62 protein-coding genes, 1 tRNA gene and 2 pseudogenes (2 of these 65 running past the window's edge) are annotated in these 53,751 nt (G+C 70.7%); 36 read left to right on the top strand and 29 right to left on the bottom strand.

Annotated elements, in window-relative coordinates; translation table 11 throughout:
- From ACFC1T_RS18295 to ACFC1T_RS18270, 6 genes are all read left to right on the top strand, one after another.
- Positions 1-70: the 3' end of a PIG-L deacetylase family protein gene (locus ACFC1T_RS18295; RefSeq protein WP_375889742.1), read on the top strand. Its footprint begins 629 nt before the window's first position; 70 of the gene's 699 nt are visible here — the last part of the coding sequence; its start codon lies beyond the left edge, outside the window; its stop codon occupies positions 68-70.
- Positions 67-813, top strand: coding sequence for a WbqC family protein (locus ACFC1T_RS18290; protein WP_375889740.1), 747 nt, complete (start codon positions 67-69; stop codon positions 811-813). The genes ACFC1T_RS18295 and ACFC1T_RS18290 overlap by 4 nt, the downstream gene beginning before the upstream one ends.
- Positions 810-1,922 carry a glycosyltransferase family 4 protein gene (locus ACFC1T_RS18285; RefSeq protein ID WP_375889737.1) on the top strand — a complete coding sequence of 371 codons (1,113 nt, stop codon included), beginning with the start codon at positions 810-812 and terminating at the stop codon, positions 1,920-1,922. The genes ACFC1T_RS18290 and ACFC1T_RS18285 overlap by 4 nt, the downstream gene beginning before the upstream one ends.
- Entirely contained in the window at positions 1,919-3,595 is a 1,677-nt protein-coding gene (locus ACFC1T_RS18280) for a proline--tRNA ligase (protein ID WP_375889734.1), read from the top strand. The genes ACFC1T_RS18285 and ACFC1T_RS18280 overlap by 4 nt, the downstream gene beginning before the upstream one ends.
- A gap of 141 nt (positions 3,596-3,736) precedes the next feature.
- Positions 3,737-3,810: transfer RNA gene (locus ACFC1T_RS18275), tRNA-Thr, on the top strand.
- 137 nt (positions 3,811-3,947) lie between these two features.
- Positions 3,948-5,093: a glycosyltransferase gene (locus tag ACFC1T_RS18270; protein ID WP_375889732.1), complete on the top strand. Its 1,146-nt coding sequence runs from the start codon at positions 3,948-3,950 to the stop codon at positions 5,091-5,093.
- A 15-nt stretch (positions 5,094-5,108) separates the two neighbouring features.
- Here the strand turns inward: ACFC1T_RS18270 and ACFC1T_RS18265 are convergent, their stop codons facing one another.
- From ACFC1T_RS18265 to ACFC1T_RS18255, 3 genes are all read right to left on the bottom strand, one after another.
- Positions 5,109-5,465 carry an HIT family protein gene (locus ACFC1T_RS18265; protein WP_375889730.1) on the bottom strand — a complete coding sequence of 119 codons (357 nt, stop codon included), beginning with the start codon at positions 5,463-5,465 and terminating at the stop codon, positions 5,109-5,111.
- A 363-nt stretch (positions 5,466-5,828) separates the two neighbouring features.
- Positions 5,829-6,551, bottom strand: coding sequence for an HAD family hydrolase (locus tag ACFC1T_RS18260; protein ID WP_375889727.1), 723 nt, complete (start codon positions 6,549-6,551; stop codon positions 5,829-5,831).
- Positions 6,548-7,927, bottom strand: coding sequence for a helix-turn-helix domain-containing protein (locus tag ACFC1T_RS18255; protein WP_375889724.1), 1,380 nt, complete (start codon positions 7,925-7,927; stop codon positions 6,548-6,550). Before ACFC1T_RS18255 ends, ACFC1T_RS18260 begins: the two co-directional genes overlap by 4 nt.
- A 436-nt stretch (positions 7,928-8,363) precedes the next feature.
- Between ACFC1T_RS18255 and ACFC1T_RS18250 the strand changes: the two genes are divergently transcribed.
- The 10 genes from ACFC1T_RS18250 to ACFC1T_RS18205 all read left to right on the top strand — a co-directional run bounded on the left by ACFC1T_RS18250 (position 8,364) and on the right by ACFC1T_RS18205 (position 19,054).
- A complete protein-coding gene (locus ACFC1T_RS18250; protein WP_375889722.1) occupies positions 8,364-9,347 on the top strand; it encodes a hypothetical protein in 984 nt (327 codons plus the stop codon).
- Positions 9,348-9,430: 83 nt separating this feature from the next.
- Positions 9,431-10,924, top strand: a complete 1,494-nt coding sequence (locus ACFC1T_RS18245; protein ID WP_375889720.1) for an amino acid permease — start codon at positions 9,431-9,433, stop codon at positions 10,922-10,924.
- A complete protein-coding gene (locus tag ACFC1T_RS18240) occupies positions 10,921-12,336 on the top strand; it encodes a glutamine synthetase family protein (protein WP_375889718.1) in 1,416 nt (471 codons plus the stop codon). Before ACFC1T_RS18245 ends, ACFC1T_RS18240 begins: the two co-directional genes overlap by 4 nt.
- Positions 12,337-12,425: 89 nt before the next feature.
- Positions 12,426-13,952 carry a Mur ligase domain-containing protein gene (locus ACFC1T_RS18235; protein WP_375889716.1) on the top strand — a complete coding sequence of 509 codons (1,527 nt, stop codon included), beginning with the start codon at positions 12,426-12,428 and terminating at the stop codon, positions 13,950-13,952.
- 27 nt (positions 13,953-13,979) lie between these two features.
- A complete protein-coding gene (locus tag ACFC1T_RS18230; protein ID WP_375889713.1) occupies positions 13,980-14,492 on the top strand; it encodes a LuxR C-terminal-related transcriptional regulator in 513 nt (170 codons plus the stop codon).
- Positions 14,489-14,728, top strand: a complete 240-nt coding sequence (locus ACFC1T_RS18225; protein ID WP_375889711.1) for a hypothetical protein — start codon at positions 14,489-14,491, stop codon at positions 14,726-14,728. The genes ACFC1T_RS18230 and ACFC1T_RS18225 overlap by 4 nt, the downstream gene beginning before the upstream one ends.
- A 69-nt stretch (positions 14,729-14,797) precedes the next feature.
- Entirely contained in the window at positions 14,798-15,322 is a 525-nt protein-coding gene (locus tag ACFC1T_RS18220; protein WP_375889709.1) for a hypothetical protein, read from the top strand.
- A 29-nt stretch (positions 15,323-15,351) separates the two neighbouring features.
- Positions 15,352-16,050: a trehalase-like domain-containing protein gene (locus ACFC1T_RS18215; protein ID WP_375889707.1), complete on the top strand. Its 699-nt coding sequence runs from the start codon at positions 15,352-15,354 to the stop codon at positions 16,048-16,050.
- Positions 16,051-16,784: 734 nt separating this feature from the next.
- On the top strand, positions 16,785-18,260 hold the full coding sequence (locus tag ACFC1T_RS18210) for a recombinase family protein (RefSeq protein ID WP_375889704.1): 1,476 nt from the start codon (positions 16,785-16,787) through the stop codon (positions 18,258-18,260).
- A 446-nt stretch (positions 18,261-18,706) separates the two neighbouring features.
- Positions 18,707-19,054 carry a VOC family protein gene (locus ACFC1T_RS18205; RefSeq protein WP_375889702.1) on the top strand — a complete coding sequence of 116 codons (348 nt, stop codon included), beginning with the start codon at positions 18,707-18,709 and terminating at the stop codon, positions 19,052-19,054.
- Between the two features lie 132 nt (positions 19,055-19,186).
- Here ACFC1T_RS18205 and ACFC1T_RS18200 read toward each other — a convergent pair whose 3' ends face one another.
- A complete protein-coding gene (locus ACFC1T_RS18200; RefSeq protein ID WP_375889701.1) occupies positions 19,187-19,636 on the bottom strand; it encodes an SRPBCC family protein in 450 nt (149 codons plus the stop codon).
- Positions 19,637-19,973: 337 nt separating this feature from the next.
- On the opposite strand from ACFC1T_RS18200, the gene ACFC1T_RS18195 reads away from it, so the two are divergent.
- Both ACFC1T_RS18195 and ACFC1T_RS18190 read left to right on the top strand, forming a co-directional pair.
- The gene (locus ACFC1T_RS18195; protein ID WP_375889700.1) at positions 19,974-20,300 is read left to right on the top strand and encodes a hypothetical protein; all 327 of its coding nucleotides are present in this window, start codon (positions 19,974-19,976) and stop codon (positions 20,298-20,300) included.
- A 313-nt stretch (positions 20,301-20,613) separates the two neighbouring features.
- The gene (locus ACFC1T_RS18190) at positions 20,614-21,603 is read left to right on the top strand and encodes an aldo/keto reductase (protein ID WP_375889698.1); all 990 of its coding nucleotides are present in this window, start codon (positions 20,614-20,616) and stop codon (positions 21,601-21,603) included.
- Between the two features lie 24 nt (positions 21,604-21,627).
- Here the strand turns inward: ACFC1T_RS18190 and ACFC1T_RS18185 are convergent, their stop codons facing one another.
- Entirely contained in the window at positions 21,628-22,866 is a 1,239-nt protein-coding gene (locus ACFC1T_RS18185) for an FAD-dependent monooxygenase (RefSeq protein WP_375889695.1), read from the bottom strand.
- A gap of 125 nt (positions 22,867-22,991) precedes the next feature.
- On the opposite strand from ACFC1T_RS18185, the gene ACFC1T_RS18180 reads away from it, so the two are divergent.
- The gene (locus tag ACFC1T_RS18180; RefSeq protein WP_375889693.1) at positions 22,992-23,708 is read left to right on the top strand and encodes a TetR/AcrR family transcriptional regulator; all 717 of its coding nucleotides are present in this window, start codon (positions 22,992-22,994) and stop codon (positions 23,706-23,708) included.
- A gap of 25 nt (positions 23,709-23,733) precedes the next feature.
- Positions 23,734-24,415 (top strand): annotated as a pseudogene (locus tag ACFC1T_RS18175) (transposase family protein).
- Positions 24,416-24,504: 89 nt separating this feature from the next.
- On the opposite strand, the gene ACFC1T_RS18170 reads toward ACFC1T_RS18175, so the two are convergent.
- Together ACFC1T_RS18170 and ACFC1T_RS18165 are read right to left on the bottom strand one after the other, a co-directional pair.
- Positions 24,505-24,828, bottom strand: coding sequence for a hypothetical protein (locus tag ACFC1T_RS18170; protein ID WP_375889691.1), 324 nt, complete (start codon positions 24,826-24,828; stop codon positions 24,505-24,507).
- Positions 24,803-25,495: a hypothetical protein gene (locus ACFC1T_RS18165; protein WP_375889689.1), complete on the bottom strand. Its 693-nt coding sequence runs from the start codon at positions 25,493-25,495 to the stop codon at positions 24,803-24,805. Before ACFC1T_RS18165 ends, ACFC1T_RS18170 begins: the two co-directional genes overlap by 26 nt.
- A 112-nt stretch (positions 25,496-25,607) precedes the next feature.
- Between ACFC1T_RS18165 and ACFC1T_RS18160 the strand changes: the two genes are divergently transcribed.
- The 6 genes from ACFC1T_RS18160 (at position 25,608) to ACFC1T_RS18135 (ending at position 28,129) form a co-directional block, all read left to right on the top strand.
- The gene (locus ACFC1T_RS18160; protein WP_375889687.1) at positions 25,608-26,042 is read left to right on the top strand and encodes an Hsp20/alpha crystallin family protein; all 435 of its coding nucleotides are present in this window, start codon (positions 25,608-25,610) and stop codon (positions 26,040-26,042) included.
- A gap of 127 nt (positions 26,043-26,169) precedes the next feature.
- Complete coding sequence (locus tag ACFC1T_RS18155; RefSeq protein WP_375889684.1) at positions 26,170-26,463, top strand: STAS domain-containing protein; 294 nt, start codon at positions 26,170-26,172, stop codon at positions 26,461-26,463.
- A 37-nt stretch (positions 26,464-26,500) separates the two neighbouring features.
- The gene (locus tag ACFC1T_RS18150; protein WP_375889680.1) at positions 26,501-26,905 is read left to right on the top strand and encodes a DUF2267 domain-containing protein; all 405 of its coding nucleotides are present in this window, start codon (positions 26,501-26,503) and stop codon (positions 26,903-26,905) included.
- Between the two features lie 52 nt (positions 26,906-26,957).
- The gene (locus tag ACFC1T_RS18145) at positions 26,958-27,356 is read left to right on the top strand and encodes a DUF2267 domain-containing protein (protein ID WP_375889678.1); all 399 of its coding nucleotides are present in this window, start codon (positions 26,958-26,960) and stop codon (positions 27,354-27,356) included.
- A 130-nt stretch (positions 27,357-27,486) separates the two neighbouring features.
- A complete protein-coding gene (locus ACFC1T_RS18140; protein ID WP_375889675.1) occupies positions 27,487-27,885 on the top strand; it encodes an STAS domain-containing protein in 399 nt (132 codons plus the stop codon).
- A 13-nt stretch (positions 27,886-27,898) separates the two neighbouring features.
- A complete protein-coding gene (locus tag ACFC1T_RS18135; RefSeq protein WP_375889672.1) occupies positions 27,899-28,129 on the top strand; it encodes a DUF6296 family protein in 231 nt (76 codons plus the stop codon).
- 128 nt (positions 28,130-28,257) lie between these two features.
- Here ACFC1T_RS18135 and ACFC1T_RS18130 read toward each other — a convergent pair whose 3' ends face one another.
- From ACFC1T_RS18130 to ACFC1T_RS18100, 7 genes are all read right to left on the bottom strand, one after another.
- Positions 28,258-28,986, bottom strand: a complete 729-nt coding sequence (locus tag ACFC1T_RS18130) for a metallophosphoesterase (protein ID WP_375889670.1) — start codon at positions 28,984-28,986, stop codon at positions 28,258-28,260.
- The gene (locus ACFC1T_RS18125) at positions 28,983-29,237 is read right to left on the bottom strand and encodes a hypothetical protein (RefSeq protein ID WP_375889668.1); all 255 of its coding nucleotides are present in this window, start codon (positions 29,235-29,237) and stop codon (positions 28,983-28,985) included. Before ACFC1T_RS18125 ends, ACFC1T_RS18130 begins: the two co-directional genes overlap by 4 nt.
- Complete coding sequence (locus ACFC1T_RS18120; RefSeq protein ID WP_375889666.1) at positions 29,234-29,881, bottom strand: hypothetical protein; 648 nt, start codon at positions 29,879-29,881, stop codon at positions 29,234-29,236. Before ACFC1T_RS18120 ends, ACFC1T_RS18125 begins: the two co-directional genes overlap by 4 nt.
- Before the next feature lie 160 nt (positions 29,882-30,041).
- Complete coding sequence (locus ACFC1T_RS18115) at positions 30,042-30,716, bottom strand: hypothetical protein (protein WP_375889664.1); 675 nt, start codon at positions 30,714-30,716, stop codon at positions 30,042-30,044.
- 186 nt (positions 30,717-30,902) lie between these two features.
- Entirely contained in the window at positions 30,903-31,907 is a 1,005-nt protein-coding gene (locus ACFC1T_RS18110) for a DNA topoisomerase IB (RefSeq protein WP_375889662.1), read from the bottom strand.
- A gap of 80 nt (positions 31,908-31,987) precedes the next feature.
- The gene (locus tag ACFC1T_RS18105; RefSeq protein ID WP_375889660.1) at positions 31,988-32,953 is read right to left on the bottom strand and encodes an SDR family NAD(P)-dependent oxidoreductase; all 966 of its coding nucleotides are present in this window, start codon (positions 32,951-32,953) and stop codon (positions 31,988-31,990) included.
- A gap of 69 nt (positions 32,954-33,022) precedes the next feature.
- Positions 33,023-34,207, bottom strand: coding sequence for a zinc-dependent alcohol dehydrogenase (locus ACFC1T_RS18100; protein ID WP_375889658.1), 1,185 nt, complete (start codon positions 34,205-34,207; stop codon positions 33,023-33,025).
- A 147-nt stretch (positions 34,208-34,354) separates the two neighbouring features.
- On the opposite strand from ACFC1T_RS18100, the gene ACFC1T_RS18095 reads away from it, so the two are divergent.
- Complete coding sequence (locus ACFC1T_RS18095) at positions 34,355-34,627, top strand: hypothetical protein (protein WP_375889656.1); 273 nt, start codon at positions 34,355-34,357, stop codon at positions 34,625-34,627.
- Positions 34,628-34,882: 255 nt separating this feature from the next.
- Here ACFC1T_RS18095 and ACFC1T_RS18090 read toward each other — a convergent pair whose 3' ends face one another.
- The gene (locus ACFC1T_RS18090) at positions 34,883-35,068 is read right to left on the bottom strand and encodes a hypothetical protein (RefSeq protein WP_375889653.1); all 186 of its coding nucleotides are present in this window, start codon (positions 35,066-35,068) and stop codon (positions 34,883-34,885) included.
- 772 nt (positions 35,069-35,840) lie between these two features.
- Between ACFC1T_RS18090 and ACFC1T_RS18085 the strand changes: the two genes are divergently transcribed.
- Positions 35,841-37,433 (top strand): CHAD domain-containing protein, encoded by a 1,593-nt coding sequence (locus ACFC1T_RS18085; protein ID WP_375889651.1) that lies wholly within the window; start codon positions 35,841-35,843, stop codon positions 37,431-37,433.
- 351 nt (positions 37,434-37,784) lie between these two features.
- On the opposite strand, the gene ACFC1T_RS18080 is transcribed toward ACFC1T_RS18085, so the two are convergent.
- From ACFC1T_RS18080 to ACFC1T_RS18035, 10 genes are all read right to left on the bottom strand, one after another.
- Positions 37,785-39,245 carry an MFS transporter gene (locus ACFC1T_RS18080; protein ID WP_375889648.1) on the bottom strand — a complete coding sequence of 487 codons (1,461 nt, stop codon included), beginning with the start codon at positions 39,243-39,245 and terminating at the stop codon, positions 37,785-37,787.
- 673 nt (positions 39,246-39,918) lie between these two features.
- Positions 39,919-40,416 (bottom strand): hypothetical protein, encoded by a 498-nt coding sequence (locus tag ACFC1T_RS18075; protein ID WP_375889645.1) that lies wholly within the window; start codon positions 40,414-40,416, stop codon positions 39,919-39,921.
- Positions 40,417-40,771: 355 nt separating this feature from the next.
- On the bottom strand, positions 40,772-41,032 hold the full coding sequence (locus ACFC1T_RS18070) for a DUF4235 domain-containing protein (RefSeq protein WP_375889643.1): 261 nt from the start codon (positions 41,030-41,032) through the stop codon (positions 40,772-40,774).
- 97 nt (positions 41,033-41,129) lie between these two features.
- A complete protein-coding gene (locus ACFC1T_RS18065) occupies positions 41,130-41,666 on the bottom strand; it encodes a bacterioferritin (RefSeq protein WP_375889641.1) in 537 nt (178 codons plus the stop codon).
- 61 nt (positions 41,667-41,727) lie between these two features.
- Complete coding sequence (locus ACFC1T_RS18060) at positions 41,728-42,633, bottom strand: Rieske 2Fe-2S domain-containing protein (protein WP_375889638.1); 906 nt, start codon at positions 42,631-42,633, stop codon at positions 41,728-41,730.
- 87 nt (positions 42,634-42,720) lie between these two features.
- Positions 42,721-43,440 (bottom strand): glycosyltransferase, encoded by a 720-nt coding sequence (locus ACFC1T_RS18055; protein ID WP_375889636.1) that lies wholly within the window; start codon positions 43,438-43,440, stop codon positions 42,721-42,723.
- Positions 43,437-44,093 carry an SAM-dependent methyltransferase gene (locus ACFC1T_RS18050; RefSeq protein ID WP_375889633.1) on the bottom strand — a complete coding sequence of 219 codons (657 nt, stop codon included), beginning with the start codon at positions 44,091-44,093 and terminating at the stop codon, positions 43,437-43,439. The genes ACFC1T_RS18055 and ACFC1T_RS18050 overlap by 4 nt, the downstream gene beginning before the upstream one ends.
- Positions 44,090-44,716 carry a PIG-L deacetylase family protein gene (locus ACFC1T_RS18045; protein WP_375889630.1) on the bottom strand — a complete coding sequence of 209 codons (627 nt, stop codon included), beginning with the start codon at positions 44,714-44,716 and terminating at the stop codon, positions 44,090-44,092. Before ACFC1T_RS18045 ends, ACFC1T_RS18050 begins: the two co-directional genes overlap by 4 nt.
- A gap of 176 nt (positions 44,717-44,892) precedes the next feature.
- The gene (locus ACFC1T_RS18040) at positions 44,893-45,843 is read right to left on the bottom strand and encodes an acyl-CoA dehydrogenase (RefSeq protein WP_375889628.1); all 951 of its coding nucleotides are present in this window, start codon (positions 45,841-45,843) and stop codon (positions 44,893-44,895) included.
- 343 nt (positions 45,844-46,186) lie between these two features.
- On the bottom strand, positions 46,187-46,357 hold the full coding sequence (locus ACFC1T_RS18035; protein ID WP_375889626.1) for a hydrophobic protein: 171 nt from the start codon (positions 46,355-46,357) through the stop codon (positions 46,187-46,189).
- Positions 46,358-46,696: 339 nt separating this feature from the next.
- On the opposite strand from ACFC1T_RS18035, the gene ACFC1T_RS18030 reads away from it, so the two are divergent.
- From ACFC1T_RS18030 to ACFC1T_RS18010, 5 genes are all read left to right on the top strand, one after another.
- Positions 46,697-46,867: a hydrophobic protein gene (locus tag ACFC1T_RS18030; protein WP_375889623.1), complete on the top strand. Its 171-nt coding sequence runs from the start codon at positions 46,697-46,699 to the stop codon at positions 46,865-46,867.
- Between the two features lie 113 nt (positions 46,868-46,980).
- A complete protein-coding gene (locus ACFC1T_RS18025; RefSeq protein WP_375889621.1) occupies positions 46,981-47,358 on the top strand; it encodes a lipopolysaccharide assembly LapA domain-containing protein in 378 nt (125 codons plus the stop codon).
- A gap of 52 nt (positions 47,359-47,410) precedes the next feature.
- Entirely contained in the window at positions 47,411-47,842 is a 432-nt protein-coding gene (locus tag ACFC1T_RS18020) for an isoamylase early set domain-containing protein (protein ID WP_375889618.1), read from the top strand.
- Between the two features lie 38 nt (positions 47,843-47,880).
- Positions 47,881-48,228: a PRC-barrel domain containing protein gene (locus tag ACFC1T_RS18015; RefSeq protein WP_375889615.1), complete on the top strand. Its 348-nt coding sequence runs from the start codon at positions 47,881-47,883 to the stop codon at positions 48,226-48,228.
- A 712-nt stretch (positions 48,229-48,940) separates the two neighbouring features.
- Positions 48,941-49,468 carry a hypothetical protein gene (locus ACFC1T_RS18010; protein ID WP_375889612.1) on the top strand — a complete coding sequence of 176 codons (528 nt, stop codon included), beginning with the start codon at positions 48,941-48,943 and terminating at the stop codon, positions 49,466-49,468.
- A gap of 105 nt (positions 49,469-49,573) precedes the next feature.
- Here the strand turns inward: ACFC1T_RS18010 and ACFC1T_RS18005 are convergent.
- From ACFC1T_RS18005 to ACFC1T_RS17990, 4 genes and pseudogenes are all read right to left on the bottom strand, one after another.
- Positions 49,574-50,036, bottom strand: a pseudogene (locus ACFC1T_RS18005) (nitrate reductase); the annotation flags it as partial.
- 40 nt (positions 50,037-50,076) lie between these two features.
- The gene (locus tag ACFC1T_RS18000; protein WP_375889610.1) at positions 50,077-50,550 is read right to left on the bottom strand and encodes a hemerythrin domain-containing protein; all 474 of its coding nucleotides are present in this window, start codon (positions 50,548-50,550) and stop codon (positions 50,077-50,079) included.
- 59 nt (positions 50,551-50,609) lie between these two features.
- On the bottom strand, positions 50,610-50,786 hold the full coding sequence (locus ACFC1T_RS17995) for a hypothetical protein (RefSeq protein WP_375889608.1): 177 nt from the start codon (positions 50,784-50,786) through the stop codon (positions 50,610-50,612).
- Positions 50,787-50,887: 101 nt separating this feature from the next.
- Entirely contained in the window at positions 50,888-51,211 is a 324-nt protein-coding gene (locus tag ACFC1T_RS17990) for a plasmid stabilization protein (RefSeq protein ID WP_375889606.1), read from the bottom strand.
- Between the two features lie 203 nt (positions 51,212-51,414).
- Between ACFC1T_RS17990 and ACFC1T_RS17985 the strand changes: the two genes are divergently transcribed.
- The 3 genes from ACFC1T_RS17985 to ACFC1T_RS17975 all read left to right on the top strand — a co-directional run.
- Positions 51,415-51,975 carry a hemerythrin domain-containing protein gene (locus tag ACFC1T_RS17985; RefSeq protein ID WP_375889603.1) on the top strand — a complete coding sequence of 187 codons (561 nt, stop codon included), beginning with the start codon at positions 51,415-51,417 and terminating at the stop codon, positions 51,973-51,975.
- Between the two features lie 207 nt (positions 51,976-52,182).
- A complete protein-coding gene (locus ACFC1T_RS17980; protein WP_375889600.1) occupies positions 52,183-52,695 on the top strand; it encodes a hypothetical protein in 513 nt (170 codons plus the stop codon).
- Between the two features lie 186 nt (positions 52,696-52,881).
- On the top strand, positions 52,882-53,751 hold the 5' portion of the coding sequence (locus tag ACFC1T_RS17975; protein WP_375889824.1) for an SDR family oxidoreductase. The gene runs 27 nt beyond the window's last position; only the first 870 of its 897 coding nucleotides appear in the window; its start codon is at positions 52,882-52,884; its stop codon lies beyond the right edge, outside the window.

The following is a 53,751-nucleotide window of genomic DNA, read 5'->3' as shown; positions in this document are numbered from 1 at the left end:
CGACGGCCACCGCTTCGAGGCGTTCGAGACCTCCCTCATCACCCTGCTCACCCGGAAGGAGGCCCAGTGAAGCACCGGCTCTACATCGAGCAGCCGCCGTTCGCGCCGTGGCTCGGCTTCTGCGAGGCCCTGTTCGCGTGCCGGACCGTCGCCCTGTACGACAACGTGCAGTTCGAGGACGGCGGCTTCCAGAACCGCAACCGGATCAAGACCCCTGACGGCGTCCAGTGGCTGACCGTCCCGGTGGTCAAGCACAACGGCCAGCTGATCAAGGACGTGCGGATCGCCGACACCTTCGACCCGCAGGGCATGCTCCGCCGGATGCGGCTGGCCTACGGCCGCAGCCGCCACCTCGACGAGGTGCTGCAGGTCCTCGCCCCGCCGCTCATCGCAGAGCACCGGTGGCTGCTCGACCTCAACCTCGATCTGACCACCGGCCTGGCCACCGCTCTCGGCGCGCCCGCCGAACTGACCCTCACCTCCCGGCTCCCGATCGAGCCGACGGAGGACCGCACCGGGCGGATCGTCCGGATCTGCCGCGCGGCCGGTGCCGACGAGCTGTGGGCGGGCTCCGGAACCCGCGGCTACCTGGACCCCGCCGACCTCGCCGACGCCGGCGTCGCCGTCACCTGGAACGAGTACCTGCCCCGTCACCCGGCCTACCAGCAGGCATGGCCGCAGCAGGGGTTCACGCCGAACCTGTCCGTCCTCGATACGGCCAGCGCGATCGGCTGGGCCGGGACCTCCGCCCTGCTGCGCTCCGGCCTCGCCACCTACCTCGACTCCCCCCAACAGGAAGGACAGCCCGCATGAACAGGATGCAGATCACCACCGGCATCGACCTGCCGCTGGAGCCCTCCTGCGGCTCCATGATCTTCTGCTCCGACCTGTACGGAGAGATGGCCGACCGCGCCCGCACCACGTTCCTCGCGCTCCCGCCCGCCGACCCCACCTGGCGGCACGGCTTCGAGGAGACCGTGCTCGCCACCGCCACCAAGGCGCCCTACGGCCCCGGCTTCGACGCCTACGTCGAAGCCCTCACCACCGAGGTCCGCCGCCACCTCGACCAGGCCCGCCCGGACGCCATCCACGCCCAGCACCTCGGCTTCGGTCTCGCCCTCGCCTTCGTCCGCGCCGCCCACGGCATTCCGGTCGTGGCCATCGCCCACGGCACCGACGTCATCGCCGCCGCCGCCGACCCGCTCGCCCGCGACGTCCTCACCGAGATCGTCGCGGGCGCGACCACCGTCGTCGCCCCGAACACTGCCCTCGCCGAGAGAATCGGCAACCTGACCGGCCACCGCTACAGCGACAAGACGGCCCTCGTCCCCTGGGGCATCCCACTCGCCCGCGCCGCCCGACCCCTGCGCCACACCCACACCCACACGCTCCGGCTGCTGCACGCCGGCCGCCTGGACGCCAACAAGTGCACCCGCACCGCCATCGAGGCGATGGCACTCACGCGCGACCGGCACGAACTCACCGTCATCGGCAGCGGCCCCGAGCAGGACGCCCTCCGGCAGCGGACCCGGGAACTCGGCCTCAGCGACCGCGTCCGCTTCGCGCCGTTCCAGCCCCGCCAAGCGCTGTGGGGCCGGTTCGCGGACTTCGACGGCTTCCTCTTCACCACCTCCGGCCTCGAAGCCTTCGGCCTGGTGGCCATCGAGGCCCAGGCCCACGGACTCCCCGTCATCTACTCCGACGTCGCCGGCATGAACCAGACCCTCGGCGCCGCCGGCCTGCCCTACACCCCCGGCGACGCCGCCCAGCTCGCCGAGGCCATCGACAAGCTCGCCACCGACCACTCGCTGCGCGCCGGCCTCAGCACCGCGGGCCTGGCCAACGCCTCCTGCTACGACATCATTCACAGCGCCCGCCGGCTCACCGACGTCACCCGCGACGCGATCGGAGCCGCCGCATGAGGACCACCGCTGCCCCGGCACCGATCTACACCTCCCGACTGTTCCCCGCACCCCGCCCCCGCGCCACCGACCCCACCGCCCCGACGTGGGAGCTGCTCGAACACCTCGGCCTCGTCGGCCGCACCGACGCCGCCGGCGTGCACACCCTGCTCCCGCTCGGCCTGCGCGTGCGCGACCAACTCGACCGGATCACCCGAGACGCCTTCGAGCACCACGGCTTCAACAGCGTCTCCCTGCCCACCCTGCAGAGCCGGACCCTGTGGGAGGAGTCCGGCCGGTGGAAGGTCTACACCGCCGAGGGTGCGCTGATCACCACCCGCGTCGGCGGCACCGACATGTGCCTCGCGCCGACCTCCGAGGAGATGGCCGTCGCCACCGTCCGGCCCCACCTTCGCTCCCACCGCGACCTACCGGTGCGCCTGGCCCTCAACACCACGAAGTTCCGCGACGAGACCTCGCCCCGCGGCGGCCTCATGCGCGGACGCGAGTTCACCATGGCCGACGCCTACACCTTCGATGCCAACCGGGCGGGCATGCTGGAGTCGATCGGCCTGCTCAACCGGGCCTGCACCGACGCCCTCACCGGCATCGGCCTGCACGGCGTCGTCCAGGCCCCCGCCGACGGCGGGGCCATCTCCGCCGGCCCGACCACCGAGCACCTCGCCCTCGCCGACTTCGGCCAGAGCAGCATCCTCGCCTGCGACCACTGCGGCCACCGTGGCGACGGCGCCATCCTCAGCGCCACGTTCCCCGCGACCTCTACCCCCGGCGAACCCGTCGTCAACGTGATCGTCTTCGCCGTCACAGGCCCGGACGGCACCACCAGGCCCACCGCGGTCTGCATCCGCTCCGACCTCACCATCAGCACCCGCAAGCTCGCCGCCACCCTCGGCCCCGGCCATCACCTCGAACTCCTCGACCCCGAGGACCTGCCCGGCCTGCTCGACAAGAGCGCCGGCACCCTCACCCCCTGGGACTGCACCAGGATCGACGTCGTCCACGACCACTCCGTCAGCGGCCTCGACCGCTTCACCATCGCCGACGGACCCGAAGACCTGCGCACCGGCGCCTCGTGGGCTGGGGCCACCGGCCTGCCCCCGCTCGACCTCCACCCCGCCGACGTCCACACCGCGGCCGACGGCCTCGACTGCGGACGCTGCCCCGCCGGCCGCTACCGCGCCACCGAAGCCGTCGAGGTCGCCCACGTCTTCGAACTCGGCACCCAGTACTCCGCCAAGATGAGCCTGACCTTCACCGGCGACGACGGCACTCCGCGTACCCCCCTCATGGGCTGCTCCGGCATCGGCCTCACCCGCTGCATCCAGACCCTCGCCGGCGTCCACCGCGACGCCGAGGGCCTGCGCTGGAAGCACGGCACCGGGCCCGCCGACGTCCACCTCGTCGTCCTGCGCTCCGACCTCCCCGAGCAACAGGAGCGCACCGACCGCACGGTCCAGCAGCTCCACCACCTCGGGCTCCGGCTCCTCGTCGACGACCGCCCCCTGCCCGCAGGGGAGAAGTTCCGCTACGCCCAGGCGCTCGGCGTCCCCACCGCGCTCGTGCTCTCCCCCCGGCACGCCGACGGCGAGCTGGAGGCCGTCGACCGCTGGACCGGCCGCCGCAGCCCGATCACCTTCGACCACCTCCACACCCTGCGGAGGACCGCCTCCTAACCTGACCACCGAGAACAGAGATTCCGGCATCGAAAAGAGTAAGGCTCGATGCCGGAATCGCCATGCCCGAAATGAATTCAGAAGGGTCGACAATTAGGCATTGACCACCCTTTCCGGGGTGCGGTAGCGTTCTTTCCATCGCGGGCTGAAGCTCAACGGAAGAGCACGGCATAAGTGTTGCCGAGGAGTTGGTTCGAATCCAGCCAGCCCGACCATCGGCCCAGTAGCGCCGGGGGCCAGTCGCCCTTGGTGCTACTGGGCCAGTCCGCTCGCCAGTCCGGCACTCCCGGGCCGCGCACCGCCGTCGCTCCCACTTTAGGACGGGCATGAATTCCTGCGGGAAACCCAGGGTGTGGCTTTCAAATTGGGCCCGATTTCCCTGAATCCTGCTACGCTTCACCGCGTGAATCGGAAGATTGGAATCACCGGCGGCGCGAGCGCCGGCCACGTCGTTCCCGCTCTAGCGGTAGCAGCTGAACTGCAGCGCGCAGAATGCGAACTCGTGTATTTCGGCCGCGCCGACAGCATCGAGGCGGACCTCGCGGCGAAGGCCGGGATCCGGCTCGCGGCCGTCCCCTCGGCAGGACTGCAGCGCTTCCGCTCCTGGAGCAACGTCACCATGCCGGCGACCGTCACCCGCGGGGTGTTCGCCGCCTGGCGGGCGATGCGACGGGAGCGGCCCGACGTTGTCTTCTCCAAGGGCAGCTACGTCTCGGTGCCGGTGGGGATCGCCGCGTGGCTGAACCGCATCCCCCTCGCCATCCACGAGTCCGACCACACCCTCGGCCTGGCCAACCGGATCCTCGCCCGCTTCGCCACCACGGTCTTCCTCGCCGAGGACACCCCCGGTCTGCCCAGGTGGCTCCAGCGCAAGGCTGTGGTCACCGGCCTTCCCCTACGCGACGACCTCGCCGACGGCCGGCCCGAGAGCCTCCGCGCCAGGCTCGGCATGCCGGCCGGGCCGCCGGTCCTGCTCATCTTCTGCGGAAGCAGCGGATCCCAGCGCGTCAACGAGGCGGTCCGCCACCAACTCGGCAATCTGACACGGCACTTCTCCATCGTCCACATCTGCGGTCGCGGCAACCTCGACCCCGCCCTGTCCTCCACACTCGGCTACTGGCAGCTGGAGTACCTGCACGGCGACATGGTCGACGCTCTCTGGCTCTCCGATCTCGTCATCGGCCGGGCTGGCGCGACAACGCTCGCCGAGTTGGAGGCACTGGCCAAACCCGCCGTTCTGGTCCCGTTGCCGGCCTCCGTGAGCCGCGGCGACCAGCTCGACAACGCGAAGGTGTACGCCCAGCACGCCACCTGCCTCGTCGTCGCGGACGAGGAGATGGGCGACGGGACGCCGTTGCTGCACGCCTGCGAGCAGCTCCTGCCCGCACTCGGCAGCGCCCGCCGCCGCCCCGACCCCGACGTCGTCCGCCGCACCGCGCGGGACATCGCCAGCAGGACGATCGCCCTCGCCCGCCCGCGCGGCCGGCACGCCCGCTGAGCTACCCGCAAGCCATCAGGCCAGGCCCTCCGGAAGGTTGCCGCGGAACAGCACATGCACATGCAAGTGCTTCGACTCCTGGTACGCGCCCTCGTTCGTGACGATGCACGCCGCGCCGTACTCCTCGCGCACCCGCGCCGCGACCTTTCGGACCACCCGGAAAACGTCGGCGAGGTCCTCTTCGGTGCCGTCGCCGAGGTCCACCAGCGAGGGGATGTGCTTCCTCGGGACGACCACGATGTGCACCGGATAGGAGGGCCTGGTGTGCTCGAAGGCGAGCACACTGTCGGTCTCCTCCACCACCTTCACCGGCGTGCGACCGTTCAGTGCCTCGTTGCAGTAGAAGTCCGAAACCGTTGCCGGCGCCGTCATAATTGCACCTGTCCCTAGGGCTCTGCGGCGACGGCTCGCGCGGGAAGATCGCTGGGGGCCACCGCAGTCATTGAAGTTGACCAACCAGCGGCCCAGAGTACAGCGGCGAGCTGACGATCACTCATCTCTGCCAATTAGCAGGACAATCAGAAGAGTCTGACCCTGGGGCGCGACCGCCGCTGCTGGCCTCGCGGTTGCACTCCTCCGCGGCGCTGGCAACGCAGCAGCGGTTGGTCAAAAGTTCGCACTTGGACGGTGGCGATGTCACCGGACGGACCTGGCGCAGTCAGCCCTCGGCGGCGACACACCGGTCTGGCCCGGCGCGAGGCACCGAGCCGGACTCGGCTCCCATGTAGAGCCTGGCTACCGGCGGTGGGCCGTGAGTTCGGCGACGGCGCGGAGCACTGCTCGCGGGTCGAGCAGGCTGTCGAGCACGGTGTCCGCCCCGGCAGCGGCGAGCTGCTCGGCCGAGGTGGTGCCGGAGGCGACGGCAATCACGGCTGCCCCGCCCTCCGCTCCAGTCCGGACGTCCTCGAGCGAGTCCCCGATGATGACCGTGTTGGACCGGTCGAAGGACATCCCGCAGCGGTCTGCGGCGCGGCGCTGGGCGATCTGGACCAAGGCCGGCCGGTGGGAGTCGTCGGAGGCGAAGCCGCCGATGGCCAGGTCGACGTACTGGTCCAGGCCGAAGGCGCGGAGCTTGATCTCCGCGCTCTGCCGCAGGTTGCCCGTGACCACGGTCGGTACGAGGCCGGGAGCCGAGTGAACCGCCTCGAGGGCGGCAGGGGCGCCGGGCATGAGCCGGCCATCGGAGCGCAGCTGCTCGGCTCGCTCCGCGAGGAGCTTGGGCAGCAGCTCGACGATCTGCTCCGCGAGCTTCGCGACGTCCTGGTGGTCGACGTCGTTGGCTTCGAGCAGTTCCCGTACCGCGAGGGGCATCGTGCGGCCGGTGCCCCGTTCGGGCAGCTTCGTGGCGTCGCGGCCGACAACCTGGCGGAACGCCTCGCGGTAGACGGTGCGGTCGGTCTCACCGACGTACACCAGGGTGCGGTCGACGTCCCACAGAACGAGCACGGTGCTGGTCACGCTGACAACTCCTTGGCCGCCATCACTTGTCGTGATCGTTCTACCAGCTCACTCGACCGCGGGTCCGGGATGGCCCGCAGGTGCTCCACCGCCTGCTCCAGATGCTCGTTCAGCCTGGCCGACTGGACGTTCGCCGCCAGGGTGAGCGCGGCGTCAGCCGCTTCGAAGCCTCCGTAGCGGTCCCCGGCGAGGAGGTGCGCGGAGGCGGCTCTCGATGCGAACAGCGCCCGGGTGCGCAGATCCGTCGGGTTCAACGTGGAGGCGGCCTGCTCGAAGTGGGCTGCCGCCGCCTTGTGTTCGCCGAGCTGGAGGTAGCAACTGGCGGTCTGGCCGAGGATCTCCCCGCGGTTCATCCAGTACAGCCAGCTGGGGTCCTTTTCAGCCGGGCCCTGCTCGGCGAGTTCGGCGGCCCGGCCGAGTGCGCGCTGGCATGCCTGCTGTTCTCCGAGCTTGGCGTGCCCGCGAGCCTGGCGGGTCAGAAGCATGGCCTCCAGATGGGAAGAGTCGAGGGTTCGGATCTTCTCTCTGGCGGCCTGCATCGCGGTCACGGCGTCGCGCGGGTTTCCGACCGAATAGCTCTGGATGGCGAGGTAGGACAGAGCCCCGGCGCCGTAGCGGGGATCGCCGGAGGCGTGGGCGGCTCGTAGTGCCGCCAGGAGAGCTCGTTGGGCCAGTTCGTGGTTGCCGGCATCGAAGTGGAACCACCCAAGCTGGGTGGCAGTGTCAGCAGCGATGCCGGCCAGGCGCCGACCGGTCTTCTCGTCGTAGCTGGCGGATTTCAACGTCTCGCGGACCAGGCCGAGGTGAGATCGCGCCAGCCCGGCGAGTAGGGCGCTGCCGGAGCTGGCGTCCATGGTGCGGAGGCTGTCGATCGTCCCCTGGAAGCTCGCAACGAGTCCAGGTTCCACCTGCGCGCCGCCGAGCGCGCGTGCGAGGGGTTCGGCGTCTGCGATACCCCACTGGTGGATGTAGGCGGAGAGGGCGGTACCGGTAAGGATCAGGAACTCGCGGCGACTCGGACGCATGGTGGCTTGCTCCCCTCGCATCACGTCGTGCAATGCCGCCACCATACGGCTCGCCGTCCACGGCCCGGCAACGTCATCGTGGGAGGGGAGTGAACTCGCGTTTGCGGATGGTGCTGTTGGGGACGCCGCCCGGAGGGGGAGCCTCACGAGATCAGCGGGGGCACCGACCGAATCGAGGTACTCGACGATCCTGTCGATGTGGGTCAGCTGGACCCGACCAGCCTCAAGCCGAGAAAGGTAGCCCTGGGTCAGCCCGGTGATCCCTGCGAGGTCGTCCTGGCGAAGCGGCACGATCTCCCGCAGACGCTTGCTCAGCCTGCCGAAGTCCAGCTCAGCGAGGCTGTCGCGCACCACCGCATCGCGCCACACCCATGTGGGAACGGCGACAGGGGTCTGGTCAGCGACCGTCCGCGCACACGGGCCGCAAACACTGCCACTGTCGTTGTACCGGCTGAGCGTGCATCCGCATCGTTCGCACCGCCGTGCCCCCATTCCGCCCCTCCCGTCCACGGGAGCCCGGCCCCCGCAGGCGACCGCCGTGATCATATTTCAGCGCGAATATGACTACGCGAATGGTCGCCGTCGAACACTCTCAGGCACCTTACTGCGGCAGGCAGTTGCCGTGGCTGAAAGCGATCACATTTGTCGGGACCTCGACATGCCGGTCGGTCAGTCGGGCCCGTTCCTGCCGCCGGCGTCGACTGCTTCCACCGACCACCCGATCTCGGGTGGTGTCACGGGTGGCCAGCAAGTCTGCCGACCATATCCGCACGAGGGAGGTAGGCCGTTGAACACCGAATCCGCCCCGCAGCCGGGCCGACTGGTCCAGCACCCGGCTGGCCACGACGGTGAGTTGCGAGCGGCGGTCGAGGAGCTGCGGCAAGGGCGGTGGTATGCGGCACGGGCACTTCTCGCCCACTCCTGGAGCAGCCCGGGTCTGTGGGCGGCGCGCACCCAGGTACTTGGCGCGATGGCCGGCCAGAACGATGTCCTCCGCCACTGGGCCTCCGAGGAACCCGCGACGTTCGGACTGACCACGCTTCACACCCGTGTTGCCGTCGACCAGGCTCTACTGGTCGGCCAACGCCAGCCCGACTCGCCGGACGCCGTGGCGCTCGAAGGCACCGCCCGGCAGTGGTGCTGGCTAGGAGCCTCGGTGCTCGCAAGCGACCCGGTGCCGTGGCTCGGGCTGCTCACTCTCGCCCAGCTGGACCTCAATCAGGCACGACCGGAGCACCGTGTCCCGGCTCCCGACCAGATGCTTCCACCTGGACCGTGGGGGATGTTCGACCAGGCCCGCCGGATCGACCCGTGGGGTCGGGAAGCCTTCCACCGCATGCTCCGCGTCTGGCTGGCCCGCGGTGAGATCGGCCCGGCAACGGAGTTCCTCGCGGCCTACCAGCCCAGCGCACCGGAGGGCTCCGCACTGCACGCCCTGCCCTTGTACCTGTACGTCGACCGCTACCGCCGCGCCAAGCGCAAGGAAGCGGTCCAGCTGCAATGGACCGATGACCAGGCCGTGCGCGACACGGTCCTCAATGCCTTCTCCCACTGGCAGACCGCGCTCGCGCAGGGGGTCCGGTGGCCGGTCTCGGACGAGAGCCACCTCGCCCACGCGCTCTGGGCAAGTCGCCATCGTCCGCAGGCGGCTGAGGTATTCGCCGCCATGAGCCCGTTCATTTCAGCGCAGCCGTGGCAGATCTTGGCACCGGACCGGCCGGGCAACCTGCTGCGGGAGGCGACGGCCCAGTCCTACGCCGTCGCTGGCTGATCTGCTCCGGCCCACTCCCGCCCGGCCCACTCCCGCCCGGCCCACGCCGGGATCGACACTCATCTTCCCCTTGGAGATTCGCCATGTCCTGGCCCCAGCGCACCACCCCCACGCACGAAGACGAGCATCTTCGCTCACTCGGCTACGAGCCCGAACTCGTCCGGCGGATGGGCGGCTTCGGCAACTTCGCCGTCAGCTTCTCGGTCATCTCGGTGCTCAGCGGCTGCATGACGCTGTTCGGATTCGGGCTGGTGACCGGTGGCCCGGCCGTGATGATGTGGGGCTGGGTCGGCGTGGGCCTGGCCGTGCTGTTGGTCGGCATGGCCCTGGCCGAGGTCACCAGCGCGTACCCCACCTCCGGCGGCCTCTACTACATGGCCCAGCGGCTCGGCGGTCCGCGGTGGGGCTGGACGACCGGTTGGTTGAACCTCCTCGGGTTGTTGGGCGGGATCGCCGGCATCGACTACGGTGCGGCCTCGTTCATCGCCGCGTTCGCCGGGTTGCAGTGGGGGGTCGCCCCGACGCCGGGCCTGATCCTGGCGATCTTCGCGGGCGTCCTGGTGCTGCACGCCCTGCTGAACGTCGTCGGGGTCCGCATCGTGAGCCTGCTCAACAGCATCTCGGTGTGGTGGCACCTGCTGGGCGTCGCCGTGATCGTCGGCGTGCTCACCATCGTTCCCTCCCAACACCAGTCCTTGTCCTGGGTGTTCACCCACTTCGAGAACGGAACCGGCTGGACGAGCCCTGTCTACGTCTCGGCGATCGGGCTGCTGTTGGGCGGCTACACGTTCTGCGGTTACGACGCTTCGGCGCACCTGTCCGAGGAGACCAAGGACGCCAGAGTCGCCGCGCCGCGCGGCATCGTCCGCTCGATCTGGGTCTCCCTGCTGGCTGGCACGGTGCTGCTGGGCGGCCTGCTGTTCGCTGTCCAGGACTACGCCAGCACCTCTGCCGCCACCGTGCCCCCCGCGCAGATCTTCCTGGACGCGGTCGGGACAACCGGCGCGAAGCTGCTGCTGCTCGTCGTGATCGGGGCGCAGCTGTTCTGTGGCAGCGCGGAGACCACCGCCGCGTCGCGCATGATCTACGCCTTCTCGCGGGATGGTGCGCTGCCCGGGTCGGCGACGTGGCGGCGGGTCTCGGCCAGCCGCGTGCCGGTGCCTGCCGTGTGGCTGGCGGTCTCGGTCGCCTTCGTCCTGGCGGTCCCCTCGCTCTGGTCTCCGGTCGCGTACGGCGCGGTGACGGCGGTGAACGTCATCGGGATGACCCCTTCCTACATCGTCCCGGTCTACCTGCGGCTGCGGCAGGGCGACCGGTTCGTCCCCGGGCCGTGGAGCCTGGGCCGGTGGAGCAGGCCGATCGGGGTCGCGGCCGTGGGGTGGGTGGTGGTGCTGACGGCGCTGGTGTGCCTGCCGCAGCGCGCCCCGGTGACCATCGAGACGTTCAACTACGCGCCCGTCACGCTGGCCGTGGTCCTCGCCCTGGCGTGGGTGTGGTGGCGGATGGCCGGCGACAAGTTCTCCGTCCCGGTGGTGGACGACCCGCACCTGGCCCGGATCGAGGCGCAGATCGTATGAGGGCGACGATGGGGGCCGCCCGCTCCCGGGCAGCCAGGCCCTCGACGGCGACGACCGCCGCGCCGGTCGGGCAGCTGGACCGGTTGGTCGACGCCTTCGGCATCGACACCGTGCTGCTGGCGACGGTCGATGCTCAGGGCCGGCTCAAGGGCAAGGAGTTCGACGCAGCCGGGTTCGTGCGGCGGCTGCGGTCGGGGGCGCTGTCCCCGGAGATGTGCGGCTACGTGCTCGGGACCGACTTGAGCATGACCCCGGCGCAGACCGGTCCGTTCTCCTGGCAGTCCGGGTTCGGCGACGTCGCCCTGCTGCCCGACCTGCGGCGGGCCCGGGTGCTGCCGTGGCTACCGAGCACTGCCTTGGTGCTCGCCGAGCCGAACAGCGGCGGATACCCGCACCCATTGGCTCCGGGCACGGTGCTGGCCGAAGAGCTGGCCCGGCTCGCCGAGCGTGGCGTCGTGCCTGCGGTGGGGATCGAGTCGGAGTTCGTGCTCTACGAGGGCACTGCCCGGGACGCGGCGGTGGCCGGCTGGCGGGGGCTTCGCCCGGCCGTCTGGGACAGCCGCGACTACGCGCTCGACAGCCCGGCGCCGGTGCGGGAGTTCAGCCGTAGGCTCCGCCAGGTTCTCGCCGCTGCCGGTATGCCGGTCGAGGCGGTCAAGGGCGAGGGCGCGCCAGGGCAGGTCGAGGTCACCTTCCCGTACGGGGAGGCGCTGGAGGCGTGCGAGCAGCATGTGCTGTTCAAGCACGCCGCGAAGACGGTCGCGGACGACGCCGGTCTGACGGCGTCGTTCATGGCGGCCCCGTCCACGAGCGTCGGCAGCGGACTGCATCTGCACGTGTCGCTGGTCGACTTCGACGGCCGGCCGGTGCTGGCCGCCGACCCGGCCGACGGGATCGAGTTGTCGGAGCTGGGCGAGCAGGCGGTGGCGGGGCTGCTCGCCGTGCTGCCCCAGGTCGCGCCGATGTGGGCGCCGTACGTGAACAGCTACAAGCGCCTCGCGGATCACTCCTTCGCTCCAGCCCGTCTCGCCTGGGGCCGGGACAACCGGACGTGCGCGGTTCGGGTGGTCGGCCACGGCCGCAGCCTTCGGCTGGAGGTGCGCCTGCCGGGCGCGGACGCCAACCCGATGCTCGCCCTGGCGGCGGCCCTGGCCGGTATCCGGCACGGCATGGAGGCCGGCCTCAAGCCCCCGCCCGCCGTCAGCGGTGACGCCTACGAGCACCCCGACGCATCGCTGGTGCCGCAGTCCCTGGAGGAAGCCGTCGGCACGTTCGAGACCAGCGCGGCGGCCGGGGAGCTGCTGGCCGAGCCCGTTGTCGCGCACCTGGCCCGCGTAGCCCGCATGGACCTGGAGCACCACGCCTCCCGCGTCACCGACGCCGAGGTGGAGCGCGGCCTCGCCCAGGTATGAACCCCGGTTCGGTGCCGGGTCGAATCCCCCTCCCCGGCACCGGACCGGTCCCAACCCCCACACCCCGATTTCCAGTTGGAGAGAACCACATGGACACCGCCATCACTTCCGCAGTCGCTGTCGAGGCGAGCGCGCGTCCGGCCCTGCCCGGCCTGCTGGCGGCCGTGCACCTGGTCGACGTCGTCGCCCCCGGCATGGAGGGCCTGGCCCGGTGGCTGGCCGAGGCCGGAGCCGACGTCACCGGCAGCATCCCCGAGTCCGACCGGGACAGCCCAATCGTGGCCACCCTCAAGGAGATGGGCATCCGGGTGCTCGTCGGGTTCGACGCCACGCACGTGCGCACCGACCGCACAGCGGTGGTGTGGTCGGGAGTTTTCGCCGGGCCGCACCCCGAGCTGGACCACGCCCAGGTGCTGCGGCTGCCGATCCTGGCGCGGGCTGTCGCGCTGAAGGCCATCTCCCGCGAGGCCGGCACCAGGGCGGTGGCCGTGGCGGGCAGCCACAGCACCACGACTGCGGCAGCCGCCCTCGCCGCCCTCCTCGATGACGGCCAGACCGGTTGGATCCTGAACGCCCCGGCTGGCGAGGGCACCGTCGGGCACGCCGCCGGGCACCGGATCGTCACGGACTACTGCCCGGACAACACGACACACGAGGCCGCCCCGCCCGCCGGCTGGCAGCACCGCCCCGCCCCGCACTTCCTGCACAGCGAGCCGCAGTTCGCCGCCGCGCTGATCATGTCCACCAGCGCCAATGCCCCGCACTACGACGACAACATCGCCGGGCTCGACGCCGCCGAGCAGCTCGCCCGCCACTCCACCGTCGTCGTCCTGCCGACCTGGGACAACAGCACAGCGAACCTACGCGAACGCCTCTCCGACCGTCCCGTGTCCGGCCAGCGTGTGGTCACCGTCGGCACCGACCCCGCCTCCACCGTCTGGATCATGGCCCCGCGCTGGACGGGCGAGGACTTCCGCGTCGTCCTGCGCTACCAGGAAACGGACCACTCCTTCGTCCTCCCGGTGGCCGGCCGCCACCACGCGCTCGCGGTATGTGCGGCCATCGCCACCGCCCTGGTTCTCGGCGAGGACCCACAGGCCGTTGCCGAGCGCGCCGCCGACTTCCGCGGGGTGCAGCGCTCACTCACCGCCATCGGCACACAGCGCGGCATCACCGTGGTCGAATCCCGCGCCCGGCACCCGCGCGAGATCGCCCAAGACATGGAGGCCGCCCGGCTGCTCACCGAGTTCGCTCTGATCGTCGCTTTGGAGCCGGACGGCATTGCCCGCGCCAGCGCGCACACCACCGAACTCGGCGAAGCCCTCACCGGTGCCGACCAAGTGCTGCTCCTGCCGGTTACCACCCCTCTCTCCGAACACACCGCGCCCGACCCGCTGGACGCGATCGAGGAGGCCGTCCGCAAGCGCTTCCGCGACGGCGCGGTCCACCGTGTCCGCTTCGGCCCGTGCGAGCCCGGCCCGGAGCAGCAGATCGGTGCCCTGGCCGGCGAGGGCGACCTGGTCCTGCTCGTCGGCACCGGGCAGGCCGAGCGGCTCGGCCCGCGGCTGCTGTTCCACCTGGCCGCGCCCACCGCGCCGATCCCGCAAGACCTGTGAGCCCGAATCACCCCGCTGGAGACGACCGTGCCCCCCGCCCCGCTGCCTGCCCTCACCGCCCCGGAACTCCGGCTGATCGCCCTGGTCGCCGCCGGTGCCAGCCATGAGCAGATCGCCGCCGACCCCGAGACACGGCTGAGGGCAGCCGATGTCCGCAGCGCGATCGAGGCGGTGCTTGCCACAACCGGCACGCGCACCGTGCTGCACCTCGCTGCCTGGGCCACCGCCCACCGGATCGTCACCCAGCCGGTGCACCCCAGCGGGGCTCTGAGCATCAAGCCCGCCCTCGCTCCGCGGCGGCTGCAGATCCTTCGTGGCTGGGCGGGAGGTCGCAGCACCTCGGAGCTGACCGCCGACTTCGGCATCTCCCCGACCACGATGCGTACTTACTGCAAGACCCTGCTCGCCGAGCTGAACACCGACTCCCAGCCCCAGGCCGTCGTCATCGGCGTCCTCGCCCAGCTGGTGCTTCTGAGCGACATCGACCCCACCTGGGAGACCAGACCGCTCGCCGCCGCTCAGAAGAGTGCGGCCCGGTGAGCAGTCGGCGCGGAGCCGGACGCTTCGGGATCGCCGTGCTGTGCTTTCTGCTCGGCGCCCTCGTCGGCAGCTGCGCGATCTACCTGCTGGACCACCTCGCCGAAATCGGCCAGCCCATCTACCTCGGCATCTTCACCGCCGCCGCGCTGACCACCCTCGGCGTCGCCGACCGCCTGGTCAACCACCGCACACCCCCGCAGGACTCCCGCCGCACCGACACCCGCCGGTCCGGCTGAGTTAATCCCCGCTCCACCCCATGGCGGCCGTTCGGGCCAGGGCCGCACCCCTTCGACCACACAGAGCAGATGTCCTCACCACTCGTCCACCGCCGCGGCACCGCCCCCAGCGGTGTCTTCACCACCACGCCCCTGCGCTACATCGAGGCTCCGGAGCCGTTCGAGCCGGACGGCCTGCCATCGGTGTTCCTCGCCGGGGCGACCATCGGCTGCCCGGACTGGCAGTGGGAGGCGGTCGAGCTGCTGGCGCGGGCCGGCTTCCACGGCACCGTCCTCAACCCTCGCCCCTCCCGGAACCCCGCCACCGACCCCTACGCGGCATGGGCCCCATTCGGCTGGCAGGACCGCAACATCCGGCGCACCAGCGCCGTCCTGTTCTGGAACCCGATCGGCCACGTGCGCGTGCACGACTGCTACGAGACCGGCCTGTTCTCCCCGTACGGCGGGGCGGTGGTCGTCGGCTGCGACCCGGCTGATCCCGTCCAGCAGGCCAACCGCGTCCTGCTCGCGCACCTCATGCCGTGGCTGCCCGTCGCGGGCACCCTCGGCGCAGCCCTCGCGGCCCTCGCCGCCCCAGCCCCGGCCCGCCGCTGACCACCCCTCCCACCCAGGTCAGGACCTTCATGCTCCGCGCGCCTGCCCCCTTCCGGATCGAGGACCTCGCCCTCCTCGGCAACACCCGCTCCGCCGTCTTGGTCCGCCTGGACGCGACCATCAACTTTGCCTGCCTACCGGACTTCGACTCCCCGGCCGTCTTCACCTCCATGCTCGGCGGCGAGGAGCACGGGTTCTGGCGCGTCGGTCCAGCCGTCTACAACGGCTCGCCGCCCCCGTCCGCCGACCGGCGCCAGTACCTGGGCGACACCCTGGTCTTCCGCCAGGAGTGGGACACCGACACCGGCACCCTCGCCGTCGCCGAGTTCATGCCGGCCCCCACGGTCACCGACGACGCGGCTCGCAGATCATCCGGATCGTCGAGTGCGTCAGCGGCGTGGTGCGCGTCTTCCGCCCCACAGCGACTACGGCGCCCCGCGCATCGACAGCCGAACTCCCACCGCAGACGACGGACGCCCAGGCACCTTCACCGTGCTCGCGGGCCTCCTGCTCACCGACCAGCTCCGCCAAGACCGCGGGAACCTATGGGTGTGGCCGGGAACGCACCCGACCACCGCCGAATGGCTGCGCCACCCCGGCGCAATGCTGCGCCATATCCGCCCGACAAGCTTCCCGCTCCGCTCCAGGTGACCGGCCACCGGGAGCATGGTCCTCGTCCACTACCTGCCCACCCACACCATCGCTGGCCACTTCGGCACGACCGATGACGAGCGCCGCGAGACCGTGCACTTCCAGCTGCGCGCCGTCGGGCCACCGCGAGCGTCGGCATACAGCCGTGACGGAGCTTGCTGGCCGACGTCGCACCCCGGCCCCTAGTCGGGACTTCACCACAGTAAGCAGGCACTGATCACCGCCCCGCCAGCCTCTGCTGGGCATGACACGGGTGCTTGACGGCCTGCGCTTCAAGCTACCCGCGTGCATTCAGGACGTGTTCGCTAGCCGGGCTTCCCCCACCCAGCGGGCCGCGGGAGGCAGACGCGATGCCGGCGGCGTGCCCGAGCCCGCCGCTTCGCACCTACGCCGCGCTTCGAGAGGTTCGCTCGCAGGAAGTGGATCAGGTCCGCAGCGACCACGCGGTAGTTGCCGCCCACCTCCACGACGGTGACCGGGTAGCGGCCTTCGCGCACCATGCGATAGCCCACTGACCTCCCCAGGGAGAACAGCTCGATCGCAATCGACAGCAGGAGCGCTGCGAAGGCTTCCGGCGAGTACTTCCCGGCCGAGCAGCTTCGAACTGGGTTCACCGACTGCGCCTCCGAGGCGTGTTCTTTGTCTCGAGCCCCGGAGAATTGAAGCACCGCCTAGCACCGAGCGTGCAGCCCATGCAGCAACGCCTCCCATAGCACAAGATCGGCTCGATACATCGAGCCATCCGCCACGAACACTCTGCATCTGCCACCGATCGGTGTGCATCTCATTGGTCGCATGGGTGGAGTGCAGCATGGAACCGCGGAAGCGCGCCCTCATCGGAGTTCGGCTGTCGGTAGCCACCGATGAAAGTACGTCGCCGGCGCGCCAGCGCGAAAAGGGCCGACTTATGGCCCAGATGAAGGACTATCAAATCGTCGGCTATGCCGAGGACCTGGACGTCTCTGCCACGAAGTTCCGGCCGGTCGATCGGCCACAACTAGGCGATTGGATGAAGAATCGCCATCACGAGTTCGACGTCATGATCTTCTGGAAACTGGATCGGATCGTTCGAAGTCCGGCCGACCTTTCGGACATGATCCGTTGGTGCGATGAGCACCGCAAGAACCTCATTTTTGTCGATGACACATTCGACCTCTCCAGCGATCTCGGAGAGGCGATGGCCTATATGGCTTCCGTATTCGCCCGCATGGAGGCAAAAAAGATATCCGCACGCGTTGCGGATGCCCACCGCTTCCTCAAGGGGACACGTCGCTGGGCTGGCGGCCGGCCGCCCTACGGGTACCGGGTCGTACCGCTGGAAGGCGGCGGGAAGGTTCTTGAGATCGACCCGGTGACGTCCGCCATTGTCCGGGAAATGTACTGCTGGGCCGTCACCGGGGTATCACTGAGCGAGATGGCCCGCAGGCTGAGCCAGCGAGAAGTACCGACACCGCGGAATTGGATCCGGCTACAGAACGGCCTGCCTGCCACCCCGGCCCGATGGAATCCAGCGTCGATTGGGAAGATTTTGACCTCGCCCGCCTGCCTCGGCCTAAAGATGACCGGCAGGTCTAGCGGCTTCCACAGGATTGTCTACGATGCACAAGGAGATCCTGTTCAGGCCGCCGACGCGATCCTCTCTCCTGATGAGTGGCAGCTCCTGCAAGGTGTTCTCGGGGCAGCGCGCCCCACTCGGAAGAAGCGGGTTAACGAGTCCTATCCGTACCTCGGCTCGGTCTTCTGCGCCAAGTGCGGACATGTGGCTTACCGCTGGATAAACCGGGTGGGACAGACCGAGTACGGATATTACCGGTGCGGCGTCAGCGCCGCCGTGAAGCGGTGCGATACTGCAGCCCCCATGGACTTCGTCGAGGAGCAGTTCAACGCCATCGCCACCCATCTGTTCTCGACGGTACAGGTCGTCGAGCCGGCACTGTCCGATGTTCCTCTGGATAACAGCGACACAGTCGAATCAATATCCAGGGCGATGAAAGATATCCGGGCCGAGAAGGACATGGGCCTCTACGATTACGAGGGCGGAAGGGAGGAGTATCTTCGCCGCATCAACGGGCTGGCAGAACGCCGCAAGACTGCGGCGCAAGCGGCGCGCGTGAGCCCACGGAATTTGCTTCCCACCGGATCGACCTTTGCCTCGGAGTGGGCTAGTAGCGATATCGCTGGCCAGCGGCAGCTTCTCCTGAAGTCCAAGGTGAGGGCTTACATCTGCCGGAACTCCATCAGCTTTCTCTTCCCCGAGGACCTACAGAAGGAGCTGGTCGCCGCCTGATCTTTCCTCCCATGCACCGCGTAGATTGCGGTCGCTGGGCTTCACTTCCACGGGATAGGGCACCTCCCCCGGTCAAAGGACTTATGGCCTATGCGGCCCCACTCGATCGTGACGTCACGCTCCCGGTCTCCACTCCACCTACCGCACCTTCCTCCCGCCCACCACCGATAACAGGTCGCACTTGCCTCGAGTTCAGCAGAGATATAGCAGCCTTCGGACTGCCCGGGGCGAGGCGGGCCGACAAGGACACCGTGCGGGAGGTGATCCACCGGTTCAACGAGGTCAGCCTGGCCTGCCTGAACCCTCAGCGGACGGGAGGCCGTCCCGTAGCAGCCCGCGGGCGAGAGGCCGCCGACGGGGATCTGCGGCGAAAGCGGCGCGCCGGCGGTCCGGTCGTAGTACTCCTGGTGAGGCATGGATACGATCCTTCTCACCGGGAGTCACTGATGGCCGTTCGCCGTGTCGTACCCAACATCCAGTCTCAGGACGCGCAGCAGAGCAAGGACTTCTACGGCCTGCTGGGGTTCGAGGAGGTCATGAACCACGGCTGGATCGTGACGCTCGCCTCCCCGGCCAGCCCGACGGTGCAGATCAGCTTCATGAGCAGCGACAGAACCGCACCCGTCACCCCCGACATGAGCGTCGAGGTGGACGACGTTGATGCGGCCTACGCCGCCATGCGGGAGAGCGGCGCGCAGATCGTCTACCCCTTGCACAGCGAGGACTGGGGGGTACGGCGGTTCTTCGTCCGCGACCCCAACGGACGAGTCGTCAACGTGCTGGGGCACAGCTGAACGCGAGCCGGTCGCCGAGCAGGGTCTGCCCCGGCCGGGACCGGGCGGGCCGGGCTCGGCGCGGGGCGTGGCGGGCAGGGCCTGGCGTTCGTCCAGCGGGGTGTCGCCGCGAGGAGCCGGTTGGCGTGGGGATCAGATCCGGCCGCGCCAGGCGCCTGTCTCCGCCCCGCGCGATTCGATGTAGTCCTTGAAGTTACGGAGGTCATCGATGGTCTGACGGTGGATGAAGCCGAGCTTGTCGCCGACCGTCTCCACCAAGCCGTGCGGATCGTGCGCAATCTGCAGCATCACCTTCGTCCTGGCCTCGTCGAGTCGGTGGAAGGTCACCACGCCGGCCTGGTGCAGATCGCCTGAGACGGTCGTCCAGGCGACCCGCTCGTCCGGGATCTGCTCGGTGATTCGGGCGTCGAACTCCCGGGTGGTGCCACCGACCCTGATCACCCAGTGGGTCAGGTCGGGCGCCCGCTGCTCGATCCGCTCGACGCCCGTCATGAACTGAGGGAAGTCCTCGAACTGCGTCCACTGGTTGTAGGCCACTGAGAGGGGGACGGCGACCTCAATCGATTCCTCAACCTGCGTCATCGGGCTGACTCCGATCGGGAGGGGATGGGCTGTGCCACGTCTTCCCGCTCGGACCCGCGTCAATCCGAGGGGTCGGGAGCAATCGAGAAGGACCGTTCGGCGTCAACACCTCAAAGCCGTGGCGCACCGCCCGTCCATCAGCCGGCCGTGGCTCCTCTGCGGCGCGCTCCGAAATCCGGCGCCCGAGCCGAGTGGAGCCGACAGCCCGGACAGTACCCGCGTGGCCGCGTGCCCCTGGTTTCGGCGTGATGATCGGGGGGAGACGCGAGCCAGCCGCACTGCACGCCATCGCGGCCCGCTGTCACGAGCGGGCCGTCCCGACGTTAGGCCGGAAGCCATGACCCACTTCGTCATCTCCCTACCCGGCACCTTCAAGCAGGAGGTCACGGAAGCCGCCGAAGCACAGCTGCTCAGCGCGTTGCAGGGCTACGACCAACAGGAGGTCGGTGCAGATCCGCAGGACTTGGACATGCTGACCCTGAACTACGGCGGGCCGACCTTCACCCTTCGCCTGGAGGTGACGGCGGAGGACAGCCGCGGTGCCGAGCGGGAGGCACTGGCGCGTGCCTCCCGCGCCTTGGCCGCAGCGGGCTTCGACGGGGACGCCGCCCTGCTCGGACAGCCCGTGATCACGTCCATCGACAGCGTGGCCGACCAGGACTGACCGTCTACCACGGCCTCCTCGCGGGGGAGGCCGGCTGCCGACCCAGTCTGTGGGGCGGCGGGTCGACGGCGGCGACACCCCGTGGGGTCGGCGCGCGGCGGGCTCCGCGCCAGGCGCCCGCTGTGCGCCGGAGGTGCGGGGCGGTGGCGAGACTGCCGTCACGGTGGGCCGCTCAGCACCGAGGGTCCGGTGGGTTCTGCCGGCGGCGCCCGTTCGTTGTTATCGGGCTTGACCTGGAGTGCGCTCTAAGTGTGACGATCTTCCCGCCGCACTGCGGCATCCACCACTCTCGTCCTGACAGGGGATCACTGGCATGCGCTATCGCTCTCTCGGCACCCGTCAGGTCTCGGCCATGTGCCTGGGAACGCTGCCCTTCGGCTCGGTCGTCGACGACGCGTCCTCGTTCGCCCTGCTTGACCGGTTCGTCGAGCGCGGTGGCACCTTCGTGGACACGGCCAACTGTTACTGCTTCTGGCGGGAGGGAAGCGACGGCGGCGACAGTGAGCGCCTGGTAGGGCGGTGGCTCAAGGAACGCGGCAATCGCGAGGACATGGTCGTGGCGACCAAGCTGGGAGCCCTCCCTTCGGCCAAGGGCGGCACGTGGCCGGCCAACCGTGAAGGACTCTCGGCACCGACTGTCGCGGCTGCCGCGCGAGCCAGCCTGGACCGGCTGGGGACCGATCGAGTGGACCTGCTCTACGGGCACATCGACGACCCCGACACCTCCCTCGAGGAGACGGTCGGTGCCTTCGCCCGCCTGGTCGACCAGGGCCTGGCCGACCAGGTGGGCATGAGCAACCAGTCGCTGGAGCGTTTCGCCGCCTCCCGCGCAGTGGCCCACCGTGACGGCACAGCGGCCTACTCGGCGCTGCAGCAGCGTCACACCTTCCTGCGGCCGGCGCCCGGCGCGGACTTCGACTATCAGGTCTCCTTGGAGGACGACGTCCTCGCCTACGCCCGGACCCGGCCGGAGCTTGGCATCCTGGCCTACAGTTCGCTGCTCAACGGAGCCTACGTCCGGGGTGACCGGCCTGTGCCCGCCGAGTACCGGCACGCGAGCACCGCCGCATCGCTGGCCGTCCTGGCAGAGGTCGCACACGAGACCGGCGCCACCGCCAACCAGGTGGTCTACGCCTGGATGCTGGACGGCCCGGTCCCACTCATCCCCCTGATCGGCGCCAGCAGCGTCTCCCAGCTGGACGAGGCACTGGACGCGCTCGACCTCGAACTGACCCCTGACCAGCGGCGGCGGCTGGACACTGCCCGCAACGTGGGACAGCAGAGTTCCCGCTTCCTCTCGTAGACGGTGAAGGTGCCGTGCGCCTGATCACTGCGACCGGTGGCCCGCCCGAAGGTCGTCCTGTCCGCCCACGACGCTGCACGCGGCGTCGGACAGCTCGGCCTCGTAGTCGGGCAGGTCGACGCTGCTGACCCGCTTGCCCATCTCCAGCATCTTGTCGAGGATCCAGCGCCGGTTCAGCAGCCCGTTGCGCACCCGCAGCCCGGCCGCGGTGCCGGGTGCCAGGAACGGGCCGGTGCGGTCGCCGCCCTTCTGGCAGCCCTGGGCGTAGTCGCGCAGGACGTGCTCGTAGCGGGCGAAGGCGGCGCGGTGGTCGCCGCAGGCCCGAGCCAGCTCGCCCGCCAGGACGTAGGCCGCCACCACGGCGGTGCCGGTGCCCATCCCGCCGATGGTGGCTCCGCAGGCCGCGTCGCCGAGCAGGGCGACCCGGCCGGTGGACCAGGCGGGGACGTCGGCTCGACTGATCGAGTCGAAGTACAGCTCGGGAGCCAGCCCCAGGCTCTCCAACAGCCGCGGCACCTCCCAGCCGAGGCCTGCGAAGGCGTCCCGGACCAGCGTCTTCTGCTGCTCCATGTCGTGGCGGTCGTAACGCAGTCCGGTGGAGGCGAAGACGAAGAAGGCACCCGCCCGCGTCGGGTCGCGGTGGTCGGCGCCGACCGCGGCAAGCCGGCCCGGGACGTTGAGACCGACCGAACCGGCCGACAGGCCGAGGTAGTTGGGCAGCTGCCAGGTGGCCGCGTAGTAGCCGAGGTGGCGGACGTAGCGTTCCTCCGGGCCGAAGGCGAGCCGGCGCACGTTGGAGTGCAGCCCGTCGGCGCCGATCACCAGGTCGAACTCGCGTGGCGCGCCGTGCTGGAAGGCCACCCGGACGCCGGAGGGCGTCTGCTCCAGGGCGGTGATCGAGTCGGCGAAGAGGTACCGGGTGCGGGGCAGGCTTCGCCGGTACAGCGTTCGGGCGAGCTCCCCGCGCGGGACCTCGACCTCCCCGCCCGCGAACTCGGCAGGCAGGTGGAGGAGTTGACGGCCTCGCCGGTCGACGAAGGTGATCGGGCTGCCGCCGGTGCCGAGCGCGCGCAGTTCGCCGAGCACGCCCATCCGCTCCAGTACGGTCAGGTGGGTCTCGCCCCGGAAGTCGACCGCCTGGCCGCCGCCGCGCAGGGCCGGGGCCAGCTCGACGACGGTGGTCTCGAAGCCGTAACGCCCCAGCCAGTAGGCCAGTGCGGGGCCGGCGATGCTCGCGCCCGAGATCAGGACCGTGGTGCTCACGTGAACCACTCCATCCGAGGCCGTCGATTAACTGTGTCCGATGGACGCTATTTGCTGCTGTGTACGGTAGACACAGTTGGGTCGCTCTGCAAGGGGCGGTCCGGAAGCCCAGGGCGGAGCGGGAAGTGAACGAAGAAGCGACCGAGGCGGTGCGGCTGCTCTGGGGGCCGCCCGCAAAGCCGTCCCGGGGGCCGAGGCCCGCGCTGAGCCTGACTCGGATCGCCGCGGCAGGCATCGAGATCGCGGACTCCGAGGGCCTCGGTGCCGTCTCGATGCAGAAGGTGGCCGGCCTGCTCGACTTCACCAAGATGTCGCTCTACCGCTATGTGCCCGGCAAGGCGGAGCTGGTCGCGCTCATGGTGGAAGCCGCGGTCGGCGAACCGCCGCCGGCCGTGGACGGGCTCGGGTGGCGTGATCGACTCGCCGCATGGGCAGAGGCGTTGACGTGGTCGTTCGCCGAGCATCCGTGGTTGCTCGACGCTACCGTGGGGCCGCGGGTGATCGGCCCGAAGGAACTCGGCTGGCTGGAGCAGGTGGTCGCGGCCTTGGCGGGCCATGGGCTGACCGGCCCCGAGATGATCGACGCTGCCGTGCTGCTGGCCGGTCATGTCCGGGGCATCGCCGAACAGGCCCGTGCGGTCCGGCCGGACGGCTCACCCGAGGCGGAACTCCTGGCCGTCCTCGGCCCCCTGGTGCAACGGCACGCCGACCGCTTCCCCGCGCTCGCGGCAGCCATGGCCTCGAAGGACGGCGGCGACAGGGCGCTGGACTTCGGCCTGGAGCGCATCCTCGACGGCCTGGAGGCCCTGATCACACGCCGTACCGGTCCGACGCCGCGATGAACCGGCACCACGTCGAAGCCCCACAATGCTCATCGTCACCCGGGAGGTGGCCGCCAGTGCAAACCCCCCAGCACCCTGTGGTCGCACTGGTGCGCCTGCGCAAGCGCGACACTCTCGCGCAGGTCGCCGCCGGCTTTCGCATCAGCGTCGGCACCGCTCCTGCCTACGTCCACCAGGTCATCGGCCTCCTCGCCCGCCAGGCCCCTGGCCTGGCCCAGGCCCTGCGCGAGGCGGACGCCGAGTACGTCCTGGCCCACGGCATCTCGCCGAGTGCGACCGCGTCGGCGACGGCCCGGCCGACTACTCGGGCAAGCACCGCCTCCGCAGCGTGAACCTGCAGGTCATCACCGACCCTAAAGGGAAACTCGTATGGATCTCCCGGCCCTGCCCGGTCGCACCCACGACCTGACCGCAGCCCGTCACCACCGCATCGTGAGGACCCGCGTCGGTCTCCGCACCCCCGCCCTCGCCGACATGGCCTACGCCGGCGCGGGCGGCACGTTCGCAGTCCCGATCAGACGGCCATCCCGCGGCGAGCTCACCATCGGACAGAGATCGATCAACCAGGCCCACGCCAGGCTGCGCTACCCCGTCGAACGCGGAATCGCCACTGTCAAACGATGACGCATCTTCCACCACGCCGATGCAGCCCCAACCGCCTGACGTCAGCGGCCAAAGCCGTCCTCACCCTGGAGGGGCAGCACTGAAAGGGCTCAGCGGATTGAGCTCAGCGGCGGTCTTCTCGAATGCCTCCACCGTTCGCCTCCGTCGGCTGCTCGCGGCCACTGCGCATCCGTCAACTCCCAGCCTGCGCCGAACCTCCGACCGGCGCCGCCCGGCCCAACAGGCTGGCCTTGCCGACCTGAGCGGGAGGCGCCCCGCGGTGCGGGACGGTGCAGCCTGGTGCGCGCTGCTCGGAGCCGGGGGCGGGCAGGGTCCAGGCTGGCTGGGCGAGGTGGTGACGGAGGGCGTCGAGCCGGGCGAGGTGGACGTCGAGGGCGGCGGTGATGGTGGTCGAAGTGGCGGCCACTCGTGCTTCGAGGTCGTGGATCCGGTCCAGGAGCTGCTGCCACCGCGCCTCGGTGGCGAGGGGGTCAGGCGCGGCGTCGGTTGCTGTCATCGCGGAGCTGGTGGGCGTGGAGGGCGAGGGCGTCGAGGCGGGTGGCGAGGTCGCCGTGGGCATCGTCGAGGTGGGGGCGCATGGCGGCGAGGGGCGCTACGAGGTCGGCGGGGTCAGTGGCCCCGAGGGCAGTGGTGAGGGCGGCCTGGCTGGGGCGGGCGCCGGGGGTGAGTGGGGTCGAGGCGATCCGGGCAGCGAGGACCCGCAGCTCGACTGCGTTGTCGCGGGCCCAGGCCGCCACGGTGCGGTCGGCGGCACGGCGGTCGCGGACGGCTTTCACGCGCTCGGCACCTGTCTCGGTGGCCCTCGCGTGGGAGGTGCTGCCGGCGGGGCGCAGGCGCAGGTAGCGGTTCTCGGCGGCTTGCCGGCTGGCGACGCCCATGGGGCGAGCGAGGTCGGCCCAGGTGGCGCCGGCGGCGCGGGCGTTCTCGACCAGTCCGGCTTCCCAGCCGGCGAGCTCGGTACGCAGTTCGCGCAGCAGTATCAACGCGGCCAGGGCCTGTTCGGGGCCTGCTTCCCCCGGGCTGGGGTGCGGGGTGTCGTCGGGGGCCTGGGCGGTGCGGACGGCGTCGTCGATGGCGGCCAGGGCCACAGCGGCAGCGAGGAGGGAGGCCGGTTCGACGGGTGTCGTCACTGTGGTGGCGGGCTTCGGGGGCTTCTCACGCATGATGTCACTCTAACGATGACGATGAGTGTTTGTCATCGGATGGATGACGTGCTACAACGGTGTCAGGTGAAGCGCACTGGCACCCTTTGACCATATTTGGAGGTGTTTCGCGATGCTGTTGCGCACCGACCCGTTCCGCGAGCTCGACCGTCTGACCCAGCAGTTCCTGGGCAGCACGGGAACCTGGTCACGTCCGACTCCGATGCCACTGGACGCGTACCGCGCGGGCGAGGAATACGTGATCTGCTTCGATCTGCCCGGGGTCGACCCGGAAGCGATCGACATCGACGTCGAACGGAACATGGTGACCGTCAAGGCCGAGCGTCGGCCGCGCCACCAGGGCGAGGAAGTGAAGTGGGAGCTATCCGAGCGCCCGCTCGGCGTGTTCTCGCGCCAAGTCATGCTCTCCGACACGCTCGACCCCGCCGGGATCACCGCCGACTACGACGCGGGCGTGCTGACCCTGAAGATCCCGGTCGCCGAGAAGGCCAAGCCCCGCAAGGTCGAGATCAGCCACAGCGGAAGCCGCAAGCAGATCCAGGCCTGACCGGCCCCGATGCCGTTCCGTGCCGCCCCTGATCTCTCCCCCTCGATCGAGGGGGCGGCGCGGAACACCCCCTTCATCCGCCCGGGCCCGCGCACGCCGCGAGCCGACAGGAACAGCGAGCAGCCCCATGAAGGACCAGGGCAGAGCTCCCTTCGTCGTGCGGCCACGCGGCGAGATTGACCTCGCCTCCGCCCCGCGCCTGCACCGCGAGCTGACCTGCGCGCTCGACACGCACCAGAACGTGCTGCTCGACCTGTCCCAGGTGACGTTCATGGACTGCTCGGGCCTGGGCGCCCTCGTCCAGGCCCGCAACCAGGCCGACCGCACCGGCGGTCGGCTGGCCCTGCGGGGAGTCGGCCACCCCGTGGCCAGGCTGCTGAGACTCACCGGCCTCACCGGCCGCCTGGGCCCCGTCCCCTGACCCCGCCGGACACCACCCGCTCGAAGGGAGGACCACGGTGACGCTCCGATGGGAGGCGTTCTTGGACCGGGTCCAAGAACGCGGCGAATACGACACCGCCGACGAGGCCGAACACGTGGCCCGCGTCGTGCTGGCCCTGCTGGGCGCCCACCTCGTGGGGCAGGTCCGCGCGGACCTGGCGGCCCGCCTGCCCGAGACTCTCGCCCTGGTCCTGCTCAACCCCCTCGCGGCCACCGAGCCGCTCACCCCCGACCGGTTCGTGCGCGCCACCGCCGCCTGGATCGAGGGCGCCACCGAGACCACCGCCGTGTGGGACATCGGCGCCGTCCTGTCCACCGCCGCCGACGCCGCCGCCGCCGAGCTCATGGACCGGATCCTGCTCCAGCTCCCGCCCGGCTACGACCTGCTCTTCGGCCGCCCACACGCCGGCCACCGCCCCTGACCCGCGCAGCGCCGCCGCGCCGACCGCGCGGCCCGACGGAAAGCCGCCCGCCATGACCCGCTACCACCGTCTCCTCCAGCAGGTCCGCACCGACGGCCGCTACCCCAGCGACGCGGAGGCCGAACGCGTCCTCACCGCCGTCCTCACGGTCCTCGGCTCCCAGCTCACCGGCGACGAGCGCCGCGAACTCGCCGCAGCCCTGCCCGAGCGGGCCCGCGCCGTCCTCGCCGCCCAGATCCCGCTGCCCCGCCCCGTCACCGCCCCCGCCTTCGTCGAAGCCCTCGCCCACGCCCTGAGCACCAGTCTCACCACCGCCCGCTGGGACGCCTCCTGCGTCCTGACGGCCCTCACCACCCTCACCGACCACCACCTCACCGACCGCCTCCTCGCCCACCTGCCCCGCGGCTACGCCCTGCTGTTCGGCCGCGCGGACCTGGCCGCCGCCGCCTGACGCGGCCGGCCAGGCCCACGACCGCAGGTTCACCGCCCCCGTCACCTGCGGCGACGTGGCACGATGGACGAGCCCAGCCAGCCGGGACAGGCCCTGACAGGCCACCGTCCCGGCCGGAAGGGAGCTCCTGATGTCCTCCCGGTACGGCACAAACCTCGCCCCCGCCCACGCCCCGGCGCTGAGAATCACCACCACGACAGACAGCGGCACCGCCCGGATCGTCCACCTGCACGGCGAAGTCGACCAGGACCAGCGCCAGCGGCTGGAGCGCGCACTCCGGCGCGCCCTCGACGACCGCCCGCCCCGGCTGGTCGTCGACCTCGCCGGCCTGAGCTTCTGCGACTCCACCGGCCTCAACGCACTCCTCAAGACCCGGCTCGCCGCCAACGCGGCCGGCCTCCCCTTCGTGCTGGCCGCCCCCTGCCCACAGACCCGCCGGCTGCTGGAGATCACCGGTACCGACGAGGTGTTCACCATCCGCGACAGCGTCCACGCCGCACTGGCCGACACCGCCGCGCACACCGGATGAAGGGAGACCAACGATGGACACACCCCGGCGCTACGCGGTCACCTTCCCCGGCCCGCCCGGCGGACACGGGCCGCCCCAGGTCGTCATCGTGTACCCCACCGGCGACCTGACCCCCGCGGGGGCGGTGTACGCGGATGAAGCGGGCACCTTGCGGGTGGTGATCGAAGGCGGCGCGGCAAGACCGCTCGCTGCGCCGCCGGGCCCCGGCCACCACACTTGTCTTCACGCCCTACCCCTGCCCTGACCCGGTTCGCACTGCCCTCTCCCGGCAGTCGGCGCCGGGTCCCGGCCCGGACGCCCGAGTGACTTGATGCCCTGCTGACCGCTCAGGCTGCCCTGGGAACACCACAGGCCGTGACCGGCAGCTGGGACCTACTGCTCCCGGTGCAACCGGTAGAGGGCATACGCTTTCCTGATCACCGGCTGGGCCACGTTGCGCACCCGCACGCCGCACGCTGTCAGGCCGTGCTCGGTGCCCCGGTGGGCGTGGCCGTGGACGGCGAGGTCCGCCCCGGCACCGTCGATCACCTCGGCCAGCAGGTAGCTGCCGAGGAAGGGGTAGATCTCCAGTGGCTCCCCCTCAAGGGTGTCCGCGACGGGCGCGAAGTGTGTCAAGGCGACCCGCCAGGTGCAGCCGCGCTCCGCCAGCTGGTCCAGCCCGGCCCGCAGACCGGCCGCGCACTCCCGGCTGTGCCGGACGAAGGCCTTCATCTCGGGCTCGCCGAACTCCCCCGCGCTCCGCCCGGCGAAGCCGCCGCCGAAGCCTTTGGTCCCGGCGATGCCGACCAGTTCCCCACCGACCCGAAGCGTCGTCACCGACCGCTCCAAGACCCGAACCCCGCGCTCGGCCAGGATCGCCGCCACCTCCTGCGGCCGGCCGGCGTCGTAGTCGTGATTGCCGAGCACGGCCACCACTGGCACGGGCAGCCCGGCAACCTCCTCGGCCACGACCGCGGCCTCCGCCAACGTGCCGTGTCGGGTGAGATCCCCAGCCAGCAGCAGCACGTCGGCCTGCGCGCCCAGCCCGGCAAAGGCGGGCCGCAGCAGACCCTTGCTGTCGGGACCGAGGTGGATGTCACCGACAGCGGCGAGCCTGATCACGGCAGGTCCTCCGCTTCCTCCGGAGGCCGGTTGTCGGCCAGTGCGATGTCGGTGTGCACCACCAGGCCGGCCAGCGCCTCCGCGATGATCCGCTCGACGGCTGCCCGCCGCTTCTCGGTCGCCACGGTGCCGGCCACCGCGACGTGCGCGCCGTGCAGTTCGATTCGCAGGCCGAGCTCGCCGACCTCGTCCTCCGCCAGCCGTTGCGACAGGTGGGCTATCCGGTATTCGGTGTCTTCGGTGCCGTTCATGCCGCCTCCGGTTCAATCACCTCGAGCCGCTCCAGCAGGTACAGGAAGGCCGCCGGCATTGCTCGGTGTCCTAGCTCGGCGCGGACGCGGTGCCAGTCGACCTTCTCGCGCAGCGGACGGGCGACGGAGAGCGCCGCGCCGAAGTCGCAGTGGTGCTCGGAGAAGGCTGCGAGCAGGCTAACGATCAGGTCGGTGGCGGCGAGCACCGGCATGTGGACGGAGTCCACCGGCAGCACCTCGGCTCGGTCGAGGAGCTCCTGGGTGACCGGACGTTCGGCCAGTTCGAGGATGAGGTCCACGTCCTGGCCCAGACAACGGGCCTTCACCAACCAGTCCTCCGGTGGCAGGAAGACCACGAGTCCGGCATCGCGCAGGGTATGCGTGACGGCTTCCTCGTCCTCTCGGCAGATACAGAAGTCCGCGTCGTGCTGGAGCCGGACCATCGCGCCGTGCGCATACGCGGCTACGCCGCCCGCGAGCGCGAACGAGTGACCGTGCGCCTTCAGCAATGACCCAATCTGTTTGGCCGCCGCCAGAATGCCCTGCGTCCGGTCCGGCGGCAAGGCTGGTCCGGCCAACTCCGGCGGCGAGTTGTCAACGCGGGAGGCCGTCGGCCGTCCCAGGTCCCTTTGCTCCTGCCGCATCAATGCCTCCTCCGTAGTGATCAAGGCCCTCCACGCACCGGCGCGGATACCCTGAGCAGCCAAGGCTGACACCCGCCACGGCGCATGGTCCCGTTGCTCCGCTGACGCGCTCACGCCCTGGCCCCGCAGCGCGCACAGCGGCGGGGCGGGGCAACCCGCTTCACATGGTGGCGGTGCTCTTCCTCTGCCTGCGCTGTCGGTTCACGTACTGCTGGCGGGAGGCTTCGGCGGCCCGACTGGCCCGGTCAGCCTCAAGGCGTACCCGCTGGTTGCCGAGCGGGTGCTGCTCCCACTCGCGCAAGGCCTCGGCCTTGCGCTCGTGCCGGTCGATCACTTCCGGCAGGTCGCCCGGGCCCGTGGTCTCAGCCCTCCGGTACTCCTCGCCGAGCGCGAGAAGCCGGTCGCGCAGCTCCACCGGAAGCTCCTCCGGAACTTTGAGCCGGCCGATGGTACCGGCGATCCGCAGCGTGCCCCGGCGGGTCGAGACGACCTCCACCTGCTTCTCGATCACCTGCGGCTTCGGGCGCCGGTAGCCGGCGGTGTAGACGGGCAGCGGTTGATCGAGGCCCGCCCCGGCCAGTCCCGGGACGAGGACCAGACCTGCGTCTATCAGGTCGCCCGCGATCTGTAGTGCCTCTTTCACACCGATCGGCCGGCCTGGAGGGCCCTGGAGTGAGGCAAGCTGGCGCACGGTTACCTGCTGCGCGGCAGCGGCCTGGCAGGCAAGCCAGGCGAGCATTCGCGCCTCGACCAAGGGCAACCGGCCGACGGCGGTCGGGGGCGGGGCCTCGCCGCGCGGCGCTCGCTGCCGAAACGAAGTGGCTGTGGTCGTCAATGAAGCTCCCTCGCGCTCGGGGTCAATGGCAGTCGCTTACATGATCGGCTTTTGCGCCCTTCGGGATGAGCGGTTGGGTCGGCTGATCGGGTCGGCGCGGCCAAGGCGGGCCGGGCGCCCGTGGCTGTGCCGCGGACGCGCTCGGTGTGCCGCCCTCCGGGGCATCGGCCCTGAAGAGCACGGTTGTCAGGACAGCAGCGCGCGGACAGCGTCTTCTACCGGGCCCTGCGTTGCGACCGGTGCGCCGCTCGAGCCGAGCTCGCCGAGGGCCGGGGCGATGGTGACGCCGTCTTCGAAGAGTTCGATGAGCTGCGGGTTGATGTAGGAGGCGCGGCACACCGCTGGGGTGTTGCCGAGGTAGTGCGCAACCTCGCGGACGACCCTGGCGACGGCCCGGGTACGCGCGGCCTGCGAGCCGTCTGCCACCGGCAGCGACACCGCCAGCCCCACTGCCGCTATGACGGTGGCGTTCCAGGTCCGGAAGTCCTTGGCGGTGAGGTCGCATCCGCTGGCTTCGTGCAGGTACTCGTTGAGGTCGCTGCCGTGGACCTCGTGCCACTCCCGGCCCTGACGGTGGATGAGCAGCCGGTCACCCGGGTGACGGCTGTGCAGCAGTGCGCGGACGACGGTGCGGGTCTGCGGGTCGGCCAGGGCCGAGGTCCGCCGTTGGCCGGACTTGGCCGGGTAGTCGAAGTGGACCTCGCCTCGGCTGAGGGTGACGTGTGAGCGCAGGATGGTGGTCAGGCCGTAGGAGCCGTTGTCCCGGGCGTAGGCGTCGGATCCGATCCGGAACAGACCCAGGTCGAGCAGCCGGACCGCGCACGCCAGGATGCGCTCACGCACCAGACCGCGTCGCTGGAGGTCCTGCTCGACAGCCGCACGCAGTTGCGGCAGGCAGGCGGACACCTGGAGGACGTGTTCGTGCTTGGCCTGGTCGCGCAGAGCCCGGAACTCCGGGTGGTAGAGGTACTGGCGGCGGCCGGCCGCATCCGTTCCCACGGCCTGGAGGTGGCCGTTGGGGTACGGGCAGATCCATACGTCTGTCCAGGCCGGGGGAACGGCCAGTGCCTTGATCCGGTCCCGCTCGTCCTCGGTCACCGGTGCGCCGTCGGGCGTCAGGTAGGAGAAGCCGCGCCCGTGCCGCCGTCGCCGGTACCCCGGTTTGTGCGGGTCGCTGGTTCGCAGACGCATCGGCCAAGGTTCCGTTCTGCCGGGGGCTGCGCCGGGGCGGTGTGGCCCGGGTTCTGCGGTTTGCGGTGCCGTTGGGTTGTTCAGGGTCGCAGGTGCGGACGGGGTTCCGCGAACTTCGCTCCGGCCCGGTCCCCGAGGGCGGTGACCCACGCCGGCAGGCCCGACAGCTCGGCGGCCTCTGCGCCCTGGACGTCGTGGCACGGCCGGTCTCCGGAGCCCGGCATGAGCCGGGCGAGGAGTCCGAGCAGCCGGACGGTGGTGGCGGGTGCCACCCCCTGCATCCGGACACCGATCTTCGCCGCGGGCGTGAGGACCAGCTCGGGGCGGCGCTGCTCTGCCGCCCGGACGATGGCGCGAGCTGCCCGCTCGGCGTCCATGGAGAGCAGCGGCAGGCTGGCGGCGGCCGCGAACCAGTCGTACTCGGCGCCGGGGCGGCCGTGGAACCGCGCGGCGGTGTGCGATCCGGTGCGCATCAGCCCCGGTAGGACGGTGGTGACGCTGACTCCCGTCCCCGCGAGTTCGGCCCGCAGTCCCTGGGAGAATCCTGCCTCGGCGAACTTGGCGGCCACGTACGGCAGCAGGTGGGGTGCGGGGATGCGGCCGCCGACCGACGAGACGGTCACCACTGTGCCGGCGCTGCTGGCCCGCAGGTCGGTGAGGGCGGCCAGGGTCAGGCACAGCGGCGCAAAGTACATGGTCTCCATGGCCTGGCGGAAGTCCTGTTCGCGTAGGGCATTCAGGGGGCCGACCTGGATGATTCCGGCGTTGTTAACGAGGATGTCGAGCGGCCCGAACCGGCGGTGCACTGCGTCGAGGAGTCGGCTGGGGGCGTCGGGGTCGGTGATGTCGCAGGGGAACGAGGCGACGTTGGATGTTTCGGATCCCAACTGCTGCTCCGCCTGGTCGAGGGCGTGCGGGTCGCGGGCGCAGAGCATCACCCGGGCGCCGTGGTGCGCCAGTTCCCGGGCGATGAGCAGGCCCAGGCCTCGAGAGGAGCCGGTGACCAGGGCGGTGCGGCCCGCGAAGCGGTGCGATGGGGCGGTCATAGCGGACTCCCGGTTCTCAGGATTGGCGTCGCCGGCGGTCGGCACACGGGTCGGCTGGTGGGAAAGGGGTCAGGGTTTGAAGAGGACCTTCACCGCGCCGTCCTGCTTCTTCTGGAACATCTCGTACGCCGCGGGGGCGTCGTCGAGTGGGACGTGGTGGGTGGCGAAGCTGTCGACGCCGAGTGGGTCGTCGTCGGTGAGGAGCGGGAGGATGTCGTCGGCCCAGCGGTGGACGTTGGCCTGGCCCATGCGGAGTTGGATCTGTTTGTCGAACATGGTGAGCAAGGGAAGGGGGTCGGTCTGGCCGCCGTATACGCCGGCCAGGGAGATGGTGCCGCCGCGCCTGACGGTGCCGATGGCGAGGTGCAGGGCGTGGAGGCGGTCGATGCCGACGTGTTCCATCATCTTGGCGGCCATGGCGCTCGGCAGGAGGTTGGTGGCCTGGGCAGCGAGTTTGGCTGCGGGTGAGCCGTGAGCCTCCATTCCGACGGCGTCGATGACGGCGTCCGGCCCGCGGCCGTCGGTGAGGTCGCGGATGGTGTCGGCGAGGCCCTTGCCGTGCTCGTTCAGGTCCAGGACGTGGACGCCCCGTCGGCGGGCGCGCTCCAGGCGTTCGGGGACGAGGTCGACGCCGATCACCTGGGACGCGCCCCGGTGCAGGGCGATGCGGCAGCTCATGTCGCCGATCGGCCCCAGGCCCAGGACGGCGAGGCTCCCGCCGTCGGGTACGGCCGCGTACTCGACGGCCTGCCACGCGGTGGGCAGCACGTCGGAGAGGAAGACGAAGCGGTCGTCCACCGGGCCATGCGGCACCTTGATCGGGAGGTTGTTCCCGAACGGGACGCGCAGCAACTCGGCCTGCCCGCCGGGGACCTGCCCGTAGAGCTTGGTATAGCCGAACAGCGAGGCGCCACTGCTGTACTCGCGCACCTGGGTGGTCTCGCACTGCGAGTGCAGGCCCTGCTGGCAGGTGTGGCAGGTCCCGCAGGAGACGTTGAACGGGATCACCACCCGGTCGCCCACGCTGACGGCGGTGACGTCGGGCCCGGCCTCCTGGACGGTGCCCATGGGTTCGTGGCCGAGGATGTCACCGGCGTCCAGGAAGGGGCCGAGCACCTCGTAGAGGTGGAGGTCGGAGCCGCACAGTCCGCTGGTGGTCACCTTGATGATCACATCGGTCGGATCCGTGATGGCCGGGTCGGGAACGCTGTCGACACGGACGTCTCGCCTGCCGTGCCAGGTCAGGGCCTTCATCGTTACTCCTCGCGGGGCCGTGCCGACCTTCTCTCCCGCGCGTGTGTCCACGAGCCGGTGCGCGAAACGGACAGTGCCGGCCGAACAGGGCGCTGTGCCGGGTGGCGTTGCCCGCTTAGAGTGAGCCGCGTGGACATGCGGAGGTGCGTGGCGGAGCTGGTCGAGGAAGCCGGGCAACAGGATCGGGAGAAGGTGTGGGAGCTGAGTGCGGGCGATCTCGCGCTCGCCTGTGAGGTCGAGACCGGCCTGCGTGCTGCGGTCGGCCCGCCGGAGATCCAAGCGGCTCTGCCACAGATCGACAGGCTCGAACGTTTGAGGGAATCGCTCGCTGTCCTGGCTATCGCCATCGCTCGTACTCACGGCCGCCTGGTCTGGTTCCTCTCCGGCGTGGCCCGCGCGCTCGAACCGGTGCTGCGCTGACGTGTCCTGCGTGCTAAGGATGGACGGACTTTGGCACAGTGGTTGCGAGCCCGCAGGAGTACACGGAAGCCGAGGACGCTGTCCGTCTGGTCCAGGATGTCCTCGCCCGACTCAACAGCCGTCCGCGGTGACGCCCCCGGTTCGGTAGGCGACATGGCCTGAGCCCGGCTCGCGCCTGGTCGCAGGGCAGGCCGACCAGCTCCCTCCCGACTTCACGGCCCGGCGGGTCCCGTTGACGTCCACGCGGACGGCCGGTCAGTCCTCCCGAGGGTCCGGCGGTTGCTCATCAGCATCGCGCTCGGGGGCAGGGCCGCTGCCGCCGGGCTCGGCCTGCCGGGCGTGCTCGATGTGTTCGGTGTTCTTCTCGTCGACCTCATCCTTGAGGTGCGCCAAGTTCTCGGACGTGCGGTGCGCTGGCTCGCGGTCAGATGCGGACACCATGGGGGCCTCCCTCGGCCGGGCAGCTAACGACTGCCTAGATGAATGGGCGTTTAGCCAGGCCAGGCCCCCCTCTGTGGCCGAGAAGCCTGCACTGCCATGTGAACACGGCAGTAGCGAAGCCCTGACCCGATAAAGCTGGGTGGCAGCCCGAGCGATTCGTGAAGGATCTTGGCCATCGCGGCCTCCGTCCCGTCACTGCCGTGGGCGACGGCTGCTGTACGTCTGTCCGGGAAAGGCAAAGCCAACCGTTTCGGCGCGGGCACTCGCCCGGAAAGCTAGGCGGCTGTACAACGAGGTGGAGCAGCACAACATCCACGGCCGCTCGAACATGAACAAGCAGGAACTCGTCGGAGTCCTCCGCCTCTGGCCGCGCTCGTACGGCTTAAGGAAGCCGTAGGCGCCCGCGCCACGAGCGCGCGCCACCCGCTCGGGAATCCGCTCCGAGACCCGGGCCCGCTCACCCGCGGCGAGCGGGACTCACGGACGCCGCGCTCGATACCGCGCGGTCGTTGGACCCGGACGAGCCACTCACCACCGACCAAGGCCGCCCCCGATATCCGGTCTGGTGCTTCTGTTCAGTCCGAGCTCGTGGTCGTCGGTCGGGCAGTCGACCGGCAACGGGTGGCCCCGCACTCTGGCGGACCCGCCCCTGGCCGCTGGCGGAAGGCGCACACAGCATGACCGGTAATCGATCCGCCGCCGCGCTCGGCGAAGCCCGTTCTCAGGTGTGACCCGGGCCGCTGCGGGAAGGCGCCGAGGTATGGCCAGGGAAGTGACCGAAACGGAACGCAAGTACGAGGGAACCGCTCTACCGGCGGGCCTGGAAGACCTGCCCGGCGTGAGGGTCAGCAGAGAAGCCGAGCAGCAGGATCTCGACGCCCTCTACTACGACACCCCGGACCTGCGCCTGCTGCAGCGGGGGATCACGCTTCGCCGCCGGACCGGCGGCACCGACGTCGGCTGGCACACCAAGCTCCCACTCGGCGCCGACTCGCGCCAGGAACTGTGCATTCCACTCGGTGGCAGTGGCCCGCAGCAGGTGCCCGCGGAGTTCGCCGTCCGGCTCGCGGCGTTCACTCGGGGGGCCGCGCTGAGCCCGGTGGCCCGTCTGCACACTCATCGCAGGCGGGTGCAGCTCCTCGACGGCGAGGAACGGATCCTGGCAGAGGTCACCGAGGATCGGGTGGCGGCCCAGGCCTTCGACCCAGCGGCAGTCACTTCCACCGGGGTGAGGGGCAGCGCGCTCCCGGCCGCTGCCGAGGTGGCAACCAGTACCACGGTGCAGGCCAGCGGGTGGACCGAGTTCGAGGTCGAGCTGAAGCACGGTACCCCGGTGCTGCTGGAGCACACCGATGCCCACTTCAACGCCGCCGGCCTCACTCACTCCCCGTGGCCCTCCAAGCTCGCCCACGCCTTCGGCTTCAGCCGCGCCGCCCCGCCCGGGGTCGGCGCGGCCGGGCGTTCCGGTGGCGCGCGGTCGGCGGGCGAGGCCGTCATGCACGGCATCCGGACCCAGGCGGACAGGCTTCTGGCGCTGGACGGGGCGGTGCGCCGCGGTGAGGAGGACTCCGTGCACCAGATGCGGATCACCGCGCGCCGGCTGAGGAGCCTGCTGAAAGCCCACCGGCGGCTGTTCGACACCGGCCGCTCGGCACCGCTGGCCGATGAGCTTCGCTGGCTCGCGCGGCTGCTGGGCGAGGCCCGCGACCAGGAGGTCCTCGCCGACAAGCTCGTGGACGCCCTGGACGCCGTGCCCGCGCCCATGCGCGAGGGCGCGCTGCGGGGCCGGATCACCGAGCACTACGCCCGCACCTACAAGGCCGCCTGGCAACGCGCGGTCGCCGAACTCGACGGAGCCCGCTACTTCACCCTGCTCGACGACTTGGAAGCCTTCGCCGCCCGCCCACCGCTGCGCAGCCGGGCCCGCCGCGAGGCTGGCGACTACCTGAGCCGCGCTCTGCGGCGCCAGCAGCGCCGCACCCTTCACCGGCTCGACAAGGCACTGGACACCGCACCGGGCCCCGCACGGGACAAGGCCCTGCACCGCGCCCGTAAGGCCGCCAAACGCGCCCGCTACACCGCCGAGGGTGCACAGCACGCCGTCGGCCACAACACTGGCAAGCGCCTGGCCAGGTACGCGAATCGGATGAAGAAGCTGCACAAGGTGCTCGGCGACCAGCACGACAGCGTGGTCGTCCGTCAGGAGCTGCTGGGCATGAGTGGGCAGGCGGACGCGCAGCACCGTCACGTGTTCGCTTACGGCGTGCTCCATGAGGTACAGCGGCGCACTGGTGAGGACGCCCTGGAACGCCTGTCCCGGCTGCGTCGGCGCGCCGGTGGCCGCAAGCTCACCCGGATACCCTGAGGCCGAGGGCCTTGCCGACGAGCAGCCACCGTGAGCGATCGCCACGGTGATTCGCCCACCGGTCGCCGGCAGCGAAGCACGCCGGAACCGTGGTGGCTCACCCCTGGCAGTGGTGGCGGTCTCGTCGGTGTACGCGTCAACGCAATGAGCGTTCCCCAGATCGTCGATGCGCTCCCGGACCTGGCGCGCGGCCTGGCCGTACCAGGACCAGCCGCGCCACCAGCTGCCGCAGGAGCAGCACGGGGACGGTGGTGACTCACAGCATGCTGGAGAACGGGGTTATCACCGCGATGAGCTGGCCTTCCTTGCGCTCCAACTCGGCGAGCGACCCGCACGCCAGGTGGCCGTGGGTCAGCCCTCGGTCACCGCGCTCAGCGGGGAGGCCAGCGATTCGAGGCTGCGGCGCTCCGCCTTGACGCCGATCGCCGCCTCCACCACGCCGGCGACGGTCATCAGGGCGGCGCCGATGCAGAACGCGAGGGTGGTGTCGGACGGCCTGCCACTGCTGACCAGCCCGTTGAAGAGCAGCGGGCCGCTGATCCCGCCGACCGCCGTACCGACCGCGTAGAAGAACGCGATGCACATCGCCCTGGTCTCCAGCGGGAAGATCTCGCTCACCGTCAGGTACGCCGCACTGGCTCCCGCGGAGGCCAGGAACAGGACGGCCGTCCAGCAGGCCGTCATGGTCATCGCGCTGAGCGCTCCCCGCTGGTACAGGGCGGCGGTGCCGAACAGCAGCAGGCCGGAGCCGATGTACGTACCCGCGATCATGGGCCGTCGGCCGACCGAGTCGAAGAGGTAACCGAGCAGCAGCGGGCCGAGGAAGTTGCCGATCGCGATCACGGCGAAGTAGTAGCCGGTGTGTCCCTCCGGCACGCCGAAGCTCTGGATGAGGATCACGGCGTAGCCGAAGGTGATCGCGTTGTAGAGGAACGCCTGACCGATGAAGAGCGAGAGGCCGAGCGTTGTGCGGCGCGGGTAACGGAAGACCACGGTGCGGGCGACGGTGCCGAAGCCGATCGGGGCGCGTTCGCGGATGAGGATCGGCTCGCCCTCGACCGGTGGAAGGGCGCCGGTCTGCTGCTCGGCCACCCGTTCGGCCTCCTCGACCACCTGGTCCGCCTCGGCGGCACGACCGTGGGTGAACAGCCAGCGCGGGCTCTCCGGGACGTGCCGGCGCACCAGCAGGATCACCAGCCCCAGGACGACGCCCAGCCCGAAGGCGAGCCGCCAGCCCAGATCCGTGGCGAAGAGGGAGGTGTTCAGCAGGGCGATCGACGCGAAGGCGCCCAGGGTCGCGCCGAGCCAGAAGCTGCCGTTGATGATGAGGTCGATCCGGCCCCGTACCCGGGCGGGGATCAGTTCGTCGATCGCGGAGTTGATCGCCGCGTACTCGCCGCCGATGCCGAACCCGGTGAAGAACCGGCAGAGGAAGAAGAACCAGGCCGTCCAGGAGAAGGCCGTCAGGGCGGTCCCCGCGAGGTAGACGGCCAGCGTGATCATGAAGAGCTTCTTGCGGCCGAGGCGGTCGGTCAGCCACCCGAAGAACAGGGCGCCGCTGCACGCTCCGGCGACGTACACCGCGGCGGCGACCGTGGTCACCTGGGCCGTCGAGATGGAGATGCCGCTGCCGCTCTGCGCGAGCCGGGCCGCCATGTTGCCGACGATCGTCACCTCCAGGCCGTCCAGGATCCAGACGGTCCCGAGGCCGATGACGATCCGCCAGTGCCAGCGCGTCCACGGCAGACGGTCGAGCCTCGCGGGGACGTCCGTTCTCACCGTTGCAGCGTCGGACTTCGCCAGATCCGTCATGAGACGCCTCCGTGTGTTCGGCAGCACGCACAGCCATCCGTCGACTGTGCAGGGGTCTCCCCTGGTGGGACGGTGTCGGTTGTCCTTCTTCTCAGGGCCGGAGAGACGGTCTCTCGCCTGCCCCGATATCGGGGGAGGAAACAGCGGCACATCCTGGGGGCGTCGGTGTGCACGATGCGCCGGGAGGTTTCGGGAGCGGGGTGCGCAGCGTGCTGCGGCCTTGCTGCCAGTCGAGCAGGTAGGCCCAGAACCGACCCTCGACGGCGATGCCGAAGGCGCTGTTCAGGGCCAAGCGCTGGGTCATCCCTGAAGCCGATCGCCCCGAGGCCGTTTGCATCCAGCGGCCGTTCAGTCTTGGCGGCGATCCGGCTCATGGCTTCGTTCCCCCCAGCCCGAACCAGCTGTCCGTCCCTGCGGACCAGCCCGTTGTCAGCCGGTCCGGGGAGCGGTTGGTCTGCCAGACGAACAGGTCCTTCGGGCCCGGCCGGCCCCGGTTCACCCGGTCTTCGGCCGGGCCGCGCACCCCGACCCGGCTGTCACTGTTGCAGGCGCCGCCTGCCAGCGAAACCGCCCTGTCCGGTGAGCACAACTCCGCCGCGTTACCTCAGGACGCTCCACGGACGAGGGGACTTCCACGCTGGTAGCCGCTCACAAGGCCCGCCTGGCCTTCAACTCATGGCTGCCGGACCCGGGCGCCGAGTACAGCTCGGGCCGGTCCAGCGGGGCCGGAGGTCAGCGTGCTGTCCTCGACAGCACCGGCGGCCGCCGCACCACCGTCGGAGAGCGCGGACACGGCCTCATCCGGTGCCAATGGTCCGTCGCCGGGCAGTGAGAACACCTCGTCGCTCGCCCTGCCCGCCCACCACCGCCAGGCGAGCACGCCGGCCAGCCCGAGCAACCCGACGGAGGCGAACCTGACCACCCGCAGGCGACGTGCCCGGCGCCGCTGCGCGGTGGTGGGTCCGATGTGCGGCGCCAACCGGTGGTATCCGCTGCGGAGATGGTCCACGGTGCGGTCGGCGGCGGTCTCCAGCCCGTCCGCCACCGCCACCGCCTTGGGCGCCAGGGTGTGCACGGCCCGCCGTCCGGCCTGCTCGGCGCGTGCCGCGTCAGCGCCCAGTGCCTTCCTCGTCCTCGCCACGGTCTCCTGGACCGAGTGCCTGCGGTTCACGGGACATCCCTCCACTGGTGAGTGACCGTCACAGGCCGCCTACGCAGCCCGTGCTCCACCCGTCGGCTGCCCCGCCCGCGAGTCTTCACACCACCTGCGGAGGGACCAGTCCGGGGCTCGCCGCCTCTTCAGCGCCCAGCCCGGGGCGGGCCGGGCGCAGACCAGACGATTCGCTGGACGGCGGCGGCGGAGATCCACGTCTCGCCGCCGTCGGCCGTGGGGCGGATCCTCACCCAGCGGCCGGGGACACGCACCTCGCCAACGAGGGCATTGCTTCTTGCCCATGGCTCTCAACCATCGGCGCTCTGCGCTCGTTGCGCCATCACGGCGGGCCGTTCGCGCTGGTGGCGCCTGCTCAACCGGGCCAGGTGCCGGTCAGGCGGCGGGTGCCGGCTGCGCCACTGCGGTCGACCACCGCCTTGACGAGGGCGAACACCGCCCCCTGAAGTGCCGCTGCGGTCAGCACTTCGGTCCAGCTACGGTCCGGGTCGGTGGCGGTCGGCGCGTTGTCCTGATGGCCGAGGAGCGCCCAAAGGCGTTTGAAGACGGCCCCGGCGGCGACCCCGCCAAGGGCGCCGACCAGCAACCCGAAGGGCTTGTAGAGGATCCTGATCATGGGATGTCTCCCGGTCGGGTGTCGTTCGTACGGGCAGTTCTCGTCTGCCCGCCGGACGGTGCGCAAACCGCCGGAGCAACACCGCATGGGGCCCGGTTCAGACGGCGAGAAGATCGCTGAGATCGTCGGCGTGCTCCTCCTCCTCTTCGAGGATGGACTCGATGAGGCGGCGGGTGGTGGGGTCGTGGTCACCGAGCCAGTGCGCGATCTCCTGGTAGGTGGAGATCACGATGCGCTCCGCCAGCAGGTTGTTCTCCAGCATCTCCTTCAGCTCGGTGCCAGAGGGGGTGGTGTAGTCGGTGTGAGCCCGCTGGGCGAGGGTGGCGGGGTCGAAGTCCGGTTCACCGCCGAGCTGGGCGATGCGCCCGGCTGCGCGCAGGGCGTGCTGCATCTCCTCGGCGGCATGCTGGGTGAACTCCGCGGCGACCTGCGAACGGTCGATGCCAGTGGCGGAAACGGCGTGCCGCGTGTACCGCAGCCAGCACACGATCTCGGTGGCGACCACATCGTTGAGGACCCCGATCACCTTCGCCGTGTCGAGGCCATAGGTGGCGGTCACCGCTCCGTCCGCCATCTTCTGGCGGGCCTCCTCGCGGATGCGGGTCACGTCGATCACGAAGTCGTCGGCAGTCATGCTGGGCTCCTAACACGAGAGGGGAAGATGCGGGCGGGCGCCCCGCGGTGAGATCGGGTGGTCAGCCGGCGTCGGGCAGGCACACCTGGAGGGTGCCGTCGGCGTCGGTACGGGTGGTGAAGCACGGCTGGGGTGCGGTGGCGGGGCCGCCTACGTTCCAGCCGTCGGCGAGGCGGAACACGCTGCCGTGCCAGGGGCAGGTGACGCAGCCGTCCGCGACCTCGCCCTGGGAGAGCGGACCGGAGGCGTGGCTGCACCGGTCGGCCAAGACCCGGAAGACTCCGTCCGCCTCACGGACCACCAGCACGGAGACCTCGCCGACCGTGCGGCGCACCCCCTTCCCGATCGGGAAGTCCTCGGCAGGGCCGAGGGCGTGCCAGCCGGGCTCGACGAGGTGCGGGACGGGCTCGGTCTTGTTCGCGCCGGCGCCCTGGCGGTAGGCGAGGTGGCCGCCGAGCGCGGCCCCGCCGCCGAGCACGGCCAGCCCGGCAAAGCCCAGGCCCCGGCCGAGCGGGGCCCTGCCGCGCGCGCGGGCTGCCCACGACGCCCCGTACAGCGCTACCGCGGCCGCCATCGAGGCAGCGTGCACGATACCGGTGCGCATCTGCTGCTCGTGCTGCTCGGCCCAGTCGACCCAGCCCGTCAGCGCGGCCGGCGCCGCCGTGACCACGCCTGCCGCGACGAGCAGGCGCGCGGCCCGCTCGCAGCCGGACACCTGGTCCAGCACCGCGCTGGACAGCCACGCACCGACCGGCACCTGCACCAGCACAGGGTGCAGGGGGTGGCCGATCGGGCAGCCGTGCAGAACGCCGCGCAGCCGCCCGAGCGGTGCGCCTTGCACCAGGCGTTGCAACGGTTCGATGATCGGGTCGAGCTGCCCGGCTCCGGCCAGGGCGTCGAGCGCCTTCAGCGCCCGGGTCCCGATCCCGGTACCGGGGCGGTCGGCTGTAGCGGTGCTGGTTCCCATGATGGCCACGCTGCCAGTGCCTTTCGTCGAATGCGGGGTAGAGCTGCGCCGACCGGCGTAACCGGACAGTGGAGCAGCGTCGGTGGTTCAGCCGGCCAGGGCGTCGAGGCCGCGCAGGTAGTCGCCGAATCCGCCCCGGGCGCGCGGGTTGCGCCGCGCGGAGGTGGCCACCGGGCTGTGGAGGGTGCGGCCGACCCGGTAGCCGGCTGCTTCGAGGGCGGTGACCAGGGCCCGGTCCTCGCCGACGGAGAGCGGCTGGAAGCCGCTGACCGCGCGGTAGGCGTCGCCTCGCACCCCGAGGTTCGCTCCGTGGATGTGCGGGTGCCAGGTGGCATTGAGGTCCTCGTGCCAGTAGCGGCGGCCGAATGCGGCCGGGGTCCGCTGCGGGTGGTCGGTCCAGTCGGTGACGCGGACGGTGCCTGCTACGGCGTGCCAGCCGGAGACCGCGAACGCGAGCTGACGCACGATCCAGTCGGGCGGGACCTGGGAGTCCGCGTCTGTGTGGGCCAGCCACGCCCGGTCTGGGGTGAGACCGGGCACGATCTGCGAGGCCGTCAGCAGGGCGTGGGAGCTGCCCACCGCCCGGGCCGCGCCCACGTTGCGGCCGTCCACCTCCACCACCTGGGCGCCGTGGCGGCGGGCGATCCAGGCGGTCGAGTCGGTGCAGCTGTCCGCGACCACGGTCACCAGGACCGGCAGGTCGGGCACCCCCGGGTGCCGGATCGCCCGGTCGAGCGCCTCCAGGCAGCCGGGGAGCAGCTCCTCCTCGTTGCGGGCGGGGACGACCACGGTCAGGGCGCCGATCATCGCAGTCCCTCCAGGGCTGCCACCGACAACCGGTGCGGTGGCAGGGAAGCGTCGGAGCGCACGAACACGTCGAGGAGGAAGTCCGGCTCGTCGTGTCCGGCGATCCGGACCAGGCCCGGGTGCGCGCGGGCCTGGCGGTGGACGGCGTCACCGGACTGCGCGTGCTCGGCCACGGCGGGGCGCCAGTGGACGAGCAGCAGCGTCCCTGCCGGCTCCAGCGATTCGACCGCGAGATCCAGGAGCCGGGCGCTGTCGTCGGCGGCGAAGTAGTACAGCAGCTCGGACAGGACGACAAGGTCGAAGCGCCCTTCGGGCCAGTCCCCGGGCAGGAGGCGGTGCTGGAGCGTGACGTTCGCCAGGCCCGCGAGGCGCTTGCGGGCTTGCGCGAGGGCGGGCTCCTCCCGGTCGCAGGCCAGCAGGGTCTGGCAGCGTTCGGCGAGTTGGGCCGACAGGACACCGACCGAGCAGCCCGGTTCGAAAGCGCTGCAGTACTGCTGTTGGGGGAGGGCGGCGAGGGTGAGGGCGTACTTGCGGTGCTCGTACCAGCGGTGGGCCAGCTGCCACGGGTCGGGCTGGTGGGCGTACATGCGGGTGAAGTAGTCGCCCGGCGTGCCCGCGGCTACGCCGGCGGTGCGGGGTGTGGATGCGGTCACTGCCAGATCACCTCGAAGTCGCGCTGGAAGTGGGCGAGTTCCTCCGGTGGCAGGATCACCTCGTCGCCGGGCCGGTCGCCCAGTGGCTCCACCTGGCTGCGGAAGCAGCCGAGGGCGGCCTGCTTACGGTTCCTGACGTCGGGTGTCAGTAGTATTCGGGCGGCGCGGTGCCAGGGAAGGGCGGGGTCGGCGGGCCGGGCCCAGTGCCAGGCCCACACCGGGTACTCCCACACCGGCACACCGCTGGCCGCCGCAGCGGCGAAGGCTGCCCGGCCCGCGGCCTCGTGGTCCGGGTGCAGATCGCGGCTGTACGGGGCGACGCACAGGTGGCACCCCTCCAGGAGGCGGGTGAGGCGGTCCGTCAGGTCCTGCTCGTGCCGGGCGACACCGCTGTCCGGCAGGTGCAGGGCGATCCGGTGCACCCGGGCGCGCAGCCGCGACAGTGCGTGGTGCAGCTCCTGCCTCCGGAGCGCCGCCAGGTCGCGGGCGAGCGGAGAGCGGCTGTCGGGGTGGGAGCCTTCGCCGTCGGTCACCGAGACCAGGACCGGCCTGATGCCCGCGTCCGCGAGGAGCGCGAGCGCCCCGCCGAACCCGAGGACCTCGTCGTCCGGGTGCGCTGCCACGACCACGACCCGTGCCGCGCGGCCCGGCCCGACGGGAAGCCGGCTGAGCGGGTCGAGGACTGGCAGGTCCGCAAGAGGGAGCCAGGACCGCCAGGCACCCTCGGGGGTGCCGGGGGCTTGGATCGCGTTGGCGGGCTGCTGCTGGGTCGCAGCAACTGGGGGTGTCGGCCGGGCCGTCATGCGTCCTCCCAGGAGAGCCGGGTGGCGGAGGCGGCCGTGCCGAGGGCGGCGAGGTCGCGTTCGCCGTGGTGCTGGCGGACGTAGACGGTCAGGTCCGCCACCGCCCGGGCGTGCACGGCGTCGTGGCCCAGCGGGGTGGCACCGAGCGCCCGGCCGACCCGCCGCAGCACGTCCGACACGGCGTCCTCCACCGCCGCGCGCACGCGCATCGTGCGCAGCCGGGCGGTGCCGGAGCTGTCCGACGGGTCGGCGTCGACGGCGTGGGCGGCCGCATCCAGCAGCACCTCGACCGTGGCCAGGCGGCAGTCGACGGCTCCCAGGTGCGCCAAGGCGTGCGGGTCCAGGTCCCATGCGCGAGAGGCCGCGAGCAGCGTCCGCGCGACGGCGCGGGCGCCGCCGTACCAGCACGCCGCCACCCCGATGCCGCCGTGGTGGAAGCCGGGCCGCTCGATGTAGGCGCCCGGCTCGCCGATCGCCACCGCCTCCACGCCGTCGAAGTCGACGTCCAGCGTGTCGCTGCCCGCCATCCCCGGAGCGGGCCAGCTGCCCGGACGCGGGACGAGACCGGGCTGCGTGACGTCCACGGCGAACAGCCGCCGTTGCTGCCCCTCACGCGCGGTCACCAGCGCGTGCGTGCACGCCCGCGCCCCTGAACAGAACGGCTTCACCCCAGACAGCAGCCACCCGGCACCCGCCGGGCGCGCCTCCAGCACGTACCCGGGCGGCTCGGCTGCCCACACACCCCACAGCGCGCCTGTGCCCGACCCGGGCACGGCACCGCCCGTGCGCCCGCAGAGCTCGGCCAGGATCGCCACCGCATCCGCGTGGCCCTCGGCCAGCCGGGCCACTGACAGGTCCCGCTGCGCCCAGCGGGTGAACGCTTGCCACCGGGCGCGGGTTCGGCCGCTGCCGGGCAGCGGCACGTCCAGTTCGCCGCTGCCGGCCATCCGCCGCAGCTCCCCGGCGACCCACCGACTGTGATCCTCGGTGTCTGCATCAGCCGACGGCTTGTTGGCCGCCGCTGCGTCCCTCATCGCAGACCCCGCAGACCAGAGGGTGGCCGGCCTGGAGACTGGCGGTCCTGCGAAGGTATTGGCCCGGTCACTCACCCTGTGCTCCTTCGTGTCGTGAGAAGAGCGGCAGATGCCTCGTTCGACTCTGCAACGCGGGCCCGCAGCACGCCTGTGGACGACACAGATACCGCAGCCCAGGCGCCAGGAGTTGCATCAGTCCGCTGGGGCCGCCCGGCCCCAGCGTCGCTGAGCACCGCCATGCATGAGCTTGCGCGGTTTACCAGCGGTACCAGCGGCCGCGGCTGCCTGAACTGCCAGTGCCCCGCGCGACGAACCCGAGCAGCCACAGCACGAGTACGAACACCGCCACCCACCACAGGGCTTTCAGTGCGAAACCGGCACCGAACAGGAGCAGAACGAGCAGCAGCACCAGCAGAAGAGGGAGCATCGTCAACCTCCGTAGATCGAGTTGGTCGTCCTGTACGCGGACTCGTCTGCCCCGCGGCATCTTCCTTACGCGCACGTACCTGCGGCGATCACATACGCCCGCCGGATCCGGTACCCCGAAGAGGCCGAAGGCACTGGCCGGAGGTCGGTCTGGCAGGACAGGCGACTTCCGACTCAGAGCCGGGAGAGTTTTGCCTGCGCGCCCCGCCCTCGCAGGCGCCCTTCCTCTCCCCCGTCTCCGCCGTCGAAGCACTCGGCCTGACGAGGGCGGAGCGGGGCGGTAGCGGCGATGCATGCTTTGCGCTGACCAGGGCACAAGCTCGCCAGGAGGCTGATGACAATGGTCGCTCTGCTGCTTGTTCTGCTGCTAGCCGTAGTCCTCTTCGGTGCCGGGTTCGCGATCCATATCCTCTGGTGGGTGGCGATCGCTGTACTGGTGCTGTGGCTACTGGGCTTCCTGTTCCGCGGTGCCGGGGCCGGCGGTTCGCGCGGCCGATGGTATCGATGGTGAGCTGACGTGGCCGTCACTCGCTGCTGAGACCTGACTCCTACCCGAGCCCCGGGGCGCCCGGTCAGCGCTGCAGCCAAAGCGCCGTCTGAGGGGCTCGCGAAGGAGGAGAGATCATGCGCTTGCGGATCTTCCACCGCCGCTCTGAGCCGAGCGTGTCCCGCACCCGCACCGGCGCGGCATGGGTCGGCATCGCCCTGTTCTCCGTGGTTCTCCTGTTGCTGTTGATCTTCATCCTCGAAAACGGCCACCAGGTCGACGTCACCTACTTCGGCTTCCACGGCCACGTCCCGCTGGGCATAGCGCTGCTCCTCGCCGCCGTCTTCGGCGTTCTCCTCATAGCGATCCCAGGCACAGCGCGCATTCTTCAACTACGACGCGCTGCCACGTTCTCCTCGCTGGAAGAGGGTTCCACCACCGCGGCTCCGAGAGAACCGACGGACGAGACCAGCGAGATCGATAGCGGCAAGGCAGGGCCGCCCAGCCTTCCCTGAGCGACCGGGCGGAACCCGATCACGTCGAAGCCTTCGTCCGACATTCCTGCTGGTGACGATCAACTCTTCCGCCCGGCAACGCCAGCCGCCGCAGTGGGCCGAACGGGTGGCCCCGGCGCCCGGCCGTCGTGCCTTATCCACATCCCAGCAGCGCACAGGCGCAGGATCGGAAGCCACAATCCCACCGCTGGTGAAGGAGTTGCCCGTCATGCTGGAGCGCACTCGGCGCAAGAACGCCACCGAGGTCACCTTTGTCCTGCCCGCCGACCGCCCCATGGGAGAGGTCAGCGTGGTCGGGGACTTCAACAGCTGGGAGCCCGGCACTCATCCACTCACCGTTCGTAAGGATGGGATGCGGGCGGTGACTGTGGCGATGCCGACCGACCAGCGCATCGCTTTCCGCTATCTCGCCCACGGCGACTACTGGTTCGACGACCAGGAGGCGGACGGCCACGACGGGATCAACGGCTACCTGCACACCTAACCGAGCCTGCACACACTGACAAAGAGAGAGGAAAGCTCATGACCGACATCTGGGGCTACAGCGCCTCCTCGCAGTACACGCCTGGCACCGATCTGAACGGCTACAAGGTCGAGGCCACCGACGGCACCGTCGGCAAGGTCGACGACGCCACCGATGAGGTCGGCGCCGCCTACATCGTGGTCAACTGCAAGCCGTGGCTGATCGGCAAGCACGTCATGCTGCCCGCCGGCACCATCAGCCGTGTCGACCATGACAACGAGACAATCCACGTCAACCGCACGAAGGAGCAGATCAAGGACTCCCCCGAATACGACCCCGACATCCACAAGAACGACCCCGGCTACCGCGAGACCCTCGGCGGCTACTACGGGAACACGCCTCGATAGAACCGGCCGTGCCAGCAGGAGCCGCGGCGCGGCTCCTGCCCCACGTCGCGACGAGCCCTGCTCGCGACTGCTCTCCCCCGCGCCGGCCGTGCGGGAGCCCCTCCAGCGAGCATTACGGCGTAGGTGGTTCCCGACCTCCAGCAGGACCGGCCGCCGCAAGGAGAAGAACGCACTCGCCACCCTGCCGGATGGTCTCGAAGGTGCCCTCAGCGGCTGCTCGGACGCTACCCTCCGCCTGGCCCGAGAACGCCCGGCGAACTGACCGCCGAGGGATTGCTAGTGCGTGCGGACCAATCGGGCGCTTTCCGCGTGCAGATCAGCGAGCCGCACGTCGCCCAAACCCCTGGCAATGAAGGGTCACCCCACCGGCGGAGGTGGGCAGAAGCAGCGCTTGCCCGCCGAGCCGCTGCCCTGAGGTGCCCCAGCGCTCGGGAGCGGAAGAGCTTTCCGCCTACGACTGCACCCCACCTCTGCCCGGGCTGGTTCAACACGTTCGAGCGGGCTGATCCACCGGCCCCGCCACCTTTTCGGTTGACCAACACCCGCCGGACAAACCCTTCGCTACGCCGGGCGCAGCAGGCTGGCAGCACAGCGAGCGACCGGCCGCAGCGCGCGGCACGATGAAATTGCCGGACCTTATCGTTACCGGCCCTGGTCGCCGCACTTCGCGTGTTCGGCGCACCCGTGACCGGCTTGCCCGGGAGGAGTCGAAGTGTCGCCCCAGCATCTGGCCGAACCCTTGCACGTCTACCTGAATGATCACCTGACCGGTGCCTTCGGGGGCGCCGCGCTGGCCGACCGCATGGCCCGTACCCACCCCCAGAGCCGTCGCGCGGACGACCTGCGGCGCCTGGCCCGCGACATCGAGCAGGACCGTGACGCTCTGGTGAGGATCATGACCGGGCTCGGCGTGCCCGTGCGGCGCTACCGGACCTGGCTCGGTCTCGCCGGTGAACGCCTCGGCCGGCTCAAGTCCAACGGCACCGTCGTGCGCCGCTCTCCGCTCAGCGATCTGATCGAGCTGGAGACACTGCGCACCGGTGTCGAGGGCAAGGCCGCACTGTGGCGGGCGCTGCGCGCCATCTCCGACACCGATGAGCGCCTGGACCGCGTGGAGCTGGACCGGCTTGCCGAGCGCGCCGCCGAGCAGGCCCGCACGTTGAACGGCTGGCATCACGCGGTCAGCGCTGCCGTGCTCGCGCCGCCACCCGCTCCGGCCAACACCGCTCCTAGCCTGTGAGCTCGGTGCCGGGGTGGACGACGGAGGCCAGGGCCGGGTGGTGCGTGAGCTCCACGCGGCGCTTCACGCGGCCGGGAGCACGGTGGCGGTGGCGGTGGCGGAGTCCCTGACCGGGACGGTGAGCGTGTGGTACTCCTCCAGGAACAGCTGCCCCGAGGTGTAGAAGCCGACAGCGCCCGGCCAGGACGGACCGGCAGCGCTCGGCGACGGTATCCACGGCCGTGTCCCAGTCGGTGTCGACCAGCCGCCCGTCCTGGCGGATCTGCGGCGCGGCGAGCCGGTCGGACGAGCCGGTTGCCTGCCAGCCGAACAGGTCCTTGATGTCGAGGCGGCCGTGGTTGACGCGGTCGCCGGCCCGGCCGCGGACTCCGATGATCCGGCCGTCGCGGACCGCGATGTCCATGGCGTCGCCGTTGGAGTGCAGCATTGACGCGGAGGGCACCCACCGCTGCACGTCGCTCTCGCTCAGGCCGTCGGCCAGTTGCACGTCGACGCGGGCGGGCCACGGGGGGCCGGGGGCGTACGGAGTCCTGGTGCCCCAGAGGTCGGTGGTCCGGTCTAGGACCACGGCTCCTTCCGTCTCCCCCGCTGGGTACGACGGACCTTCTCTACTCGGCGGCGCTGGGGACCTTCAGCGGGTCACGGGTGGCAGTCCTCTTGGCTTCCCCGAGCTGCTCCCCGAGTTCCACCAACCGGTTGCGCCCCATGGCCTTGCGGACCTCGGGGAACCAGTCTTTCTCCTCCTCCTCGACGTGGTGGCGCACGTTCTCCATCAGCACCGTCATCTTGGCGTCGAACCGCTCGTCCTTAGGGTCCATACCGGCGAGCTCGGACAGCATCCACACCACCACGTGGTGCTCCTCGACGCTCTCCAGCACATGGTCGGTGGTGTCCGGGGCGGCCTCGCGGGCCGCGGGGTAGAACACCGTCTCCTCGATCACCGCGTGCACGGTGAGTTCCTCGATCACCTGGTCGGCAATCCGTCGCTTCTCCGCGTACGCGCCGTCGCCGGCCTTCTCGAAGGCCTTGAAAAGCTTCTCCACCGTCTTGTGGTCGTCCTTGAGCAGAACGATCGCGTCCATCACAACCTCCATCCGTCGAACGGCTGAGCAGGCAAGGCCAGCAGGCAGCGCCCACCCGTTCAAGGCGCCTGGGTGTCGGCCGCGGGCGGCTCGGGTGCCTCGTCGTCTCCGTCGGCCTTGGCCCGGACGTCCTTCGGAGTGGGCGCCGGGGTGCGGCCCTCCTTCCCTGCCCGCTCCCGCAGCGCACTGTCGCTCGGGGCGTAGTCGTCCTCGGGGGCGTCGCCGCTCGTGCTCATCGCATCGTCCTTTCTGGCTTCTCGTCGTTCTGGGTCGTTCAGTGGACGCCGGGCGAATGCGGCCATCGGCCGTATGCCGGTCGCGTTGGGTCAGGGCCCCGTCAGTGGCCGAGGGCGTCGGCGAGTTCCTTCTTGTTCATCTTCGAGCGGCCGTGGATGTTGCGCTGCTTGGCCTCGTTGTAGAGCTGCTCCTTCGTCGGCCCCTGGGAGCCGGAGTGCGAACGCTGGCCACCGCGCCGCGAGGACGAGGTGTCGTGGATGGAGGAGCGGCTGGAGGTCTTCGACTCGCCGTGGCGGGCTCTCTCCTTGTTCACCGTGCGGGCCGCGATCTCCTTGGCCCGCTTCTCGCTCTTGCCGCTCTCCAGCTCGCTGTCCCTGATGTGTTCGTACTGGCGTTCACGCTTCTTGCTCGAACCGGCAGGCATGACTCCTCCTTCAGGTGCGACGACTCGTCTACCCCGAACGTAAAGGCCGATTCGCGGACACGCCCGGGGCTCGCGGAGCACCCGCCCTCCGATCGGGTGAGGTGCCTCCACCGCCGCACACGCCAGGCGCTTGTTCGGGGAACGACTGCCAGGTGGCCGGGAGCGGTCCGGCCCGAACGGACTCACCGAGAGGCAGGCATGTCATGGGACACGGCGGAAACGCGATCAACGAACTGATGACCGACCACCGGGAGGTGGAGGAGATGTTCGCCCGGATCCAGGCGATGACCGCAGGCGGCCAACAGCTGCGCGATGCGGTCGACGAGGTCACCATCGAGCTGGTGCGGCACTCCGTCGCCGAGGAGCAGTACCTCTACCCGGCGGTGCGCGAGCACATCCGGGGCGGTGACCGGCTCGCGGACAAGGAGATCGCCGACCACGGCCGGGTCGAGGAGATCCTCAAGCAGCTGGAGCAGATGGACACCGACGACGCGCAGATGAGCCCCGTGCTGCAGCGGCTCATGGACGAGGTCGCCGCCCACGTCCAGGACGAGGAGAACAACCTCTTCCCGATGCTGACCATGGCCTGTACCCCGGAACAGCTGGACGACCTCGGGGACAAGATCCGCCGGGCCAAGTCCATGGCGCCGACCCGCCCGCACCCGAACGCGCCCGACAGCCCGATGGCCAGCAAGCTGCTCGCCCCCGGTGTCGGCCTGGTCGACCGGGCCCGCGACTTCGTCACCGGCCGCGGCAAGTCCTGACACACGACGCCGGGCGCTGGGGCCGATCGGGCAGCGCTGCCCGGCCCCAGCGCCCGATCGGGCAGGCGTGATGCGGGTCATGCCAGCGTCGGCGGGTAGCTGCCTACACTGATCGGCCACGAAGCGGGGCAGCGCGGCTCCGCACCTAACGGCTCGCACCACCGGCCCCCGGACTCAGGCGAGCACCTCCCCGAGGGATAGATCGCCGTGCCCGACCTCGCACCCGTCATAGCCGCCTCCACCCGCTGGCTGTTGAACGCCTACCCGCCCCCGGCGGGCGCGTTCAGCCGCGCCCTCGCCGAGACCCAGGCCCGGCAGGCCACCGCCCTCGCCGCCGCACTGCGCTACCCCACCGCCATCGACGTCCAGCTCCTGGACCTGCTCGGCCCCGGCGGCGCCGACCGACTCGACTGGCTCACCGGCAGCAACCCGGCTCCGGACGACGACAGCGCCTGGCGGACCTGGGTGGACGAGACCGTCGTCAGCTGGGCCGCCTGTCTGCTCGCCGACCCCGCCCTCGCCCAGCGCGCCAACCAGGTACTCGCCGCAAACGAGCACCACGCCGATACCGGCGCCCTGCGACGCCTCACCAACCCCGGCACCCGCGACACCGAGGCCGCCGCCCTGCTGCGCCACCCCGACCTCCTCGAACCCGTCGCCGCCCTGCACCGGGGCCAGCTCGCGGAGCGCTTGAACGTGGAGGGCGCCTCGCTGGCGTGACCCCACCGACCGGGGAGAGCCCCCGACGCCGCGGCCCGCCGGCGAGCCCGAGCTGTCCGCCAGCCGGGTGAGCTCATCGCCCGGGCCCGCGATGCACGCAGTTCCATCATCCCCGGACGGGCAGACTCGACGCGCGTGGCCGGCCCCGCCGGTTCCACGCGTCTACCGACGAGGAGGACAGCGGTGGTGAAGAGCGCCCAGGACGCCCCGCAGAACCCGGCCCAGCAGTACCCGCGCCCGCCGCTGCCCGAACAGAGCCAGCCGCATCCCGGCAGTGGTGAGCTGATGCGGCCCCAGCCGGACCACGGCGAGACCTTCTACCTGGGCTCGGGCCGCCTGACGGGCAAGGTCGCGCTGATCACCGGCGGAGACTCGGGGATCGGGCGGGCCGTCGCTGTCGCGTTCGCCCGCGAAGGCGCGGATGTCGCGTTCTGCCACCTTCCTGAAGAACAGGCCGACGCCGACATCACCACCGGCCTGATCGAACAGGCCGAACGGCGGGCCCTGGCCGTCGCGGGAGACCTGCAGGACGAGGAGTTCTGCACCAGCCTGCCCGCGCGGTGCGCCGACCGGCTCGGCGGCCTGGACATCCTCGTCAACAACGCGGCCTACCAGATGTCACAGCCCAGCGGCCTCACCGCGATCAGTACCGGTCAGTTCGACCGGGTGATGCGCACCAACCTGTACGGCATGTTCTGGCTCACCAAGGCCGCCCTGCCTCTCCTGCGCCCGGGGGCGGTGGTGATCAACACCGCCTCGGTGCAGGCGTACAAGCCCAGCCCGCACCTGCTGGACTACGCGATGACGAAGGCGGCGATCGTCGCGTTCACCCAGGGCCTGGCCCAGCAGCTCGCCCAGGAGGGGATCAGGGTCAACGCGGTGGCCCCCGGGCCGGTGTGGACGCCGCTGATCCCCGCGACCATGGACGAGGAGAAGGTCGCGCACTTCGGCGAGCAGTCACCGATCGGCCGCCCTGCCCAGCCCGTCGAGATGGCGCCCGCCTACGTGTTCCTCGCCTCCCCCGAGGCCTCCTACATCACCGGCGAGATCGTCAAC

It is taken from the genome of Kitasatospora sp. NPDC056076 (genome assembly GCF_042266305.1).
Taxonomy (GTDB): Bacteria; Actinomycetota; Actinomycetes; order Streptomycetales; family Streptomycetaceae; genus Kitasatospora.
Note: the sequence above shows the minus strand (reverse complement) of the source record. Positions and strands in the feature narration are given on the sequence as shown.

What these genes read in the sequence shown, in the direction of transcription:
- ACFC1T_RS18080 (WP_375889648.1), bottom strand. Translation starts at nt 39,245, where the DNA reads ATGACGGATCTGGCGAAGTCCGACGCTGCAACGGTGAGAACGGACGTC.
- ACFC1T_RS18160 (WP_375889687.1), top strand. Translation starts at nt 25,608, where the DNA reads ATGCTGTTGCGCACCGACCCGTTCCGCGAGCTCGACCGTCTGACCCAG.
- ACFC1T_RS18015 (WP_375889615.1), top strand. Translation starts at nt 47,881, where the DNA reads ATGACCGACATCTGGGGCTACAGCGCCTCCTCGCAGTACACGCCTGGC.
- ACFC1T_RS18210 (WP_375889704.1), top strand. Translation starts at nt 16,785, where the DNA reads ATGGAACCGCGGAAGCGCGCCCTCATCGGAGTTCGGCTGTCGGTAGCC.
- ACFC1T_RS18100 (WP_375889658.1), bottom strand. Translation starts at nt 34,207, where the DNA reads ATGAAGGCCCTGACCTGGCACGGCAGGCGAGACGTCCGTGTCGACAGC.
- ACFC1T_RS17985 (WP_375889603.1), top strand. Translation starts at nt 51,415, where the DNA reads ATGGGACACGGCGGAAACGCGATCAACGAACTGATGACCGACCACCGG.
- ACFC1T_RS18205 (WP_375889702.1), top strand. Translation starts at nt 18,707, where the DNA reads ATGGCCGTTCGCCGTGTCGTACCCAACATCCAGTCTCAGGACGCGCAG.
- ACFC1T_RS18060 (WP_375889638.1), bottom strand. Translation starts at nt 42,633, where the DNA reads ATGGGAACCAGCACCGCTACAGCCGACCGCCCCGGTACCGGGATCGGG.
- ACFC1T_RS18265 (WP_375889730.1), bottom strand. Translation starts at nt 5,465, where the DNA reads ATGACGGCGCCGGCAACGGTTTCGGACTTCTACTGCAACGAGGCACTG.
- ACFC1T_RS18030 (WP_375889623.1), top strand. Translation starts at nt 46,697, where the DNA reads ATGGTCGCTCTGCTGCTTGTTCTGCTGCTAGCCGTAGTCCTCTTCGGT.
- ACFC1T_RS18025 (WP_375889621.1), top strand. Translation starts at nt 46,981, where the DNA reads ATGCGCTTGCGGATCTTCCACCGCCGCTCTGAGCCGAGCGTGTCCCGC.
- ACFC1T_RS18140 (WP_375889675.1), top strand. Translation starts at nt 27,487, where the DNA reads ATGTCCTCCCGGTACGGCACAAACCTCGCCCCCGCCCACGCCCCGGCG.
- ACFC1T_RS18280 (WP_375889734.1), top strand. Translation starts at nt 1,919, where the DNA reads ATGAGGACCACCGCTGCCCCGGCACCGATCTACACCTCCCGACTGTTC.
- ACFC1T_RS18000 (WP_375889610.1), bottom strand. Translation starts at nt 50,550, where the DNA reads ATGGACGCGATCGTTCTGCTCAAGGACGACCACAAGACGGTGGAGAAG.
- ACFC1T_RS18195 (WP_375889700.1), top strand. Translation starts at nt 19,974, where the DNA reads ATGACCCACTTCGTCATCTCCCTACCCGGCACCTTCAAGCAGGAGGTC.
- ACFC1T_RS18040 (WP_375889628.1), bottom strand. Translation starts at nt 45,843, where the DNA reads ATGGCCGGCAGCGGCGAACTGGACGTGCCGCTGCCCGGCAGCGGCCGA.
- ACFC1T_RS18155 (WP_375889684.1), top strand. Translation starts at nt 26,170, where the DNA reads ATGAAGGACCAGGGCAGAGCTCCCTTCGTCGTGCGGCCACGCGGCGAG.
- ACFC1T_RS17995 (WP_375889608.1), bottom strand. Translation starts at nt 50,786, where the DNA reads ATGAGCACGAGCGGCGACGCCCCCGAGGACGACTACGCCCCGAGCGAC.
- ACFC1T_RS18245 (WP_375889720.1), top strand. Translation starts at nt 9,431, where the DNA reads ATGTCCTGGCCCCAGCGCACCACCCCCACGCACGAAGACGAGCATCTT.
- ACFC1T_RS18170 (WP_375889691.1), bottom strand. Translation starts at nt 24,828, where the DNA reads ATGACAGCAACCGACGCCGCGCCTGACCCCCTCGCCACCGAGGCGCGG.
- ACFC1T_RS18120 (WP_375889666.1), bottom strand. Translation starts at nt 29,881, where the DNA reads ATGCGGCAGGAGCAAAGGGACCTGGGACGGCCGACGGCCTCCCGCGTT.
- ACFC1T_RS18215 (WP_375889707.1), top strand. Translation starts at nt 15,352, where the DNA reads ATGCTCCGCGCGCCTGCCCCCTTCCGGATCGAGGACCTCGCCCTCCTC.
- ACFC1T_RS18220 (WP_375889709.1), top strand. Translation starts at nt 14,798, where the DNA reads ATGTCCTCACCACTCGTCCACCGCCGCGGCACCGCCCCCAGCGGTGTC.
- ACFC1T_RS18070 (WP_375889643.1), bottom strand. Translation starts at nt 41,032, where the DNA reads ATGATCAGGATCCTCTACAAGCCCTTCGGGTTGCTGGTCGGCGCCCTT.
- ACFC1T_RS17990 (WP_375889606.1), bottom strand. Translation starts at nt 51,211, where the DNA reads ATGCCTGCCGGTTCGAGCAAGAAGCGTGAACGCCAGTACGAACACATC.
- ACFC1T_RS18240 (WP_375889718.1), top strand. Translation starts at nt 10,921, where the DNA reads ATGAGGGCGACGATGGGGGCCGCCCGCTCCCGGGCAGCCAGGCCCTCG.
- ACFC1T_RS18145 (WP_375889678.1), top strand. Translation starts at nt 26,958, where the DNA reads ATGACCCGCTACCACCGTCTCCTCCAGCAGGTCCGCACCGACGGCCGC.
- ACFC1T_RS18285 (WP_375889737.1), top strand. Translation starts at nt 810, where the DNA reads ATGAACAGGATGCAGATCACCACCGGCATCGACCTGCCGCTGGAGCCC.
- ACFC1T_RS18055 (WP_375889636.1), bottom strand. Translation starts at nt 43,440, where the DNA reads ATGATCGGCGCCCTGACCGTGGTCGTCCCCGCCCGCAACGAGGAGGAG.
- ACFC1T_RS18065 (WP_375889641.1), bottom strand. Translation starts at nt 41,666, where the DNA reads ATGACTGCCGACGACTTCGTGATCGACGTGACCCGCATCCGCGAGGAG.
- ACFC1T_RS18190 (WP_375889698.1), top strand. Translation starts at nt 20,614, where the DNA reads ATGCGCTATCGCTCTCTCGGCACCCGTCAGGTCTCGGCCATGTGCCTG.
- ACFC1T_RS18135 (WP_375889672.1), top strand. Translation starts at nt 27,899, where the DNA reads ATGGACACACCCCGGCGCTACGCGGTCACCTTCCCCGGCCCGCCCGGC.
- ACFC1T_RS18125 (WP_375889668.1), bottom strand. Translation starts at nt 29,237, where the DNA reads ATGAACGGCACCGAAGACACCGAATACCGGATAGCCCACCTGTCGCAA.
- ACFC1T_RS18105 (WP_375889660.1), bottom strand. Translation starts at nt 32,953, where the DNA reads ATGACCGCCCCATCGCACCGCTTCGCGGGCCGCACCGCCCTGGTCACC.
- ACFC1T_RS18165 (WP_375889689.1), bottom strand. Translation starts at nt 25,495, where the DNA reads ATGCGTGAGAAGCCCCCGAAGCCCGCCACCACAGTGACGACACCCGTC.
- ACFC1T_RS18235 (WP_375889716.1), top strand. Translation starts at nt 12,426, where the DNA reads ATGGACACCGCCATCACTTCCGCAGTCGCTGTCGAGGCGAGCGCGCGT.
- ACFC1T_RS18090 (WP_375889653.1), bottom strand. Translation starts at nt 35,068, where the DNA reads ATGGTGTCCGCATCTGACCGCGAGCCAGCGCACCGCACGTCCGAGAAC.
- ACFC1T_RS18200 (WP_375889701.1), bottom strand. Translation starts at nt 19,636, where the DNA reads ATGACGCAGGTTGAGGAATCGATTGAGGTCGCCGTCCCCCTCTCAGTG.
- ACFC1T_RS18035 (WP_375889626.1), bottom strand. Translation starts at nt 46,357, where the DNA reads ATGCTCCCTCTTCTGCTGGTGCTGCTGCTCGTTCTGCTCCTGTTCGGT.
- ACFC1T_RS18110 (WP_375889662.1), bottom strand. Translation starts at nt 31,907, where the DNA reads ATGCGTCTGCGAACCAGCGACCCGCACAAACCGGGGTACCGGCGACGG.